The 57,671-nt window shown below is 43.9% G+C and carries 52 protein-coding genes and 1 pseudogene (1 of these 53 running past the window's edge); 12 read left to right on the plus strand and 41 right to left on the minus strand.

Translation table 11 applies throughout. The features are described from left to right. Together T546_RS24060 and T546_RS0119575 are read right to left on the minus strand one after the other, a co-directional pair. Positions 1-662, minus strand: a pseudogene (locus T546_RS24060) (hypothetical protein); the annotation flags it as partial. A gap of 681 nt (positions 663-1,343) precedes the next feature. Next, positions 1,344-1,577, minus strand: a complete 234-nt coding sequence (locus T546_RS0119575; protein ID WP_242842264.1) for an ArsR/SmtB family transcription factor — start codon at positions 1,575-1,577, stop codon at positions 1,344-1,346. Between the two features lie 250 nt (positions 1,578-1,827). On the opposite strand from T546_RS0119575, the gene T546_RS0119580 reads away from it, so the two are divergent. Both T546_RS0119580 and T546_RS0119585 read left to right on the plus strand, forming a co-directional pair. Then, positions 1,828-2,250 carry a nuclear transport factor 2 family protein gene (locus T546_RS0119580; protein ID WP_156951378.1) on the plus strand — a complete coding sequence of 141 codons (423 nt, stop codon included), beginning with the start codon at positions 1,828-1,830 and terminating at the stop codon, positions 2,248-2,250. Positions 2,251-2,483: 233 nt separating this feature from the next. Next, complete coding sequence (locus T546_RS0119585) at positions 2,484-2,726, plus strand: hypothetical protein (protein ID WP_026893088.1); 243 nt, start codon at positions 2,484-2,486, stop codon at positions 2,724-2,726. 6 nt (positions 2,727-2,732) lie between these two features. Here the strand turns inward: T546_RS0119585 and T546_RS0119590 are convergent, their stop codons facing one another. From T546_RS0119590 to T546_RS0119635, 10 genes are all read right to left on the minus strand, one after another. After that, positions 2,733-3,074 carry a P-II family nitrogen regulator gene (locus T546_RS0119590; RefSeq protein WP_026893089.1) on the minus strand — a complete coding sequence of 114 codons (342 nt, stop codon included), beginning with the start codon at positions 3,072-3,074 and terminating at the stop codon, positions 2,733-2,735. A gap of 18 nt (positions 3,075-3,092) precedes the next feature. Then, entirely contained in the window at positions 3,093-4,328 is a 1,236-nt protein-coding gene (locus T546_RS0119595; protein WP_026893090.1) for an ammonium transporter, read from the minus strand. A gap of 211 nt (positions 4,329-4,539) precedes the next feature. Continuing rightward, positions 4,540-6,060, minus strand: a complete 1,521-nt coding sequence (locus tag T546_RS0119600; protein WP_026893091.1) for a bifunctional metallophosphatase/5'-nucleotidase — start codon at positions 6,058-6,060, stop codon at positions 4,540-4,542. 4 nt (positions 6,061-6,064) lie between these two features. Further along, positions 6,065-6,874 (minus strand): phosphonate ABC transporter, permease protein PhnE, encoded by an 810-nt coding sequence (phnE, locus tag T546_RS0119605; RefSeq protein ID WP_026893092.1) that lies wholly within the window; start codon positions 6,872-6,874, stop codon positions 6,065-6,067. A gap of 12 nt (positions 6,875-6,886) precedes the next feature. Beyond that, positions 6,887-7,708: a phosphonate ABC transporter, permease protein PhnE gene (phnE, locus tag T546_RS0119610; RefSeq protein WP_026893093.1), complete on the minus strand. Its 822-nt coding sequence runs from the start codon at positions 7,706-7,708 to the stop codon at positions 6,887-6,889. Continuing rightward, on the minus strand, positions 7,705-8,460 hold the full coding sequence (gene phnC, locus T546_RS0119615) for a phosphonate ABC transporter ATP-binding protein (RefSeq protein ID WP_026893094.1): 756 nt from the start codon (positions 8,458-8,460) through the stop codon (positions 7,705-7,707). The genes phnE (T546_RS0119610) and phnC overlap by 4 nt, the downstream gene beginning before the upstream one ends. An 83-nt stretch (positions 8,461-8,543) precedes the next feature. Next, positions 8,544-9,647: a phosphate/phosphite/phosphonate ABC transporter substrate-binding protein gene (locus T546_RS0119620; protein ID WP_026893095.1), complete on the minus strand. Its 1,104-nt coding sequence runs from the start codon at positions 9,645-9,647 to the stop codon at positions 8,544-8,546. A 47-nt stretch (positions 9,648-9,694) separates the two neighbouring features. Next, positions 9,695-10,669 carry a LacI family DNA-binding transcriptional regulator gene (locus T546_RS0119625; protein WP_026893096.1) on the minus strand — a complete coding sequence of 325 codons (975 nt, stop codon included), beginning with the start codon at positions 10,667-10,669 and terminating at the stop codon, positions 9,695-9,697. A gap of 162 nt (positions 10,670-10,831) precedes the next feature. Then, on the minus strand, positions 10,832-13,033 hold the full coding sequence (locus tag T546_RS0119630; RefSeq protein WP_026893097.1) for a DNA topoisomerase III: 2,202 nt from the start codon (positions 13,031-13,033) through the stop codon (positions 10,832-10,834). A gap of 346 nt (positions 13,034-13,379) precedes the next feature. After that, positions 13,380-14,180 carry an alpha/beta hydrolase gene (locus T546_RS0119635; protein ID WP_026893098.1) on the minus strand — a complete coding sequence of 267 codons (801 nt, stop codon included), beginning with the start codon at positions 14,178-14,180 and terminating at the stop codon, positions 13,380-13,382. A gap of 261 nt (positions 14,181-14,441) precedes the next feature. Between T546_RS0119635 and T546_RS0119640 the strand changes: the two genes are divergently transcribed. Together T546_RS0119640 and T546_RS24065 are read left to right on the plus strand one after the other, a co-directional pair. Next, positions 14,442-16,943 (plus strand): glycoside hydrolase family 31 protein, encoded by a 2,502-nt coding sequence (locus T546_RS0119640; protein WP_026893099.1) that lies wholly within the window; start codon positions 14,442-14,444, stop codon positions 16,941-16,943. Positions 16,944-17,250: 307 nt separating this feature from the next. Further along, positions 17,251-18,132: a helix-turn-helix domain-containing protein gene (locus T546_RS24065; RefSeq protein WP_034600048.1), complete on the plus strand. Its 882-nt coding sequence runs from the start codon at positions 17,251-17,253 to the stop codon at positions 18,130-18,132. Here the strand turns inward: T546_RS24065 and T546_RS0119650 are convergent. From T546_RS0119650 to T546_RS0119670, 5 genes are all read right to left on the minus strand, one after another. Beyond that, a complete protein-coding gene (locus T546_RS0119650) occupies positions 18,059-19,444 on the minus strand; it encodes an MATE family efflux transporter (protein WP_026893100.1) in 1,386 nt (461 codons plus the stop codon). The two genes, T546_RS24065 and T546_RS0119650, sit on opposite strands and share 74 nt — an antisense overlap. Before the next feature lie 195 nt (positions 19,445-19,639). Next, positions 19,640-22,060 (minus strand): glycoside hydrolase family 31 protein, encoded by a 2,421-nt coding sequence (locus T546_RS0119655; protein ID WP_242842265.1) that lies wholly within the window; start codon positions 22,058-22,060, stop codon positions 19,640-19,642. Between the two features lie 10 nt (positions 22,061-22,070). Continuing rightward, the gene (locus T546_RS0119660) at positions 22,071-22,898 is read right to left on the minus strand and encodes a carbohydrate ABC transporter permease (protein WP_026893102.1); all 828 of its coding nucleotides are present in this window, start codon (positions 22,896-22,898) and stop codon (positions 22,071-22,073) included. Further along, entirely contained in the window at positions 22,898-23,776 is an 879-nt protein-coding gene (locus T546_RS0119665; protein WP_026893103.1) for a carbohydrate ABC transporter permease, read from the minus strand. The genes T546_RS0119660 and T546_RS0119665 overlap by 1 nt, the downstream gene beginning before the upstream one ends. A gap of 34 nt (positions 23,777-23,810) precedes the next feature. Then, on the minus strand, positions 23,811-25,169 hold the full coding sequence (locus T546_RS0119670; protein ID WP_026893104.1) for an ABC transporter substrate-binding protein: 1,359 nt from the start codon (positions 25,167-25,169) through the stop codon (positions 23,811-23,813). A gap of 148 nt (positions 25,170-25,317) precedes the next feature. On the opposite strand from T546_RS0119670, the gene T546_RS0119675 reads away from it, so the two are divergent. Together T546_RS0119675 and T546_RS0119680 are read left to right on the plus strand one after the other, a co-directional pair. Next, entirely contained in the window at positions 25,318-27,159 is a 1,842-nt protein-coding gene (locus tag T546_RS0119675; protein WP_034600050.1) for a cache domain-containing sensor histidine kinase, read from the plus strand. Further along, positions 27,156-27,902 carry a response regulator transcription factor gene (locus tag T546_RS0119680; protein ID WP_026893106.1) on the plus strand — a complete coding sequence of 249 codons (747 nt, stop codon included), beginning with the start codon at positions 27,156-27,158 and terminating at the stop codon, positions 27,900-27,902. The genes T546_RS0119675 and T546_RS0119680 overlap by 4 nt, the downstream gene beginning before the upstream one ends. Positions 27,903-27,971: 69 nt before the next feature. Here T546_RS0119680 and T546_RS0119685 read toward each other — a convergent pair whose 3' ends face one another. The 10 genes from T546_RS0119685 to licT form a co-directional block, all read right to left on the minus strand. Further along, positions 27,972-28,988, minus strand: coding sequence for an ABC transporter permease subunit (locus tag T546_RS0119685; protein WP_026893107.1), 1,017 nt, complete (start codon positions 28,986-28,988; stop codon positions 27,972-27,974). After that, positions 28,989-30,044: an ABC transporter permease gene (locus tag T546_RS0119690; protein WP_026893108.1), complete on the minus strand. Its 1,056-nt coding sequence runs from the start codon at positions 30,042-30,044 to the stop codon at positions 28,989-28,991. Next, positions 30,037-31,557, minus strand: a complete 1,521-nt coding sequence (locus tag T546_RS0119695; RefSeq protein ID WP_026893109.1) for a sugar ABC transporter ATP-binding protein — start codon at positions 31,555-31,557, stop codon at positions 30,037-30,039. The genes T546_RS0119690 and T546_RS0119695 overlap by 8 nt, the downstream gene beginning before the upstream one ends. 155 nt (positions 31,558-31,712) lie before the next feature. Further along, complete coding sequence (locus tag T546_RS0119700) at positions 31,713-32,798, minus strand: ABC transporter substrate-binding protein (protein WP_026893110.1); 1,086 nt, start codon at positions 32,796-32,798, stop codon at positions 31,713-31,715. A 174-nt stretch (positions 32,799-32,972) separates the two neighbouring features. Then, on the minus strand, positions 32,973-34,406 hold the full coding sequence (locus tag T546_RS0119705; RefSeq protein WP_026893111.1) for a sensor histidine kinase: 1,434 nt from the start codon (positions 34,404-34,406) through the stop codon (positions 32,973-32,975). Next, a complete protein-coding gene (locus T546_RS0119710) occupies positions 34,390-36,018 on the minus strand; it encodes a response regulator transcription factor (RefSeq protein WP_026893112.1) in 1,629 nt (542 codons plus the stop codon). Before T546_RS0119710 ends, T546_RS0119705 begins: the two co-directional genes overlap by 17 nt. A gap of 117 nt (positions 36,019-36,135) precedes the next feature. Continuing rightward, a complete protein-coding gene (locus tag T546_RS0119715) occupies positions 36,136-37,884 on the minus strand; it encodes a carboxylesterase family protein (RefSeq protein ID WP_026893113.1) in 1,749 nt (582 codons plus the stop codon). Between the two features lie 21 nt (positions 37,885-37,905). Continuing rightward, a complete protein-coding gene (locus T546_RS0119720) occupies positions 37,906-39,345 on the minus strand; it encodes a glycoside hydrolase family 1 protein (protein WP_026893114.1) in 1,440 nt (479 codons plus the stop codon). Between the two features lie 18 nt (positions 39,346-39,363). Beyond that, positions 39,364-41,232 carry a beta-glucoside-specific PTS transporter subunit IIABC gene (locus tag T546_RS0119725; protein WP_026893115.1) on the minus strand — a complete coding sequence of 623 codons (1,869 nt, stop codon included), beginning with the start codon at positions 41,230-41,232 and terminating at the stop codon, positions 39,364-39,366. A gap of 181 nt (positions 41,233-41,413) precedes the next feature. Further along, on the minus strand, positions 41,414-42,253 hold the full coding sequence (gene licT / locus T546_RS0119730) for a BglG family transcription antiterminator LicT (protein ID WP_026893116.1): 840 nt from the start codon (positions 42,251-42,253) through the stop codon (positions 41,414-41,416). A 336-nt stretch (positions 42,254-42,589) separates the two neighbouring features. On the opposite strand from licT, the gene T546_RS0119735 reads away from it, so the two are divergent. From T546_RS0119735 to T546_RS0119745, 3 genes are all read left to right on the plus strand, one after another. After that, the gene (locus tag T546_RS0119735; protein WP_026893117.1) at positions 42,590-43,351 is read left to right on the plus strand and encodes a class I SAM-dependent methyltransferase; all 762 of its coding nucleotides are present in this window, start codon (positions 42,590-42,592) and stop codon (positions 43,349-43,351) included. Positions 43,352-43,441: 90 nt separating this feature from the next. Beyond that, positions 43,442-43,768: an ArsR/SmtB family transcription factor gene (locus T546_RS24070; protein ID WP_034600055.1), complete on the plus strand. Its 327-nt coding sequence runs from the start codon at positions 43,442-43,444 to the stop codon at positions 43,766-43,768. Positions 43,769-43,791: 23 nt separating this feature from the next. Continuing rightward, on the plus strand, positions 43,792-45,126 hold the full coding sequence (locus tag T546_RS0119745; RefSeq protein WP_026893118.1) for an MATE family efflux transporter: 1,335 nt from the start codon (positions 43,792-43,794) through the stop codon (positions 45,124-45,126). A 12-nt stretch (positions 45,127-45,138) separates the two neighbouring features. Here the strand turns inward: T546_RS0119745 and T546_RS0119750 are convergent, their stop codons facing one another. The 3 genes from T546_RS0119750 to T546_RS0119760 all read right to left on the minus strand — a co-directional run bounded on the left by T546_RS0119750 (position 45,139) and on the right by T546_RS0119760 (position 47,020). Further along, the gene (locus T546_RS0119750) at positions 45,139-45,531 is read right to left on the minus strand and encodes a VOC family protein (protein ID WP_026893119.1); all 393 of its coding nucleotides are present in this window, start codon (positions 45,529-45,531) and stop codon (positions 45,139-45,141) included. 61 nt (positions 45,532-45,592) lie between these two features. Beyond that, the gene (locus tag T546_RS0119755; protein WP_026893120.1) at positions 45,593-45,802 is read right to left on the minus strand and encodes a hypothetical protein; all 210 of its coding nucleotides are present in this window, start codon (positions 45,800-45,802) and stop codon (positions 45,593-45,595) included. Between the two features lie 18 nt (positions 45,803-45,820). Continuing rightward, positions 45,821-47,020: a hypothetical protein gene (locus T546_RS0119760; RefSeq protein ID WP_026893121.1), complete on the minus strand. Its 1,200-nt coding sequence runs from the start codon at positions 47,018-47,020 to the stop codon at positions 45,821-45,823. A gap of 259 nt (positions 47,021-47,279) precedes the next feature. Between T546_RS0119760 and T546_RS0119765 the strand changes: the two genes are divergently transcribed. After that, entirely contained in the window at positions 47,280-47,795 is a 516-nt protein-coding gene (locus T546_RS0119765; protein WP_026893122.1) for a hypothetical protein, read from the plus strand. 33 nt (positions 47,796-47,828) lie between these two features. Then, positions 47,829-48,050 (plus strand): hypothetical protein, encoded by a 222-nt coding sequence (locus T546_RS0119770; RefSeq protein WP_026893123.1) that lies wholly within the window; start codon positions 47,829-47,831, stop codon positions 48,048-48,050. 183 nt (positions 48,051-48,233) lie between these two features. Here T546_RS0119770 and dagF read toward each other — a convergent pair whose 3' ends face one another. From dagF to T546_RS0119805, 6 genes are read right to left on the minus strand one after another with little or no spacing between them, the layout of a single operon-like run. Next, positions 48,234-48,971 carry a 2-dehydro-3-deoxy-phosphogluconate aldolase gene (gene dagF / locus T546_RS0119780; RefSeq protein ID WP_026893124.1) on the minus strand — a complete coding sequence of 246 codons (738 nt, stop codon included), beginning with the start codon at positions 48,969-48,971 and terminating at the stop codon, positions 48,234-48,236. Next, positions 48,968-50,104: a DgaE family pyridoxal phosphate-dependent ammonia lyase gene (locus T546_RS0119785; RefSeq protein ID WP_026893125.1), complete on the minus strand. Its 1,137-nt coding sequence runs from the start codon at positions 50,102-50,104 to the stop codon at positions 48,968-48,970. The genes dagF and T546_RS0119785 overlap by 4 nt, the downstream gene beginning before the upstream one ends. A gap of 15 nt (positions 50,105-50,119) precedes the next feature. Continuing rightward, positions 50,120-50,947, minus strand: coding sequence for a PTS system mannose/fructose/sorbose family transporter subunit IID (locus T546_RS0119790; RefSeq protein ID WP_026893126.1), 828 nt, complete (start codon positions 50,945-50,947; stop codon positions 50,120-50,122). A gap of 1 nt (position 50,948) precedes the next feature. Then, positions 50,949-51,698 (minus strand): PTS mannose/fructose/sorbose/N-acetylgalactosamine transporter subunit IIC, encoded by a 750-nt coding sequence (locus tag T546_RS0119795; protein ID WP_026893127.1) that lies wholly within the window; start codon positions 51,696-51,698, stop codon positions 50,949-50,951. Between the two features lie 11 nt (positions 51,699-51,709). Beyond that, a complete protein-coding gene (locus T546_RS0119800; protein ID WP_026893128.1) occupies positions 51,710-52,201 on the minus strand; it encodes a PTS system mannose/fructose/N-acetylgalactosamine-transporter subunit IIB in 492 nt (163 codons plus the stop codon). Positions 52,202-52,206: 5 nt separating this feature from the next. Then, entirely contained in the window at positions 52,207-52,623 is a 417-nt protein-coding gene (locus T546_RS0119805; RefSeq protein WP_026893129.1) for a PTS sugar transporter subunit IIA, read from the minus strand. Between the two features lie 271 nt (positions 52,624-52,894). Here T546_RS0119805 and T546_RS0119810 point away from each other — a divergent pair, with 271 nt between their 5' ends. Beyond that, positions 52,895-53,764: a MurR/RpiR family transcriptional regulator gene (locus tag T546_RS0119810; RefSeq protein WP_026893130.1), complete on the plus strand. Its 870-nt coding sequence runs from the start codon at positions 52,895-52,897 to the stop codon at positions 53,762-53,764. Positions 53,765-53,931: 167 nt separating this feature from the next. On the opposite strand, the gene T546_RS0119815 is transcribed toward T546_RS0119810, so the two are convergent. From T546_RS0119815 to T546_RS0119835, 5 genes are all read right to left on the minus strand, one after another. Next, positions 53,932-54,522 carry a nitroreductase family protein gene (locus T546_RS0119815; RefSeq protein WP_026893131.1) on the minus strand — a complete coding sequence of 197 codons (591 nt, stop codon included), beginning with the start codon at positions 54,520-54,522 and terminating at the stop codon, positions 53,932-53,934. Between the two features lie 58 nt (positions 54,523-54,580). Next, complete coding sequence (locus T546_RS0119820) at positions 54,581-55,222, minus strand: RpiB/LacA/LacB family sugar-phosphate isomerase (protein ID WP_026893132.1); 642 nt, start codon at positions 55,220-55,222, stop codon at positions 54,581-54,583. Positions 55,223-55,445: 223 nt separating this feature from the next. Next, the gene (locus T546_RS0119825) at positions 55,446-56,213 is read right to left on the minus strand and encodes an SDR family oxidoreductase (protein ID WP_026893133.1); all 768 of its coding nucleotides are present in this window, start codon (positions 56,211-56,213) and stop codon (positions 55,446-55,448) included. A 37-nt stretch (positions 56,214-56,250) separates the two neighbouring features. Continuing rightward, the gene (locus tag T546_RS0119830; protein ID WP_026893134.1) at positions 56,251-56,748 is read right to left on the minus strand and encodes a peptide deformylase; all 498 of its coding nucleotides are present in this window, start codon (positions 56,746-56,748) and stop codon (positions 56,251-56,253) included. Positions 56,749-56,788: 40 nt separating this feature from the next. Further along, on the minus strand, positions 56,789-57,671 hold the 3' portion of the coding sequence (locus T546_RS0119835; protein WP_026893135.1) for a hypothetical protein. It continues 59 nt past the right edge of the window; only the last 883 of its 942 coding nucleotides appear in the window; its start codon lies beyond the right edge, outside the window — the gene reads right to left on this strand; its stop codon occupies positions 56,789-56,791.

A 57,671-nucleotide genomic window follows, 5' to 3' on the forward strand; every position in this document is an offset into this window, starting at 1 on the left:
CCCGTTGCGCCGGTTTCTCCTGTTGGACCGGTAGTTCCTGTCGGACCGGTCACTCCCGTGGGGCCGGTAGCTCCTGTCGGGCCCGTGACTCCCGTTGGGCCGGTAGCTCCTGTCGGACCGGTCACTCCCGTGGGGCCGGTAGCTCCTGTCGGGCCAGTGGCTCCCGTTTGACCTGTTTCTCCAGTTGGACCAGTAACTCCAGTTGGACCAGTAACTCCTGTCGGACCTGTGGCTCCAGTTGGGCCAATTTCTCCAGTTGGGCCGGTGACTCCCATTGGACCTGTGGCTCCCGTTGAGCCCGCTTCTCCTGTAGGACCGGAACTTCCCGTCGGACCCGTTTCTCCGGTTGGACCTGTGGCTCCCACTGGACCCGTTTCCCCGGTTGGACCGTTGGCTCCAGACGGGCCTGTTTCTCCCGTCGGACCGGTAGCTCCCGTTGAGCCAGTTTCTCCTATCGAACCTGTTTCTCCCATCGGACCGGTGGTTCCTGTGGGGCCGGTGGCTCCCATTGGACCTGTGGCTCCTGTCGGACCTGTTTCTCCCGTCGGACCGGTAGCTCCCGTCGGACCTGTTTCTCCTACCTGGCCCGAATCTCCTGTTGGGCCCATAGCTCCTGTGGGACCGGTGGCTCCTATCGGACCGGTATTTCCTGTGGATCCCATTGCTCCGGTAGGGCCTGTCATTCCAGAAGGGCCAGTATCCCCTGTCGGACCGGTGGCTCCATTTAACTTATGATAATAATGATTGTATTATATAAATGATTTCCTATAAATTAATCTTATGAATACATATCAATTTCTGTATTTTATAATTTAGTATACATATTTTTAAATTTTTCTAGACCAGTGCCCTCTGATGCCCTATATGGGAAAGCGAAATACTACATTGTTTTATAACTTGAGATAAAGGTTCTCTAAAATTAACAGGTATACAATATCATTTAGAGCAACCTATTTTAAAAATAAAAATACTTTACTTTAACTGATATTACCCTTTCTGTTTATATCAGTGATGATATATGAAAAAAGAATTCATATAAATATGCAAACAAAAAACAGCCTTTATCTTTTAGGCTGCCTGATAACATTATTATGATGCTAAAATATTTTGTAATGTCACATTAATTATCTATTTTTTCTAGAACTTCTATGGCTAACATAAAATATGTTTGCTAAGTTCCAAACAAAAAACGGCATTTCTGCCGTTTTTCTGTGTTATAACACACTTTTATCATCCCTCTTATTTACCTGCCTCACAAACCATCTAAAAAGGACCTATATACTAGTTTCCGATAAATGCCTCAACAGAATGGGGTCAGCCGGTTTTAACTGTTTTATTTTATATTATCCTAAGCCTCCTGTTTGCAATATCATATCAATTAAACCAGGAAAACGGGAATCTAAATCATCCTTTCTGAGCGAATAAAAGTGGTGTTTGCCTTCGATGCGCGGCTGAATAATGCCAGCTTCACGCAGTATTTTAATGTGATGGGATAATGTTGATTTGGGGATGTGGTCCAATTTAAAAGCGGAACAGTCTCTCTCGTCAAAACTGGCAAGACAGTACGCAATCTTCATACGTAACGGGTCACCTAGTGCATTACAGACCATTGTCAGACTCATCTCCGAAGCTGTAGGTATTGTTAATGTTCTCATAATGTAAATCTTAACACATAAAATAATTTTTTTCAATGTTCGAAATTTTTCAAACTATTATTGCATTTCTTAAATAAGTGTGATATAGTTCTACTCATGTCATACAGTTCGAAATTTTTCGAACTATAAAACCATACTGTATCAGACAGTATAAACCATAGGAGGAAATACAATGAACATAGCAGCAACAGAAAACAACAACTCCATAAACACGGATAGAAACATAACGATTTTAAATAACTACTTCCGTTTATATGATGCTTCTCGCACTGACGATCGGGCTAAGGGGGACTTATTGTCCCTGTTCACGCAGGATGCTGAAATTGTTTCCAGCCGTGGCAGCCGTAAAGGATTTGAGGGGGTTATTAAGACCTTTTATGAGAACAACAAGGACATTAAGCATATGTGGGATGCATGGGTCCTTCAGTCTGACGGCAGCTACAGGACCAACTGGGCAGTATGCGGTCAAGCGGCAGATGGCACGGTGTATGCAAAAGCGGGTATAGACATTGTTCGTATGAATGATGAGGGGCAGATTGTATATTTAAAGAACGTACAGACTACTGAGGAAGCTTATAGTGAATATTTTTCATAAATAAGATATTCGAATTGTAGTCTTACAAATATTATTGATTTATTTCTATTTTGTGTTCCTAAATTCAAATACTGAAATAACATTTTTACTGTTCCTTCATACCGAAACAAGCATATCAATGTAAAAGGGTAAACTATAAAATATCAATATGCAAAACCTTTCGTAGTTTGGAAAATTTTATAAAGCGCAGCTTCCCACAATCTAGTATCAAAAAAAGCTGTCTGGAAAGCTTAATGAAAGATGACGTTCCAGGCAGCCTTTTTGCATCTACGATGTACGCAGGCTTCCTTATACTCTTTAACCAGATATCTTACCCAATTGCAAGTCTTGAACTGGCGGTTGTTGCGGCATCATTAAACCCGAAGAACGACAGTAATACCTACATGCATATAAAAATTGCAAATACCATATTTATTCTTCCCCCACTAAAAAAGCAGTGTCTGGTTGCAACTCCAGCTCACTGCTCCATTATATAGAAGAAACTACTTAATCGCGTCTTCCCCGCGCTCTCCGGTACGAATACGAACCGCATCCTGAATATCGGAAATAAAGACCTTTCCATCACCAAATTCTCCAGTATAAGCCTTTTTGGTAATCGCACTGATAACCGTTTCTGCCTGGTCATCAGCCACGACCATTTCTATCTTAATCTTAGTAAGGAAGTTATAATCGACCTCAGCGCCGCGGACAAATTCTGTCCAGCCCTTCTGATTTCCGCACCCCATGACCTGGCTGATGCTTAAGCCGTTTAACTTCTGCTCTTCCATGATTTCTTTAATATCCTCCAGCTTTTCCGGACGGATAAATGCTTCTATTTTCTTCATGAGACAATCCCCCTTCTCTTAGTCCATACCATTAAATGCCGGATAAGCAGTTTCTCCATGCTCCGAAACGTCAAGTCCGATGATCTCATCCTTATTGGATACCTTGATTCCTTTGGTAATCAGAGATGCGATCTTAGCGGCTATCAGGGTTCCTACAATGGCAATGATAATGGTAATAACAATGGCTGCAAGCTGGCGAAGGAACAAAGTCAGATCTCCGAATATAAGACCATTCCATGGCGCTGCGGAGTTAATCTTGGTATTTGCAAAGATACCAGTAGCAATACCGCCCCAGATTCCACCAATGCCGTGGCATCCAAATACATCAAGTGCGTCATCATAACCAAACTTAGGCTTAATCACGTTGATGAAGTAATAGCAGATAGGACTTACCAGTGCTCCGATGATGATAGCTGCCCAGATTGGTACAAATCCTGCACCAGGAGTAATGGCGACCAGACCAATAACAAGACCGGTAGAGGTTCCTACCAGGGTAGGCTTTCCATTTTTAATCACTTCTATAAGAATCCAGGAAAGAAGTGCGGAAGCTGCTGCTGTGTTGGTGGTCATGAATGCGTGAGCTGCCAGCTCATTGGCTGCCAGTGCACTGCCTCCGTTAAAGCCGAACCAGCCAAACCAGAGAAGCGCTGCTCCCAAAAATACAAAAGGTACATTGTGGGGGTGATACGGTGCCTTGCCTAGGTTTCTACGCTTTCCAAGAAGGAAGGAAAGAACCAATGCGCTGACTCCAGAACTAATATGAACTACGTTTCCGCCTGCAAAATCAACGGAGCCGATCTGGAACAGGAATCCACCGCCCCATACCATGTGAGCCAGGGGATAATACACGATGATAGACCACAATGCCACGAAAATAACCAGAGAACTGAATTTCATTCGCTCTGCCACAGCACCGGTAATAAGTGCGGGAGCAATGATGGCGAACATCATCTGGAAGATAGCGAATACAAGGGTATTGGGGTAAGGGTGTGTGGTGTCGGCAAAGGTATCGAAGTTAAGGCCGAACCAGTTAAGATTTCCGATGACACCGCCAATATCTCCACTAAAGGAGAGGGAAAAACCGATCAAAACCCAAAGAATTGATCCAACTCCCATCATGATGGCTGATGACATTATGGTGTTTACAACATTTTTTCGTTTTACCAGACCTCCGTAAAAAAATGCCAGCCCCGGGGTCATGATAAATACGAGAGCGGAACAAACAAGCATCCATGAAAAATCTCCGTGATCCATAAAAAAGCACCTCTTTCTTAATTTTGGGTAAAAAAATTAAGCCATAACCTTGTGCGACGCTGCACATTGTTATGGCTTCTTTGCCTTGAAAATTATTGTTAACTTCGTTTTATGAAGTATATAGCTAGACTAAAGCATGAATCATTTTTTGTCAAGTAAAATTTTTAAAGTCCAACTGGAATTTTTTTGTCATTTTGGTGCGGACAGCCTTTTACCTGCGGATGACGATGCTCCCATTTTTTTGAAGCTCTACCACCGGGTGCTTTTTTAAATAATCCAGGGCAAGCTCAGGGACATCTGTGCCAAGCCGCTTTAACACGGGACACGTTTTATACACCTCATAGCCCCCGGTGCCGCTCCCTCTGTAATCACTCATACAAAGGCTTAAGCTCCGGCCATTTAACGGTTCTCCCTGATATAAAATAGACCTTACCCGGCTTCCAACCGGCATTGTTACATCTACCTCATAGGTGATTCCTGCAAAATAGTCGTAATTATAATGCTCCACCTTTGGATTTAAGAATACCTGAGAAATTTCAATGGCACCATCCTTAATGGTAAAGTATTCGGCGCAGCGTTCCAGGGCTTTTTTAAGGGCCGTCTCATCAACAGATAGAACCACCAGGGTGTTGGAGAAGGGGTATACCCTCACCAGATCCCGCATGGTAATGTGCTCAGGCAGACTCATGGGAGTATTGCCAAGGCCCACACAGGAAATATCAGCCCCGGAATAGAAAAGCTGTATCTGGTTGAATAAATCTGCGATTCCAGAACCGTGCATTGCCATATCAAGCTTACTCATCTCTAAGACCGGTTCTTTTAATCTTCCGATGCTCACGTCAAGCCATTTCTGGACTTCTCCCTCCAATGGAAGAAGGGTCTTATAGGGCTCTTCCTCATGGTGATCACCCGCCGGGCAAATGGTAGATTCAACAGAAACCTTGCCCTCTGAGACTGTAATCTCAATCCTGGCATACTGAATGGCATTGGCCATTACCTGAAGGGTATGGGTCCCGCAGATCTCTCTTCCAGATACCGGCATATGCTGATGAGCGGTAAGGAGGATATCATAGTCCAGCTCTTTTAAAATCCGGTAGCCTACGTTTTCACCGCTGGTGCTTAAGACCTCACCAGTTTCCAGATCGCATTCATAGCCGCCATGATAAATACAGATGGTGACATCACAATGCTCCTTAAGAAGGGACAGTTCCTTCTTTGCGGCCATAAATGCATCTGTTATCTTTATATTCTGAAGATGCTCCGGTTGTTCCCAAACATTGACATAGTCGGTAACAACGCCTGTTACACCGAGCCGAAGGCCATTTTCCAGAGTGAAGATTTTGCTGTTGGAGAGCTTTAATTCACCTTTCAGATCTTCTACATTGGCACAGAGACAGGCACCATGTAACGCATTGTAATAATGGGAAAGGCGTTCATATCCAAAGTTAAAGTCATGGTTTCCCGGAACCACGCAATCATACCCTGCCTCATTATACACAAGGGCGATGGGCTCGGATTCAAGAGCCTCGCCTCCCTTTGCCATAATGTAAGAGGCCATGGGAGAACCCTGAAGCGTATCGCCACCGTCAAAAATAAGGGTATTTCCGTCCTTCTTAAAGTTGGATACACAGTTTAACAGACCCATGGCCTTTTCTTCCTTGTCTCCGTATGAGGTTGGAAACAGGAATCCATGAACATCTGAGGTGTAATAAATGGTTGCATTTCGTTTCATAAAATCACCCCCTGGCCAGCTTTACACGGATTTTTGTGGAGATGTATTCCACCAGGAGAACCAACACAATAAGCCCTACTAAAATCGCTCCTGCCTCATTCCAGCGGTAGGAATTCATAGCAAAGATGAGGGGAGCACCAATACCGCCGGCACCAACCAGGCCAAGCACCGTAGCATCTCTTAAGTTGATATCAAACCGGTAAATCACCGTTGAGGCGAAGTTTGGAATCAGCTGTGGAAGAATGCCGTAGCGTATCTTCTGAAAGGTGGTACAGCCACAGGCATCTAAGGACTCTAAAATCCTGGTGTCTAAATCCTCAATGGCTTCGATGTACATCTTTGAAACCATTCCGATGGAGCAGACAGACATGGTAAGAAGTCCGGTAAATGCCCCAGGTCCGCTGACACGGATAAACATAAGTCCGTATACAAAAGCCGGAATCGTACGAATTGCCATAATAATCAGACGGCTTATGTATGCAATGGGTGCAGGCATTAAATTAGACGCCGATAAAAATGACAGGGGAATGGCTAAAAATGCACCTACCAACGTTCCTAAAAATGCAATACAAACTGTTTCAAGCAGGAGATAAGGCACTCCCTGAATGGTTAAGTTAAACAATAGCTTAGGTTCTGGATGGAAAATACCTTTTAAAATATTTCCAGCAATGGAAAGGCCACCAAGACCTCCCTTTGATATCTCTACCGCGGAACCGGACCATAAGATACACGCCAGAACAATGACAGACACTGCAATCTGGTATACTGTATTCTTTGGCCGTTCGGCGTATGCTTTTTCAATTTGTTTATTCATATGTACGCCCTCCTATACCAGTTTCTTGCGGCAATAACGGCTCACCGATTCAATGAGAAATACGGTTACAAACAGCATGAGTAAAATCATACCTACACTTGGATACTCTCTCCAGCCTAACTTTTCATTGAGAATGAGTCCAAGGCCTCCTGCTCCCACGTAGCCTAGGATGGCTGCATAACGGACATTTCCCTCAAAGCAGAACAGACCGTTTGAGATATAGGACGGCAGGACTTGTGGAATAATGGCACTTGCAAAGGCTCTTACTTTGGTAGCTCCAATGGCCTCCATGGCTTCAAAGGCGCCCATATCCACAGTTTCAATCTCTTCGTAAAGAATTTTCCCCATATAGGCAAAGGTAAACACTGCAATTGCCGTGGTTCCTGCCAAGGTACCCAGTCCAAAAACATAGGTCGCAACAAGAGCGGTCACCAGGGTGGGAAGGGTTCTTACGATGCTTAAAAACAGTCTTACCACGCCGACTAAGGCAGAATTTTTAATGATATTGGTGGAAGCAGCCATGGCAAATGGTATGACAGTGACAGCACCTACAACAGTTCCTAAGAGGGACATTTTCACCGTGTCAAACAGGGGCTCCCACACCTGGGAGCTATAGGAAAATGCTGGTGGAATCATCATTCCAAGGATGACAAAAAACTGGTAACCCCGCTCCTTTAAAACGGCCAGGTCAAAGCCAGTGATCTTTACGGAAAGTATGGTAAAAAGCACAACGATTAAGGCGACGAGAGGAAGTCTGGACGCTGGCTTATAGACGGTTTTCCCATTTGACAATTCCATTTTCCTGGGAGGAAATATCTTGTCATATACACTCATCCTTCGGCCTCCTTTTGTTTTCCTTCATAGATCTCGTTTAAGATTTCCTCCGTTACTTCGGATGCTGGGCCGTCATAGACTATGGCGCCGGAACGGATGCCTACCACACGGCTGGCATACTGGAGTGCCAGATCCACGTGATGGATATTTAAAAGAATGGTGATGTTCATGTCCTTATTGATTCTCTGGAAATCTCCCATGACCTGTTTTGCCGTTACCGGGTCAAGAGAGGCAACCGGTTCATCGGCCAGGATGATCTGGGGATTCTGAGCAAGAGTTCTTGCAAGGGCAACTCTCTGCTGCTGTCCACCAGAGAGCTGGTCTGCACGGACGAATGCCTTATCGAGAATTCCCACCTTGTCAAGAGCTTCCAGAGCATTTAACTTATCTTCCTTTGGATAAATGCCAAACAGGGCACGAAAGAAGGACAGCTCCGGCACCTTTGACATGAGAACGTTATTAATGACTCTTGTTCTTGTTACCAGGTTAAAGGACTGGAAGATCATTCCGATCTTTCTGCGGAAGCCTCTAAGCTCCCCACCCCTAAGCTGCATTACATCGGTGCCGTCTACGGTTAAGCTTCCCTCTGTAATGTCGTGCATACGGTTAATGGTCCGAAGAAGGGTGGACTTTCCCGCACCGGATAAACCGATGATTGCCACGAATTCTCCCTGTTCAATGGTTAAGTTAATATCTTTTAAAGCCTCAAAGCCGTTGGGATATTTTTTGCTTACGTGATTAAATTCAATCATACTTTTCCTCATTTCCATGCACAAAGAGCGGAGGCGCCGCAATTGTTACCCCTTACGACGCCCCCGCAGCCTGTATGTATTATTTATTTTGCATTTAATTCCTTAATCATCTGCTGTGCTTTGCGCTCATTGTCATAATCAGCGCTCTTTGCTTCCTGATATCCCTTGTGGCTGTAGATTGCAATGACCTTCTGGCCTTCTTCTGTCTTGCCTATGTTGATGAATGCATTGGAAAGAGCTTTCTTGAATGCATCATCCATGATTTTGGAAGTCTTGCTTACGCTTACTGTATCGTTAAAGATAGGAGGAGTTACACCAATGACACTGGTCTCTTCCCAGATGGAGCCGGTTCTGTTGTACTCAGCTTTCCATTTTTCCTCATAATCTCTACGGGCATCTGCGTAGGTACAAAGAACGTCTACCTGTCCGGCAGCAAGTCTTGCAAATGCACTACCGTAGGAATCAGACTGAACTGCATGGGAAAGATTTAAAATGTTCTTCTGGAAATTGTCCTGAAGCCATAAGGAAGGGTAAATGTATCCTGCTGGTGAGGAGGAAGACATAACACTCCAGTTTGCTCCGTCTAAATCTTCAAAGGTAAGAGCTTCGCCGCTGTTGATCTTCTTTGCAAGCTCCTGTCCTTTTTCGGAAGGACCTGCAATGATCAGGGAACGGTAAGAGGTTGCCTGCTCTGTGGTAGCCTCTGTTGCTTTTCCGTCGTTCCAGTCTTTTGCAGCATCAGAATTCTTGCTTAAACCATCTCTGGTCGCTGTAAGAAGTACATCTGCGCCGTCATCGTAAAGGACATAGGTTCCTCCAGGAATAAGACCGATATCAGCAGTACCTGCGGAAAGCGCTTCTCCAACTGCTTCATAGCTGGTTCCAACGGTAATCACTACCTCACCGATATCATAACCTTCTTTTGAAAGCTCTGTCTTAAGCATGTCCTTTAACGGCTCTGTTGCGGTTACGATTTCCTGTGGCTCTCTGGAAGGTACGAAATATACGTTGAGCTTGTCTACCTTTTTATTCTCTGCCTTTGTATCGCCTGTCTTTGCGGAACTTTCTGCTCCTGCCTGGGTAGTCGCTGCGGTGGTTGCACCTGCCTGCTTGCTGCCGCCTGAACATCCTCCGATCATTGCTGCGCAGAGTGCTGCTGCCATTAATACAGAAACTGTTTTTCTCATACTGCTCTCCTTTTTCGTGTGATTCATCGGTTCTCTTGTTTTACGACTTACGCACTGTCTCCGACCTCCAGCTTGGTCGGAAGATAAATTGTCATGTTGTCCTTTCGCCCTTCCCTGATCTGCTCAAGCAAAAGCTTAATGGCTGTCTGCCAGACGATTTCCGGGAACATGCGGACCTTAGTGAAGGTAGGCCATTTGGATTCCAGAGTCTCAATGTCCTTATAGATGACCACTGCAACGTCCTTAGGAATCCGAAGTCCTGCATCGTAAAAAGCTTCTAACGCTCCTTCTGCCACTTCTTCACTTCCTAATAGAACCGCCTCCGGAAGACATCCGGATTCCACCGCTCTTTTAGCCAGCTCATAGCCGCTTTCCTTACTGATATCTCCCAGATAGAAATATTTGTCTTCGTATAATTCCTTCTGGTTGAAAGCTGCTTTGATGCCCTCTAATCTGCGGTAGCCGATCTTTACCTGACCCTCTTCGTAAAGACCTCCTATGTAACCAACACTTCGGTACTTTTTCTGATCCACAAGGTAAGATAGCATCTCATGGATTCCCTTATTAAAGTCCATGACAATGCTGTCATATTCATAATCCTTAGGATCGGAATTGATGAATACGATGGCATAGCCTTGCATCCGGAGAAATTCCATCTCTTCTTCGGAAAAAACACCAAATGCAATGATTCCGTCGTACTGTCCGGGCGTTCCCTTATCCATGCGTTCGAATCGTACCTCACTGTTTCCTGACATGGACTTAACGATTATGTCCAGGGAGGAAAGCCTGATGTTTGTCCGGTCCTTGCGGATAATGTGCCAGTCAGCCACACCAATGACAATTTCTCTTTTTTTCTGCGTATGACGCATCCTGGGTGGGACATATTTTAATTCGTGGGCAATCTTAAATATCCTCTTTTTCACTTCCGGGCTCACCACAATGGTTTCATCCTGATTGAGCACCCGGGATACGGTTGTAATGGAAACCTCCGCAAGCTGTGAAATTTCTTTAATTGTAGCCATAACCTATATCCTCACCTTTCAGATTTCATTATAATTGGACTCTCTGGTACCGTCAATAAGCAAAGTAAAATTTTACTAAAGTTTTACCTTCCCTTTGAAAAAGAAAGAAACAATGGCAAAACCGGAAAGATTTCATTTGATCTTCCCGGTTTATTTAACTTCCTAATCCTTTTTCCCCAGATCCAGCTTTGCAAATGCCGCAGCAAATGGACTGTTTATCGGTTCCTTTGCTTCCTTGTTTTGCTGATTAATATATTTCGCCACATCCTTTTTAGATACCCCGGCCCCTTCCTTGGTCCGGCGTTCCTTAAAGGCAGATAGTTTTTCTTTATAGCCGCACCGGCAGACAAAGATCTGTCCATCTCCTTTTCCATTCAGAGAAAGCTTCTTATGGCAGACCGGACATCTTGCGTTGCTGGTTCTTGATATCACTTCCCGGTGACCGCATTCCCTGTCCTGGCAGACAAGCATCTCACTGTTTTTACCCTTTACTGACAGCATCAGTTTTCCGCAGTCAGGACATTTTTTATTGGTCAGGTTATCATGGGAGAAACGGCCTTCTCCCGCCTTGATCTCATGAATCAGCTCCTCAGAGTACTGTCTGATATCCTTCATAAATGCAGCACGTTTTCTCGTTCCTTTGGCAATCTCAGAAAGCTTCATCTCCCAGTCAGCCGTAAGCTCCGGCTTCTTTAAATCCTCTGGCACCAGAGTTAGAAGCTGTCTTGCCTTGGAGGTGACGAAGATGTCCTTCCCCTTTTTCTCCAGAAGAAAGCTGGAAAATAACTTTTCTATGATATCAGCCCTTGTTGCTACGGTTCCAAGTCCTCCGGTCTCTCCAAGGGTCTTTGCCATATCCCTGTCCTTCGTCTCCATATAGGAAACTGGATTTTCCATGGCAGACAAAAGAGTGGCCTCATTAAATGGAGCCGGCGGTTTTGTCTTTCCTTCCGTCATTAATAGGGTAAGGGAGGTAAGGCGGTCTCCTTTTTTAATAAGAGGCAGATTCTGTTCCTTTAATTCCTGCTCCTCTTCTTCCTCATCCTGGTTCTCATAGACTTCCTTCCAGCCAGAGGTCTTTACCGTTTTTCCACGAGCCACCAGCTTTTCACCTCCTAAATCCACAAAGAGCTCCGTCTGTTCATACTCAAAGGGTGGATAAAGAACGGCGATGAATCTGCGGACTACAAGGTCATAGATCTTTCTCTCGTCAATGGTCATGTGATCCATCTGGACAAACTGCTCTGTCGGGATGATGGCGTGATGGTCGGATACCTTTTTATCATCTACAAAGGATGACTTTGCCTCAATCTTCTGATTGATCAGTCTGCCAGCCAGCTTCCGGTAAGGCCCAACGCTGCAGGCTTCCAGCCTTTCCTTAATAGAGGGCACAATATCTGAACTCAAATACCTGGAATCCGTTCTCGGATAGGTAAGGACCTTATGGTTCTCATACAGCCTCTGCATGATATTTAAGGTCTCCTTGGCGGAATAGTTAAAGCGTCGGTTGGCTTCTCTTTGAAGCTCAGTCAGGTCATAAAGCTGAGGAGAATACGTCTTCTTTGGCACGCTCTTTACCTCGGTGACCACGCCTTCCTTCTCTTCCTTCATCTTTAAAAGCAATGCTTCTACCCGGTTTTTATCAAAGGAGCGGTAGCTTTTAGAGCCTTCATCTCTCCAGGTAAAGGTAAGGGAAGGAGTCTGACATTTAGCCGTGATTCCGTAGTAGGGCTTAGGAATGAATTTTTTAATCTCTTCTTCTCTTTTTGCAATAATCGCAAGAGTAGGAGTCTGGACCCTGCCGCAGCTAAGCTGTGCATTGTATTTGCAGGTAAGGGCACGGGTGGCATTGATGCCAACCAGCCAGTCTGCTTCGGCGCGGCACATGGCAGCATCGTATAAATCATCGTACTGGTGCCCGTCCTTTAGCTTGGCAAAGCCTTCTTTAATGGCCTTATCCGTAACCGAGGAAATCCAAAGCCGTTTGATAGGCTTTTTATTCCCTGCCTTTTCAAGAATCAGCCTTGCCACCAGCTCCCCTTCTCTTCCGGCGTCTGTGGCAACGATGATTTCATTAACATCGTTTCTGTGAATCTGGGTTTTTACCACACGGTACTGTTTTCCCGTCTGCTTGATGACCTCCAGCTTAAACCGGTCCGGCATCATCGGAAGATCTTCCATCTTCCATTCCTTATATTTGGGATCGTAATCCTCCGGGTCTGCCAGGGTGACCAGATGGCCAAGCCCCCAGGTCACAATATATTTATCTCCCTCAATGACTCCGTTCTGGTTCCTGGTACAATGAAGCACCCGGGCAATGTCCCTTGCTACCGAGGGTTTTTCCGCTATAATCAAAGATTTCATGGTATTCCTCCAACTTTCATTTCTCCCACAATTATAGCCCATTGCGCCTTTTATTACAAGAAAATCACTTCCTGTATACAATAAGGGCTTCTCACAATTACACCATTTTGCTCTCCTTTTGCCTGGGCCATTCAGTAAAAATAGGCGCAAAAAAAGCCGTCCAGTCATGCGGTAACCAGTACGGCTCTCTTGCAGGAGTCATGATCCTTCACGGGTCAAATGAAGGATGCAATCAGAGGGTTAGTCTGATTTAGAATATTCACACGCAGTTAGCCAAAACTAACTGTATTTATATTACCATAATATGATTAAAAATGCAAGAAGTGCACACGAAAAGAATTATCATTTATAGGGGTAACATCCACTGTAACACCTTCTGGATATACGCCTCCCAGAAGTCCCAGTCATGATTGCCGGGGCCTTCCACGTAAACAGCTTTAGATCCTCTCGCATCAAGCTGTGCCTTCATGACAGCATTCATATCATACACAAAGTCCTCGGTGCCGCAGGCAAAGTAAAGCTCCGGAAGATTCCCGGCCTTCTCACAGCGGTCATAAAGGGTAATCAGGTCAGCGTCGCTTCCCTTCACATCCGCTGGATTCTTAAAAATTAAGTCCCAGCGGAATGGGGAACCGCCTTCCTCGTTTTTTGTTCTTTCATAAGTCATCTCGATATCAAGGGCACCGGATAAGCTGGCTGCCTTTGCATACTGCTCTGGCTTTGAAAGCCCAAGAAACCAGGCGCCATAGCCGCCCATGGAAAGACCTGCCACAAAGGTATCCTCTCTTCTCTTTGAGATTGGAAAAATACTTTTCACAAAAGCAGGAAGCTCTTCCGTAAAAAAGGTAAAATAATTATTTCCCAGATACATGTCCTGATAAAAGCTGTTATCCGCAGAAGCCATCACCACTGCAACGCAATGCTTTTGTGCATACCGTTCAATATTGGAAAACCTCATCCAGGAGCTGTAATCTCCATAGGCACCATGAAGAAGGTAAAGAACAGGAAGTCCTGTATCATAAGGGTACGCCTTTTTCGTTTCTTCACTGGTGATCTGCTCGTTTCCTTCCGGGGTTGGGATAATTACATTTACATCGACTGTGCGCTTTAGGGAAAAGCTATAGTAATGACAATTCATGCTGGCCATGAGCTGGTCCTCCTTACTGTTTTTTCTTATTATATGCTTAAAGATCAGTGAAAGCTAGACGGAAATTGCACTGTTATTCTCAGTATAAAACGTATTTTGCCCATTTTACACTGGGAATGCCTTATATTTCGTCAGAAAAAAGCGCAAGATATGTATAGTTTTACCCGTCAAACTGCAATTTCCGTCTAGCATTTGCATGACGTTTTCTTTATGATGATAGCAGAAACTTATGATACATTTACTAAAAGGAGCAGATACCATATGAAGCTTTGTACCGCTGTAAAAGAAGTGATTTCCTCTGATTCTTATTTCCGGATTCTCACCAATTCCATTGAGATCCGCCTCATGTTTTTTACCGATTCCATCATCCGCATCCGGGCAGGGTTTGACGGGGATTTTGCAGAAGAATCCTACAGCCTCGTCACCACTGCATGGGAAGACCGTATGGACGAATTCCTTGGCAGTATGAGAAAGCGGATTACACCTGCTTCTGCCAGCCTGTCTGACCAGGGAGACTCCGTAATCCTACAGGGAGCGCTTTTAAAGGTGGTCATTGAAAAAGACCCGTTCCGTATCTGCATCTATGACAAGGAAGGAACCTGCATCCACTCCGATATCGTGGACCTTGGCTATATGGAGGACAGCAACCACAGACGAATCCATACCAGCGAAATTTCACCGAAAGATTGCTTTTACGGCTTTGGTGAAAAGAGCGGGGAATGGAACAAGGCACAGAAGTTCCTTTCCATGAGCCCAAAGGATGCCATGGGATATAACCCGAAGGAAACAGACTCTTTATATAAGCATATCCCATTTTACATTAAGCTGAATAAGGATACCAAAAAGGCAGTAGGCTATTTTTATCACAACACCTACGAATGTGATTTTGATATGGGCCGGGAAAAGAGCAACTACTGGAAGCCCCACAGCCGCTACCGTGCCGACGGCGGCGACATCGACTTATTCCTTATTGCAGGACCACAGGTACGGAGCGTAGTGGAACGGTATACGGATTTGACGGGAAAATCAGCCCTTCTTCCCCGCTATGCCCTGGGCTATCTTGGTTCCTCCATGTATTACCCGGAGCTTCCCAAGGACTGTGATGACGCGATCTTAGAATTTATTGATACCACAAGGGAAGAAGACATTCCGGCAGACGGCTTTCAGCTCTCCTCCGGCTACACCTCCATTGAGACAAAGGATGGCATCAAGCGCTGCGTCTTCACCTGGAACAAGGACCGTTTTAAAGATCCAAAGAACTTTTTTAGGGAAATGAAAAAACGTGGCATTACCGTATCACCAAACGTAAAGCCAGGCATCCTGTTATCCCATCCAGACCTGGAAACGATGAAGGCAGAGGATATCTTTGTAAAAGACAGTGAAAAGGACGAGCCTGGAGTGGGAACCTGGTGGGGCGGCAAGGGCGTATTTGCCGATTTCACGAAAGAAAAAACAAGAACCGTCTGGAAGAAGCTGTTAAAAGAAAATGTCCTGGAGATGGGCACGAATTCCATCTGGAATGACAACTGTGAATACGACAGCATGGTGGACAAGGACAGCCGCTGCGACTTTGAAGGAAAGGGCGGCACCATCGGGCAGTTAAAATCCGTAATGTCCAACTTAATGTGCCATATCACCGACGAGGCCATTCACGAGACCTTTGACAATACAAGACCATTTATCGTCTGCCGTTCCGGTCACAGTGGAATCCAGCGCTATGCTCAGACCTGGGCAGGAGACAATTTGACCTGCTGGGATTCTTTAAAATATAACATTGCAACCATCTTAGGAATGAGCTTAAGCGGAGTTGCCAATCAGGGCTGTGATATCGGCGGCTTTTACGGCACATCACCAGAGGCGGAATTAATGGTCCGCTGGGTGCAAAACGGCATCTTCCAGCCTCGTTTTTCCGTTCACTCCGTGAATACAGACAACACGGTAACAGAGCCCTGGATGTACGGAAACTATACCAAATATATCCGTAACGCCATGAAATTCCGCTACCGCATGATTCCATATTTCTATTCACTTATGGAGCGTGCCCATGAAACTGGTCATCCTATTATGGAACCCATGTGCAGTGCGTTTCAGAACGACCCGAAATGCTACGAGGAAGGCATTGATTTTATGACCGGCGATTCTCTTCTGGTTGCCAATGTGGTGGAAAAGGGCGCCCAGTTCCGGGAAGTATATCTGCCTGAGGGAGAAGTTTTTTATGACTTCTACACAAGAGAACGGTATGAAGGCGGACAGACCATTAAGATTCCTGTTACCATCGAGAGTATTCCTCTCTTTGTCCGGGGCGGAGCCATTATTCCCATGGCCTTAAACCAGATTAATAATGTAACAACAGAAATCATTACCGGTCTTCATCTCCTGATTGCAGCGGATAAGGACAATCGCTTCACCCTGTATGAGGATGATGGTCATTCTATGGATTATGAAAAGGGAGCTTATTTAAAAACTCATATTGATATGAAGGCTGGAGAGCAGACGGTTCTTAAATTTAAGCAGGAGGGAAATTTTAAAACCACAGTGGAAACCCTGCATCTGGATGTGATTCAGAGAGAAAAGGCACCTTTCTTTGTGACCCTTGACGGAGAACTACTGCCCCACTTCCTGCACAGGAAGAAATTTGAACAGGCAGATTCCGGTTGGTATTACAGCCAGACATTAAAATCGGTACAGATAAAATATCCAAATCCGAAAAAAGATTCCACACTGTTAATCTCCTTTGAACAGTTTGATATGATCGGAATGTAACAATAAAAAATTTAATAATATCAAAAAGGCCGTCCTTGTCATGCGGTAACAAGGAGGGCCTTTTCGTAGGAGTCATGATCCTTCATGGGTCAATGAAGGAGAATCTCAGAGGGTTAGTCTGATGTATAGAATATTCACACGTAGTTAGTGTCGGCTAACTAACCTTATGTTAGCATAGGGACAAGAAAAAATCAAGAGGGTTTATTGATATCATTTATCATTAACTCTTTTTTTTGTCTCATTGCCAACAGGTCAAGAAACAGATATAATGTCCCTATCATAAGAATTCGAAAGGAGGAGCGAAACGTTGATCGATTCTGCAGGCTTTTTAATGGCTGGGGGTAAATCCATTGCCAGCGAACGCATCCAGGGTGTGGATGACAACATGGAACGGTCCCATTATCACGAATATTTCGAGCTTTACTATCTGGAATACGGAAACCGTTACCATATGGTAAATGAACATATCTACTCCATTCAATCCGGGGAATTGATCCTGTTTCCTCCCTATGTGATGCATCACTCCTACGGAGACAGCGGCGTGGCCTTTAAACGGCTTTTGGTCTATTTCACCCCGGATATGATTCTGGTTCCTGAGATTAAAAAGGCTTTAGGCACCTCTTCTGGCGTTTACCGTCTTGATAAAAAGGACAGCCTTCTCATTCATCAGCTGTTAAAGGAGATTCTTAAGGAACAGGATGAAGGAGATGGCTATGGAACAGAAGCCATGCAAATGCTTTTAAATCAGCTTTTAATCAAGCTGGCAAGGCGGTCCGGAGAGTCCATTAAACCGGAACAGTCCGGGCGCATCAGCGAAATTCTTCATTACCTTCATCTTAATTACAGTGAGAACATCACTCTTAATGACCTGGCTGCCAGGTTTTATATCAGTCCCTATTATCTGTGCCGGGAATTTAAGCGTTATACCAACAGCACCATCATTCATTACTTAAATAACCTTCGCATTATCCAGGCACAGAGGATGTTTCTGGAGACGGATAAGACCATCACGGACATCAGCCGGGAGGTTGGTTTTTCAAACGTCACTCATTTTAACCGGGTCTTTAAAAGCCTCCTTGGCATGTCACCGTCTCAAAACCGGAAGCAGTTAAGACCTAGCCTTCCTCCAGAACAATATTCTGAATCCAAACGCCCTTCTTCACCAGAACAAAGCCAATGGCGCATTTGATCAGATCCACCATCTGGCACATGAAGTACAGCTGGACGATTGGAATATCTGTAAACCGGCTTAAGGTATAAGCAACCGGAATACTGGCTACCCAGATGAACACGCTGTCAAAGAAGAAGGTAACAATGGTCTTTCCACCGGAACGAAGGGTAAAATAAGAAACATTCATAAATGCATTAATGGGCATACAAAATGCCAGGATACGGATAAACTGTACGGCTAATTTCTTTACCTCATCCGAGGTGTTATAGACCATGGGGAATAACGGTGCCAGAACCATTAAAATCATTCCGATGATAAGTCCCGAGCAAACGGAAAATGCAATCAGCTTCGTATCCGTATCTCTTGCCTCTTCATGCTTTCCAGCTCCCAGAAGCTGGCCTACGATAATAGAAACCGCGCTTCCCATGGCCAGATAAACCACGTTGAACACATTACCAATGGTACCGGATATATTAAGACCCGCCACTGCCACTAAGCCTCTGATGGAATAGCACTGCATCAGTCCTGCCATACCGGCAGCCCAAAGCGCTTCATTGACCATGAGAGGAGTACCCTTAATGAGAATCTTTTTGACCAGGCTTCCTGGAATGTAAAGGCTTTTATACGCTCCCACAATAAATGGATTTCTTTTTTTATGGCTGTGAGTCCATGAAATAATGATTCCAGCCTCTATAAATCTTGCTACCGCAGTGGCTGTACCAGCACCCATAACTCCAAGCTCCGGGGCACCGAATCTGCCAAAGATCAAAATAAAATTCAAGGTCACATTTACAAGCACGGCAACAATTCCGGCCTTCATGGGAACAACGGTCTGACCGCACTCTCTAAGGGTACTGGTATACGCCTGTTCAATTCCAAATGGTACCATGCCGATTAACATAATCAGCATATACTGTCTTCCATAGCCAAGAACCATCTCCCGTTCTGCCTCATTTCCCTCGCCCTGAAGGTACAAGGCAATGAGATCTTTTCCGCAAAAAAAGAAGAGAGCCATAGCAAATGCTGTAAGAATGAGACAACAGATAATCTTAAACCGGAACGCGTGCCTCACTCCGTCATGCTTTTGGCTGCCATAAAACTGGGCACCAAAAATCCCGGCACCTGATATGATTCCAAATATAGTGATGTTAAATACGAACATCAGCTGGTTAACAATGGCAACTCCGGTCATCTGCTCCGTTCCCACCATACCAACCATAATATTATTTAAAAGGCTGACAAAATTCGTAATACCGTTCTGTATCATAATGGGGATGGCAATGGACAGCACCATCTGATAAAATCTTTTATTTCCAATAAATTTGCTCATAGTATGTTCCAGTAAAAGGAGCCCCTTTTTCTGTTATTCCTCCCTGCTTTCACCTGCAATTACATTGTTTCTTTTAATCAGTCTTAAGTATTATAATCAATAAGAAGGCGATGCGCAAGCAGAACCATAAGTCATAGAAAAAGGCCGCCATTCCAGAAATCATGAATGATGGCCTTTTTGTTTTCCTGTTTATTTCTATGATAATGATACGGTTGTTTCCGTTCCATCGTAGGAAAAGAACATTTCCCTTCCTCCTGAGGTGCGTATCACGCAGCTTCGTCCCTTAATTGATTGGGGAAAGGAATGACGGCTCTTACCAAGGGACAGTTCTCTTTTTTTATCGTCCCAGGAGACCGGAATAAGATTATAGATTCCTTTTTCATAATCGTACCCATCTCCCGAATCCTCATACAGCTGAAAAGATCCGTCTTTTCCTTCGTATATGTGAAATTCAAATGGAGTATCAACCACCTCATCCGCAAAATGGAGTCCCTGTTCCATGGGAATGATGGCTCCTTCCCTGACGAACACAGGAATCTTGTTAATAGGAGCTTCTGCTAAGATCCATTGGCCGCCCTCATAATAATTTCCGGTCCAGAAATCATACCAGCCGCAGGAAAGAGGCAGATAACACCGCCAGGTTCGTTCCCGCTCCAGAGGGATATTTTCCGCTTCGTAATACATAGGCTCTGTCACCGGGCACACCAGGATGGAATCTCCGTACATAAACTGTGAGGAAATTCCCTTTGCCGTCTCATCCTCCGGAAAATCAAACAGAAGGCTTCGAAGCATGGTATAGTCCTGAAGCATGACCCGTCCAGCCAGGGAGTAAGTATAGGGCATTAATTTATATCTAAGACGGATACATCGTTCAATCTCATCGTAAAACATGGTGCCCCGCTCTCCGAAGTTCCAGATTTCCCGTGGGGTATCCGTTCCGTGAGAACGGAACATGGGAAGAAAGAGGGAAAATTGCAGCCATCTCACATAAAGCTCCCGGTATGCCCTGTCATCCACTCCCTGCTCATAGCCGCCCTGCCAGAACCATTTGGGTTCCGGGTCATTGCTTGAGTTGCAGCCCCTTTTTCTCCAGTTGTCCTTTACCACAAAGAAGCCCCCCACATCCAGTGTCCAGTAGGGGTGTCCGCTCATGCAGAAGTTAAGCCCTTCCTTCATCTGCAATTTAAGAGTTTCCCAGGTAGCAGTAATATCCCCGGACCAAAGAACCGTTCCGTAGGCCTGAGAGCCGGCATAGCCGGATCTGGTCAGATTCAGCACTCGCTTATTATGGTTCTCTTTCCTCTGATTTTCATAGATTCCTTTTGCATGGTATTTCCCATATAGGTTGGCCTTAGCAGGATCAAGGTATTTCTTATGCTCTTCCCCCACCAGCAGGAACCGCTCCCAGGCCTCCCTACGAAAGCTTCCCTTCCAGTCAGGCCCGCAAAATGGCTCCGTGGAATCACACCACCAGGCATCCACGCCTGCCGCAATCAGCTCCTCTTTCAGCTGCTTATAATATACGGCTCTCGCCTTTGGATTAAAAGCATCGTAGGTGGATAAATCATGTAATAGCAATCCTTTATCCAAAAATTCCTTGTGGTTTTCCGTACTGGGGTCCATATTGGGCCATACAGAGACCATGACATGAACGTTTTTCTCATGCAAGTCTTTCACTGCCCCGGGAAAATCAGGATACCGGGATTTGTCCAGAAGCTTATTGCCCCATTTCCCCTCTTCCCAGGTGTTCCAGTCCTGAACAATTCCGTCAATGGGAATGTTTCTATTGCGATATTCCTTGACTACATCTAATAGCTCCTTTTGGGTATGGTATGCCTCCTTGGACTGGATATACCCAAAGGACCATTTGGGAAGCATGGGCGCTCTCCCGGACAGCTTTCTGATTCCCTTTATGATCTGGTCAAAATCAGGTCCATAGACAATGTAATAGCTAAGCTGATCCACCGTGTCAAAATATACATAAGAGCCTCTTTTATCATCATTAAAGGTCATCAGGCTCCCGCAGTCAAACAACAGGCCATAGCCCCGGTCGGAAATGAGGACAGGAAAAGGAACTCTCATGTTATGCTGGTAGAGATACTGAACAGAACCCTTGTAATCATAGATTCCTTCCTCTCCCTGCCCCAGCCCATGAAGCTTTTCATCCCTTTGCCACTCAAACCACAACTTCCCCCTGTAAGCGGTCCTTACCTCTTCCTGCACCAGGTTATTGATAAAGATACGCTCTCCATCAACGGTCTTTACCCGTTTGATTTCAGGGGCTTCCCCTTTTGTGGTATGCTGATAGACAGGGATCTCATAAAGCTCCCTGTCTGTCTCTTCAAAAAGCAGCTTCCCGGACCCGCTGTGGCTCCAGTATGTCTTTCCTGTTTTTCTGTTGATCTCCGCCTTAAGGGTGCCATTTCCAAATATATGGAAATGATTGGTCCTGTCATACTGAAAGACCCCGCTTGCAGGCGGCTCAATTCCTAAGGGGGAGGGCTTTATGATACTTCCCGTCACCCCACAGGTACAGTGAATGATGTTGTCAGAAATATTTCTGTATATCAAAGTTTTCTTTCCCGATTCTATGACCACCGTATCTACCTGATTCAATAATATTTACCTATCCTTTCACCGCTCCGGCCGTCATACCGGATACAATATACTTTTGTCCTAGAAGATATACAAGTATTACCGGAAGACTGGTCAGGAAAATATCGGCACAGACCAGATTCCAGTCTTTAAAATACATTCCAAAAAAGTTGTAGACCGAAAGTGTCATCGGCCACTTGGCAGAGCTGCTTAAAAAATACAAAGGGGAAACAAATTCATTCCAGGTATTTAAAAATGTAAGTACCACCACCGTTGCAATTGCAGGCTTTAAAAGAGGCAGGATAACCGAGACAAACAACCGGACCGGACTGCAGCCATCGATGACGGCGGCTTCATCAAGCTCTGTTGGCAGCTTTGCCACAAAGCCATGAATCAGAAATACTGAAAACGGAAGCTGCATGGCCGTATACAAAAGAATGATTCCCATCCTGGTATTATTCAGATGAAGAAACATCATAACCTTTGTCAGCGCCACATAATTGACTGGCATGGTAATTCCTAACACCATGTAAAGATAGAGAATCCGGTTTATTTTAGACCGGTTCCTTGAAAATACATAGGAGGCCAGGGACGCAAACAGCGTACAGAGAAAAACACTTGCCGCCGAATAGATGCAGCTATTTAAAAATGAGGTCAAAAGCTTTCCCTTTTCCACAACCACCAGGAAGTTATCCCACTGAAGGGGAACCGCTGGCAGCTTAAGATTCATTTCAGAGGCTCCCAGGCTGTCCTTTAAGGAGTTTAATATAATAAGCAGAAAAGGAATCAGTGAAATGGCTGAGATCAGCCAAGCCCCGGCGTTGGCGACAATGGCAGCAGCCTGTTTTTTTGCTTTCATTATTCCACCACCTCATCTTTCGTCATCGTGCGGATCATAAAGAATCCGATTGCTACCATGAATACGAACATAACAGAGGATAGGGCAGTACCAATGGCATACTGACCGGTTCCGAATTTCTTGAACACAGCCGTATAAAGAACCTCTGTCGTTGCTTTTCCGGGACCTCCGTTTGTCAGTGCATAGATCATGTCAAAGACCTTAAGTCCATAAATTACATTTAAAACCGTTGTGGTGGCAAGGGTTGGAAGCAGCAGAGGCAGTGTGATAAACCGGAATTTCTGCCAGGAGGAGGCCCCATCAATGCTGCATGCCTCATAGTAATCCTGAGAGATGGAAAGGATACCGGCAATTAATATGGTCATGATATAACCGGTTCCTCTCCAGATATCCACTGCCATTACAGATGGAAAGGCATATACCGGGCTGGTGAGCCAGGGCTTAGAAAGCCCCGCAAGCCCGATTCCCCGTAAAAATGTATTAAGTAAGCCCGTGGATGGATTCAGTATGGAGGTAAAAACCATTCCAAGGATCAGGGTGGACAGCACAGATGGCAGGAACATGACGCCCCGGTGGAAATTTAAAAGCCGGATGGATTTTGTAAGCAGCACTGCCAGTGCAAGTCCTAATATATTTTTAATTACAGTTGTGCCGAGAGTGAATACCAGAGTATTCTTTATAATCTTCAAGTAATTTTCATCTGCGGAAAATACGGTCTTAAAATTCTCAAGTCCAACAAAATGGAGCTGGTTTGAATAGGAGGACCAGTCAGTAAAGGAATATCCGATACCAATCAGGCCGGGAAGAACAAATAAGACCGTGTAGATGAAAAGTGCCAGTGCAGCAAACCACATAGGGTAAATTTTATTTTTATTCATCGTATTCACTCACCTTAAAGAGAATTCCAGGTTGTCATTTCCAGGCGGGGTCCCCGGCGGCCTTTGCCTGCTGGGCTCTCACTTCATCAATTGATTTAAGGACCTCTTCCGGTTTCATCTCACCCACGATCATTGCTGATAAATTGGCTCCGATTTCGCTCCACTGAGGATTCACATACTTGACCGCAGTCTGGATTACCGTTCCCTTGTTGGTGTAGCGGCTGTAGAAATCCTGAACGGATTCTGTATACATGCTGGGTGCATTCTGGAAGGGAAGCTTATTGAATTTGCTGACATTTTCTGTTAAGTAAGCCAGGTTCTCTTCCTTTGCCAGGAATTCCAGATACTGGATTGCCTCTTCCTGATGCTTGGAGCCGCTGAATACAAATCTTGCTGGTCCTGCTGGATTTACATTCAAGGTCTGGTTATCAGCAAGTGGTATTACAAAATAGCCGATGTCATCTACTGCAATATCAGGATTCACCTTGTTGACCTCTGCCCCAAAGCCCTGATTGGCAATTGTCATGGCGTATTTACCAGAGGCAATATTCTTTGCAGAATCTGCATACGTATTGGACATGTAGTCCTCACCCCAGTACCCCTTAGAAACCATTTCATTGACCTGGCTTAAGATGGTTGTCAGAGTGGCATTTCCCTCAAAGGCTGCCTTATTTTCATTCCACTTGTCTATGATTCCAGGCTCTTTTGTCTCTGCCTGTATCCCTGTTTCCGGAAGCCATAAGGTATGATGCCAGCCATCGGATACACACTCATAGATAGGCGTAATTCCTGCTGCCGATATGGCGTCACATACTTTGGTAAAGCTTTCATAATCCGTTGGTATCTCTAAGTTTAATTTCTCAAAAATCTTCTTGTTATAGCCAATGGCCCAAACAGAAGACACATCCTGTATTGGCTGCCCATACAGCTTTTTGTCTATGGACAGTTCATCGGCTACCAGAGGTTCCACCTGACTGCTAAAGGCGGTCCCGGATAGATCAACGGCATTCTTCTCCACATTGATCTGGGCCTTAATATCAAATCTTCCGCTTTGGGCTCCAAAAATGTCCGTACATTCCCCAGTATTTAATTTCGTCATTAGAAGATTAACGTACTGATCAGAAGGAATGATCTGATAATCCACCTTAATCCCTGTTTCTTCCGTAAATTTCTTAGACAGCTCAATTTCTGCATCCTGAATCCAGTCCTGGCTTGCCATAAAGGAAAGAGTTACGCCATCCTTTCCCTTACCAGAGGAAGCCTTTGCCTCCTGGGAAGCGCTTTCCCCGGATGCAGCACTTCCGGTTCCTCCACTCTCCGTTTTTGCGCAGCCGGTAAAAATAAGTGCAGCCGCCATCGTCAGGCTTAATACCACGGTTTTTTTAAGCTTCATAAAAATACCTCCCCGAAAAATTATATTGACTTTTACTTTGTTATCTGTATTATATAGTGTAATATAGACATTTTTGAATGAACATTTCGATCATTTTTCATGTATATTTTTAACCATCAGGGATGAAGCCAGGGAGGAAAAGAGAGTTATGGTGTCAATAACAACAAAGAAGCCGAGAAATCAGAGCATTATGCAGACACTTTTTCGTCCATATACCGCCTTGTTTATTTTTGTAATCCTTTTACTCACCTTCTATACCATTTCAACCGAAACAACCAAGCTAAAAACCAGTGCATTCTCTACTTTACAGAACAATGCTGCTATCATCATGGACAACTTTGAGTCCGTGGTACACGACTTAGATACCGCATCTCAAAATATCATTTATTCCAATCTCATAAAAGAAAAATTCGGAACCTATATCAATTATCAGGACAGTACCCTAAGCTCCAATGAAATCTACGAAAGCATCAATAACACCAAGATGCTTTACGATTTAATCATCGCAATGATCGGACCAAACTCTCCCGCTGACCAGACCTATCTCTATTCTCTGGACTATGGGAAATTCGGCGTAGGCTTAGACAACACGTCCTCAAAGGACAGCGTTTCCAGCCAGGACTGGTATGAGGAGGTGGTTCGCTTAAAAGGCAAGAAGTATATCTATTGTGAAAAGGATGAGACCTTGGGCCGCTATTATTCCTATCCTGGAGACAACAATTTTATCTCCCTCAGCCGGGTATTTTACAGTCCGCTCAATATTCCCCAGGGAATTGTAGAAGTAAAAAAATCCTTCAAAAGCGTAGCCAACGCTGTCACTGACTTTCAAAGCCCCTACGATGAGGAGGTCTACCTTTACGCCCCTGACGGGAAAACGGTCTATTCCACGGGAAGCGGGAAACAGAAAGAGCTCTACTTCGACTTAATAACAAAGCAGTTAAACGGAGCTTTAGAGGATGCCAATCAACCCCCTATTTATCTGAAATCAGAAAACAAGTATATCCTGTTCACCACCTCCGATTATACCGGCTTTATTACTGCATTGGTCATTGATAACCGGATGCTGATGCAGCCCATCTACCAGTATATTTCTACCAACTTGATTCTATTGTTTTTCGTCATGGTAATAACCGTTTTAATCTCCTTCCTGATTTCCAAAAGGATTGCTACACCGCTGTCTAAAATATCGAATCAGGTGAGAGCCTTCCAGCTGACAGGCGCTGATACAGAGCCGGCATTTGAAGAGATGGAGCTTAAAATCACCGAGGTAAATACCTTATATCAGACGCTGTTAAAGATGCAGAAGAAGGCCAGAGCCTCTATGGAGCGGGAACTACAGCTGCAAAGCAGTGATATGCAGTCTAAGATGCTTGCGCTCCAGGCTCAGATGAACCCTCATTTTTTATATAATTCCCTTGCCACCATACAGGCCATGGCCGACGAAAATATGAATCAGGAAATTATTATGATGTGCCAGACGATTTCACGGATTCTTCGATATATCTCTTCTGACAGCGAACAGCTTGTATCCTTAAAAGATGAGCTGTCCCATACACAGGATTATCTGGAATGCATGAAGGTGAGATACCACGACAGCCTTCAGTTTGAATTCGATATTCCGGAAGGAATGCATGAGGTACGTCTTCCAAAGCTGTGCCTACAGTTAATCGTAGAAAATGCCATTAAGTATTCCACCAAATCAAGCCCTCCGTGGAATGTTAAGATACTTGGAATTTTAACCAACACATACTGGGAGATTCAAATCAGGGACAACGGGCCTGGCTTTACAAAGGATGATTTGGAAAATCTTCAGGAAAAAATATCTCACATTGAAAAAAACGGAGTTCTTCCGAACTTGGAAATAGACGGGATGGGGCTCATGAACATCTACATCCGATTTAAAATTTTATACCAGGGGAAACACATTTTCAGACTGAGCAACAACGTGCCTCACGGAGCAATTGTAGTCATAGGAGGAATGATGCCATGAAGTTTTCAGTACTGGTGATTGAGGATGAATCCTTAATTGCAAAAAACATCGCAAAGAAAATTGAAGAGTTGAACCCGTCCTTTGAAGTAGCTGCAATTGCTTCTAATGGTTTGGAAGGACTTAAGCTGGCAGAAGAATGTCTCCCGAATGTCATTTTCACCGACATTCGGATGCCGGTGATGGATGGGCTGGAGCTGGTGAAACAGATCCACGAGAAGTACCCCTTTATCCTTTCCGTCATCATCAGCGGTTACTCCGACTTTGAATATGCCAAGAAGGCCCTTGGGTACGAGGTGAGCAATTATCTCTTAAAGCCTGTCAATTACGATGAGCTTTTAAAAACCCTGTCTGTTCTGGAGACTAAGCTGCTTTCAGCCAAGGACCGTTTCCAACAAGACACCCTGCTCCATTCTCCAAACCGGGCAAAGGAACTTGTAGAGCTTGTGAAAGAATACATCCACAAAAATTACCAAAATCAGATTGATTTTACTTCTCTTGCCACGGAATTTGGGTTTTCCGTCCCCTATTTAAGTAAGATATTCCTAAAGCACTCAGGTATCACTCCATCCAAGTATTTAAGAAATCACCGGTTAAGTATTTCAAAACAGCTTCTTCGAAATCCGGAGCTGTCTATTGCAGATATCAGCCAGCTTACAGGCTATCTGGACCCCTTTCATTTCAGCAAGACCTTTAAACACGTCTACGGCATAAGCCCCAGTGAATACCGGAGCGAGCTCCCATAGAGAGAATTTCTATAGAAGCCACGAGCAGGCAGGAGATATCAAGTCTCCTGCCTGCTTTCAAAAGGCCTGTTATCGTTTTTCCTTTGCCTTAGCAAAAAGGCTCTGAAGTATAATAAAGAATGCCAAAAGGGCTGCTATGGTAATCTTGGTCCACCAGGAAGAAAGAGTTCCCTGGAAGGTGATAAAGGTCTCAATGGTTCCTTTAATGAGTACCCCGAACAAGCTTCCAAAGACATTGCCAACACCTCCGGTGAGCAAAGTGCCTCCGATAACGGCTGATGCAATGGCCTCCATCTCAAAGCCCTTTGCCTGCTCCACGAATCCGGCACATGTATTTAAGCAGAACAGAAAGCCCCCAAGGGAACACAAAAATCCATTGATTACATAAACGTAAAGCTTGGTGCGTCTTACATTAAGACCCATCATCAGGGCCGACTGCTCACTGCCGCCTACCGCATAGACCGTCCGTCCAAACTTCGTATACTTTAAGAGCACGAATACAAGAACCAGGACAATCAGGGCAATGATAACACTGGGATAGATGAAAGGATAATTTACCACACCCTTTTTATTTATCGTTCCCCCCAGGAAGGTTAAGTTAATTTTGCTTTTCGCCCATTGGAGGAACAATTCATTTTTTACGCTTATCATCTCCTGGCTGATAATGGCTGTCATACCTCTGGCAAAGAACATTCCTGCCAGGGTGACGATAAAGGGCTGTAGCTTTAAATAAGCAATTAAAAATCCCTGTACCAGACCAAATACCAGGCCCATGATCAGGACGATGATGAGAGCCGGAACCGCTCCCACACCCTTGACCTCCATCATCCAGGCAAGCATCATACAGGTAAGAGCCACCACAGAACCAACGGAGATATCAATACCTCCGGTAATCATGACCATGGTCATTCCTGCCGCTATGACAATGAGGCCTGCATTGGATATGAACAGATTTAAAAATACCTGAGGCTTTGCAAAGCCCTTACTGTTAAAGATAATGACACCGGCCAGATACATGGCAAGGAAAAGAACGATTGTAATAATCAGAAGGAACACTTTGCCGTCTATTTTACCCATTTTTTTCATCTATGCCACCTTCTTTCCCGCTGCACGTTCTGTTTGTAGCCGCTTCACGATTCTCTTAAGTTCTGTTGACTGGAGAGCAACAATCACCACCACTACAGCTGCCTTATAAACCGGAATCTGGTCGGGAGACACTCCCATGGCATATAAGGTGGTGCTTAAGGCCTGAATGGTATAGGCACCGATGACACTTCCAAGGAGAGAGAATTTACCACCGCCCAAGCTGTTTCCTCCCAGAGCAACTGCTAAAATGGCATCCAGCTCCAGATTCAGTCCGATGTTATTGGCATCGGCAGAATAGATTCTTGATGAAGCCACAAGACCGGAAATACCAGCACAAAGACCGCAAAATACATAGGATAAGAAAATGATCATAGGAGAATTAATTCCCATGAGCCTGGAAGCTTTCGGATTAATTCCTACCGTCTGAATATAAAGTCCAAGGGTTGTTTTCTTTAACAGCACATAGGTTAAAATTACAACAATCAGAGCCACAAACACAGGAGTAGGAATGGGAATTCCCGGTATGCTGGAACCTAACATCTTATAGGATTCCACGCGTATGTAGGTAATCTGGCCTTTGGTAATCAGCTGAGCGATTCCCCGGCCCGCCGTAAACAGTATCAACGTGGCGACCATGGGCTGAATCTTCATCTTTGCCACTAAAAATCCGTTAAAGCATCCGCATAAGATACCGGCGATCACAGCTGCCAGAACGCCTAAGAGATAGGGATTCTGGAACGCATTGACCGACTGCTGGCCCCCTGCCAGAATGAAGCAGCAAACCGCACCAGCCACTGACATGACCGCTCCTACAGAAATATCCGTACCGCCAGAAGCTGCGACGACCAGAGTCATACCAACAGCCAGAATGACCAGATCGCTGGCCCGGTTGATAACGTCAATAATATAGCCGTAGAGAACCCCGTTTTTAATAGTCACTTCAAAAAATCCAGGTGTCTTTATGAGATTGGATAATAACACTAAAACCAGGCAAAACAGAGGAAGAAACAGCCGGGCTCCCGTCAGCTTTTTATAATATCCCATGAACTTATTCATCTGCCCCACCTCCTGCAATCGCTTTCATGATCTGGTTCTGGTCAAGCTCATGTTCCTCCAGCTCGCCTACCTTTTCCCCGTCCCGAAGCACTGCCATTCGGGTACAGGTACGAAGCATTTCCTCTACTTCTGATGAAATGAACATGACGGATTTCCCCTCCTCCGCAAGCTTCACCACAAGTTTTTGTATCTCTGTTTTCGTACCTACGTCAATTCCTCTTGTAGGCTCATCTAATATAAGAAACTCAGGATTGGTAAGGAGCCATCGTCCCAGAATGACCTTCTGCTGGTTTCCGCCGCTTAAGCTTTTAATGGGAGTGTCCAGACTGGCTGTTTTTATCTGGAGTATCTTTACATACTCCTCTGCCAGCTCCTCCTGCTCCTTTTTGCCGATGAGATGGAACATGCCCCGTTTTGCCTGAAGGGCCAGAATTAAGTTATCCCTTACGGATAAGTCAGCAACAATTCCTTCTTCCTTTCGATTCTCCGGCAGATATGCCATTCCTGCCATCATGGCATCTAAGGGCTTATTCACCGTCACATGGGTTCCATTTACCTTAAGCTCTCCGCTGTCTGGCTTATCCGCCCCGTAAAGGCTTCTGGCAAGCTCAGAACGTCCGGAGCCTAACAGGCCGGTAAGCCCTACGACTTCCCCTTTATGTATCTTAAGATCATAAGGTTTAATAGAACCCTGATGCCCAATGCCATGTGCATCAATAACAATATCCTCACGAACCTTTCCTTCCTCTTTTTCCTTCTTTATGGAGGCTAAATCGTCAAAATCCTTACCCATCATCTTTGCAACCAGCTGAACCCTTGGAAGCTTTTCCGTTTCATACTCTCCCACCAGACAGCCGTTTCTGAGCACCGTAATCCGGTCACAGACTTCATAGACCTGTTCCAGGAAATGAGTCACAAAAATGATTCCGACCCCTTCTGATTTCAGGCGTTTCATCAGCTTAAACAGCTTCTCCACTTCACTGTCATCAAGGGAAGAGGTAGGCTCATCAAGGATTAAGACCTTAGCTGACATATCCACGGCTCTTGCAATGGCTATCATCTGCTGGAGTGCAATGGAGTAATTCTCTATGGCCTTTGTCACATCGATTTCAATCTTAAGCCCTTTTAGGAGCTCTTTTGCCTTCCGGTTCATGGTCTTCCAGTCGATCATGCCAGCACGCCTTGGCTCTCTTCCGATAAAAAGGTTTTCCGCCACGGAAAGATTGGGGCAGAGATTCACCTCCTGATATACGGTGCTGATTCCCCGCGCCTGTGCCTCCTGGGGAGAATGATTGATGATCTCACCCTTCTCTCCAAGGAGCGTGATCTCCCCGGATTCAAACTCCTCGACTCCTGTAAGAACCTTTATGAGAGTGGATTTCCCCGCTCCATTCTCTCCCATGAGTGCGTGGATTTCCCCGCTTCGAAGGGTAAAATCCACATGGGACAGAGCCTGAACCCCTGGAAACGTTTTCGTTATATTTCGCATGGCCAATACGTGTTCACCTGGCATAATCGAACCTTCCTTTCCTTTGCTGTACTGCCTTTGGAGGCAAATTTGAGGATAAAAAAAGGTGTGGAGTGGAGGACGTTATCCCTTCGTCCTCCATGACCCTACACCTGTTTATCCGGCTTTTGCCCTCGTCCGGCATCACCGGTCTTTATGGATTAATATTGTCTCTTTGGTTTTTCTGCTGCTGCGGTATCTGCTGGGAATACACCCTCTTTTACATAAGCGATCTTATCTACCGTCTCGCCCTTTTCAAGCTTCTGGATAATCTCAGCAACTCTTGGTCCGTGAAGAGGATTACACTCTACAGAAACGTTCATATCGCCTGCGATCATAGAATCAAAGGCTGCTGCAACAGCATCAAAGGAAATGATGGTGATATCACCCTTCGGTCCACAGGTCTTTCCTGCTGCCTTGATGGCATCAATGGCTCCAAAAGCCATGTTATCATTTTCAGCGATTACAACATCAATATTATTATAGGTCTTTAAGAAGGACTCCATAACCTCCTGACCCTTTGCCTGTGTGAATTCACCCGTCTGACGCTCTAACATCTTCCACTTCGGATGGTCTTTCATCTTCTCTTCCACACCATTGGTACGTCCGATCTGTGCAGAAGAACCGATGGTTCCCTGAATGGTTACGATATTGATATCTTTGTCAGCCTTGTTGTTGGCCTTTAAATAATCATCAAGCCATGTCACTGCATCATAGCCTTCCTGAAGGAAGTTAGAGCCAACCCAAGCCGTATATAAGGAATCATCAGATACATTGATCATACGGTCAACGATGATAACCGGGATTCCGGCATCCTTTGCTTCCTGTAATACAGTATCCCAGCCGGTCTCAGTAACCGGTGCGATTACGATATAATCTACATCCTGCTGAATAAAGTTACGAACTGCCTTTAACTGATTCTCCTGTTTCTGCTGAGCATCGTCAAAAATCAGCTTATATCCATTGGCTTCTGTAAATGTGGATTTCATGGATTCGGTATTGGCAGTTCTCCAGTCAGACTCTGCTCCTACCTGAGAGAAACCGACTACGATTTCTTTCTTTTCGCCTTCCTTTGCCTCTGCTTTGGTCTCAGCCTTTGAAGCCTCAGTGGTGGCTGCTTCCGATTTGCTTTCAGTTGCTGCCGGAGCTGCGGTGGTCGCTGCGGTCTGTGTGCCGCTACAGCCTGTGAGAATCGTAGCCGCGGTCATCACTGCTACTGTTAACACGCTTAAAAATCTTTTCTTCATATCTTACCCTCCAATTAAAATATCGTTTCTGCTACCGTTTGTATCTATCCGTATCATAGCTTTCCTACGAGAGTTTCACAATGCAAAATCTTTCGAAAAAGTTTAAGTTTCTTACGCATCTGCAAGTATTTCTGCCAGGGGTTGATTTTTTTACGAAAAAAGTTGATTTTTTTACTAACATTTTAAGACAGCCGGAATACGCAGGGTCACTGACGTCCCTACTCCATACTGGCTATCAATGGAAAGCTCATAAGCTTCCCCGAAATTAAGCCGGATACGCTCCGCTACGTTGGCAATCCCAAAGCCTTCCCGCTGGTCTACATCTTCTCCTCTTCTGCGGACCAGCTTCCGCATCTTATCAAGCTCCTCCTGTTTCATTCCGATTCCGTTATCCTCCACCCTTAAAAAGATATCTTTTCCCTTCATCCATCCACTGATCTTAAGAGACCCCTTTTTTCTGCAATTCTTAATGCCATGGTAAAGGGCATTCTCTACAATGGGCTGTAAGGTAAGCTTTAGGATGGAATACTCCTTAATCTCTTCCTCAAAATCGATCTCATAATCCATAATGTCCTCATAACGGAAATGCTGAATCTGAAGATAGCTTTTAATATGCTCTTCCTCTCCCCGTATGGTAATAAAATCCCGCCCGTTATTAAGCCCCGTCCGAAGAAAGAGGGATAGCGCTGTAATCATCTCCACCACATCCTCATGACGCTTCCCCTCTGCCAGCCACACGATGGTATCCAGGGTATTATAAAGAAAATGAGGGTTGATCTGGGCCTGCAAGAGCTTAAGCTCTGTCTTCCTTTTAAGCTCCTGTTCCTCCCTGACATGCTGTATGAGTTCCCCGATCCGCACCACCATCTGGTCGTATTGGTCACTTAACATCTGTATCTCCCTGATGTTACTTTTAGGCGCACTGACATTTAAGTTTCCATTGGCCAGCTTCATGGTGTAATTGCAAAGCTCTTCCATGGGCGTTGTAATCTTTTTCCCAAAGGCAGAAAAAGAGGCCATAAGGCATATGACAATATAAGCGGAAATCACGATACAGAGGGCAATGGCCTGTTTGATCTGGTCATCTAAGGTCTGCCGCATGGACTCCAGGGTTTTCGTCTCATTATAAATATAGTTGGACATGGACTCTTTTATGAGATCGGTTATCACATAAATGTCCTTTTCCAGCCGTTCCATGTTCTGGTCATAATCGCCGAAAATACTGCTGGCCTTAATATCATCAATTCTCTTTTCCAGGATTCCTATGAGCTGAAGCAGACCGTCCAACCCCTTTTTACTGGTTTCCTGAGGTGTGGACGCCTTAAGCTGCTCAAATATCTTTCTGGAATTATCAAGGTCCTCATAAGGGTCCAGGGACTGAAAGGTATCTGCACCGATTACGATCCGGTACATCTTATAATCAATGTTTGATTTAAAGTCGAAATTAAACTCCGTTGCCATGGTCAAATTCCGTATGCTCTGCCGATACTGGCTATTTTGCCAGGCCATCATAGAAAGAAGTGCACCAATCATGAGAATGACCGGAAGAAACACCACTACCTGCATGAGATTGATCTGAGATTTAATGGAATCATGCCTGCGCTTCATACTCTCCTCCTGACCGGAAAGCCTTAGGCGTGATCCCATGTATCTTTTTAAACAGATAGCTGAAATAATGAGGGTCCTTATATCCCACCTGATAACCGATTTCAGAGGTCCGAAGGTCCGTCTTTAACAAAAGCTCCCTGGCCGCCTCCATACGGACCTTTGTTAAATATTCCACAAATGTAATCCCGATTTCCTGACTGAATATAGTGCTGAAATGATTAGGGCTGATATTCACACAAGAAGCGACTACATTTAAGGATATATTCTCATCCCGGTAATGGCCTAAGATATACTCTTTGGCCTTATCAAGCACCTGGCGGTACTTCTTCTGGGAACAATCCGCCCGAAATGCGATTGCCTTTTTTAAGATATCTCTGGCATACCGGGCCGCTGACTCCTCCGAACCGGTACAAGGCTGCATGGTCTTTGCATCTCCAAGCTCCCTCGCCACCTGCTCCTGATCCATGCCAAGCTGTAAAAGGAACTCATTGACCGCCAGGTAAATGTCCATTAATATGTACTGTCTGAATATGAGGGATTCAAAATTGCTGCCACACGCCTGTAGGTATTCCTCAACAAAATACCTCACCTCAGAAACAGAACCATTGCGCAGGAAATTTGGAACAATATCCCTGCTTAATTTCGTCAGATCCATGCCTTCCAGGCTGATGCTTCCAGAGTCTTCGTGTACCTTAAGTGCCTCTTCAGCCCTTAGAATCTGGTTGTATTCCAGCATGTAACGGCCTGCATAAGCCTTACTCGCAGCCTTAAAGGAAGCCCTGATCTCACTGAGCCTGCAGACTGGAATCCCAACGCCTCCAAAGTATTCCATACCCTGACAGGATCTCACAAGAGACACCAAACCCTTTGTATAGGACTGAATCTTATGTTCCAATTCATCCGGGTCATTGCCCATAACTAAAAAAGCATATCCTTCGCTGAGCCGGTTAAACGAGACAATATCCTTCGCCCCGTCAAACTCTCTCTTAAGCTTTTCATCAAAGATGACTCCCATATCCGAATACTGCTCCAGATTATCCGACACCCTGATCTGAAACAGTATGAGATTGTACATGGGAGCACTTAAATGCAGATTATGCTCCTGTCCCTTTAAAAGCATTTCAGAAAGGCTAAGCTTTCCTGATACAATGGCATCAAAAAGCCTGTCCCTTTCCATCCGCTTTCTTTCCTCCTGCTGTTCACAAAAGGCAAGCTTATACCCCATCTCACTTTTTTTCTGCATAATGGCTTCGCTCATCCGTTCCAAAGCCTCTAAGAGCTGGCTGCTGCTTACCGGCTTTAACAGATAATCCGCTGCCCCTATTTTTATGGCCCGTTTTGCATACTCAAAATCATCATACCCGCTGAAAAACATAATGTGCAGATCCGGAAGCTCCTTTTTTACAAGCTCAGCAAGCTCCAGTCCATCCATGAAGGGCATTCGGATGTCTGTAAGAAGGATATCCGGCTTTGTTTTCAGTATCAATGGATAGGCCAGTTCTCCATCCGGCGCTTCCCCTGAAAATTCAAATCCGTATTTCTCCCACGCAATCCCGTTTTTAATCCCTTCCCGGACAATCTTTTCATCCTCTGCCAGAAAAATTTTAACCATACCGTACCCCCTCCGTTTACGTACCTTTATGATTTCATTTATCTACCACTCCTTTATACTACCACAAAAAAAGAGCGTCTGAAACTCCCAGATAAAAAGAGTTTCAGACGCAAGGTCTTACCTGTTATTTACATCAGCCCAAAGGCTTTCGTTCTTATATTTCTCATCAAGAGCAGAACTGAACCAACGGCCGTTTAACACATGTTTTACCATCTTATCCTTGATTCCCTGGGATACGCTGGTGTCAGCCTCCATTGCCTTTAAGATGTCCTCATAGGTGGTGCTCACATCCTTTTGTGCAATGACCGCTTTTGTCTCATCTCCATCAAACACCATGGATACCTTGTTATCCGGTGACCATTTGCCCCAGGAAGCCATCCCCTGCCCATTTGGATCACCAGAAGCCAGAAAATTAGCCAGATACTGATTGTATTCTTTTGCCATGGAGGCATAACCCGGTTTCTCAAAGGCTCCCTTAAAAATCTCTGTATAATTATTCTTAGAGGAAAGCATAGGAACAAAGATTCCATGGAATGCCCCGTAATCACCCAGGTCCTTCACAGCAGATGCCCTACTGCCATAGTCCACCTGGCAAACATAAATATCAGACTTATAATGATCATACATGGTCTCGGCACTTTCCTGTGCATTAAAAATACGGTACATATCACTTCCGTACTTGCTGGCAAATGCTTTGGCATTCTTTAACTCATCTTCTGAATAGCCCTTCATATCATCACTGCTAAAGTAAGGGTCATTGAGACAGAATAAAGAAAACTCTGAGCTTCCCGTAAGCATCATCAAAGGTACACTGTTATAGGTCTGAGTCTGGAACCCTTCTTTTGGAATTACCGTTCCATCCTCGTAAAGATGAGGGAACACGCTCATACGGATCATAGCATTGCCCATTAGAGGCGCCAGACGCTCCGGAGAAATGGAATACATATATTCCTTTACGTCATCCCCATCGGTCATCAGCCACTTAGCGGCCTCATTTTCATCCGACGCTTTTTTATCCTCTACAGCCAGAGGAGCCAATGCCTTTGCAATCTTTTTGGCACTTAACTCTTCCTCTGCAGTGGTCATACCGCCGCTGAATGCAATTGCCTTCTGGAATTTCCCTTCAAATACCGGACTGATAAGCATTGCCATCACATCACGGCCTCCGGCCGAAAATCCAGATATGGTGATATTATCAGGGTCGCCGCCGAATTCCTTTATGTTCTCCTTCACCCAGTCAAGGGCTGAGGCAATGTCAAGCATTCCAAAGTTTCCTGTCCCACCATCCTTTGTAAGTGCTGGAAGACAGTTAAAGCCTAGAAGTCCCAATCGGTAATCCACAGAAACATAAACACAATCTGCATTTTTAACAAGCTCTGCACCTGGAATCTCACCTGCGTTACCTGTCTGGTTATTGCCACCATGAATGAATACCATGACCGGAAGCTTTTCACTTCCTTCTTTCGCATAAACGTTAAGGCGCAGGCTGTCTTCACTGCCTGTTACCTCTTTCCCCGTCAGCTGGAGAGCTGGCTTAGAAGGCTCTGTACACTCCAGAGGCTCCTTCCAGGCATCAGGTTTTACAGGAGCCTTAAAGCGAAGCTCCCCTGACGGTTCCTTTCCATAGGGAATTCCGTACCAGGTTAAGATCTCCCCTTCTTTCACCCCTTTTACCGGACCATATGCAGTAGAAATTATGGTCTCGTCAGAATTTGTATCCTGTTTGGCAGGCTCTGCCTGTGCGCTTACAGTTTCTGAAGCCTTAGTGGGCGCAGGAGCCGTTTCCTTTTTCCCGGCTCCCCCGCATCCTGTTGCCATCACTGCTGCCAAAAAAACAATCCCTGCGATCAGACTTTGTTTTTTCATATTAAAAACTCCCCGTAATACTTAATCCAATACCGCTCCGTTGGTTTCAATTACTTTCTGATACCAGTCGAAAGATTTTTTCTTTCTTCTGGATAAATCGCCGCTGCCGTCATCGTATTTTTCCACGTAGATGAAGCCGTAACGCTTTGCCATCTCTCCGGTGGAGGCACTGACTAAATCAATACAGCCCCAGGGAGTATATCCCATCAGCTCAACACCGTCTTCGATCGCCTCGCCCATCTGAACGATATGCTTTCTTAAATAGTCGATGCGGTAATCATCATGAATGGTACCGTCCTCCTCAATGGTGTCATAAGCTCCCAGTCCATTTTCCACCACCATAAGGGGAATTCGGTAACGTCCGTAAAGCTCATTTAAGGTATAGCGCAGACCCTTAGGATCAATCTGCCAGCCCCAATCACTGGCTTCAAGATAAGGATTCTTTGCTCCTCCCATAATATTTCCGGAAGAAATTGATGCATCCGTCGAGGCAGTCGCACAGTTTGACATATAGTAGCTGAAGGTATAGAAATCTACACAGCCCTCTTTTAAAATCGCCTCATCTCCCGGCTCCATCTTAATCTCAAGATTATTCTCCTTAAAGTAACGCTTCATAAAATGAGGATATTCTCCCCGCACATGAACATCTCCACAGAGCAGATTTGAAATCTGATTCTGAGTCTGTGCCTTAAGGACATCATCTGGATTACAGGTCAGAGGATAGGTGGTCATATGAGCGATCATACAGCCAATCTTACACTGGGGATCAATCTCATGGCCCGCCTTCACAGCCAGAGCACTTGCTACGAACTGATGATGAAGCCCCTGAAAACGAAGAATCGGAACATCCACCTGATTGTTAAAGTCCGTAGTGCCTTCATTTAAAATACCAAGAGAAAGGAAGCCGCCAAGAGGCATGGTTCCTGCATTAATTTCATTAAAGGTCAGCCAGTATTTTACCTTTCCTTTATAACGGTTAAATAAAGTCTTTGCATACTTCACATATAAATTAATACACTCTCTGGAAGACCAGCCGTTATACTTTTCCGTAAGGGCAAAAGGCATCTCGTAATGAGAAATAGTAACCAGGGGCTCAATGTTATACTTTAAGCACTCATCAATCACCTTATCATAGAATTCAAGCCCAGCCTCATTCGCCTCCGCTTCCATTCCCGTTGGAAAAATCCTGGTCCATGCGATGGAAAAACGGAACACCTTAAAGCCCATTTCAGCAAACAAGGCAATATCCTCTTTGTAGCGGTGATAAAAATCAATGGCTTCCCGGCTTGGATAAAAGGTATCAGGTTCAAAGGTTCTTGTAATTCGTTTGGATTTCGTATGGGAACCTCCGGTACAGACATCAGAGGTTGAGACTCCCTTTCCATCTACATTCCAGGCACCTTCACACTGATTGGCAGCGACCGCACCTCCCCATAAAAAGTTTTCAGTAAATACAGACATATAGCACCTCTTTCAAAATCAGACAATGGTTAACAGAGTATCTCCAGCCTTTACCTTCTTATCTTCTGTGGCTTTCAGGCTTACAAATTGATTCATGTTAGATACAAGGACGGGAGTTGTTAAAGGAAATCCAGCTTCCTTGATTTTCTCCATATCAAACTCAAGTAAAAGAGCTCCTTGTTTCACTTTATCCCCTACCTTGCAGTGGAGAACAAAACCTTCTCCCCCTAACTGTACGGTATCAAGTCCTACGTGGATTAAGATCTCGGCTCCGTTTTCGCTAGTCATTCCAACGGCATGTTTTGTATCTGTGATAGCACTAATAGTTCCATCTGCAGGGGCAAATACCTTTCCTTCTTCCGGAATCAAGCCCACTCCTTCTCCGAGAATTCCGCCGGAGAACACTGCATCCTCAACCTGAGACAGAGGAATTACAGTACCTGTTACTGGGCTTGTTAACTGAATGGTTTCTACCAGTGGTTTTTTCTCTTCTGTTGGCTCTTCCACTGTTTCTGTCTCTTCTTCCTTTATCTCCGGTTTGTAGAGAATCATTGTCATGACAAAGGTAACCACAAGAGATATGGCTAAGGTAATAACACCATTGATCAAATTTCCAAAGCTGTTTCCGCCAATCATCTGGATTAAAGATAAGGAAGATGGAGAGCCACCCATGGAATAAGCCACCAGATGAGTAATACCTGCATAAAGTCCAGCTGCTCCTGCACCAATAACTGCGGCCATCATGGGAGTTTTATATTTCAGGGTTACACCATACATCGCTGGCTCTGTAACACCTGCTACAATGGCAGAAATACCTGCGGCTGATGCGGTTGATTTAATATCCTTATCTTTATTTTTCACTGCAACTGCTAAGGAAGCGGCTCCCTGTGCTAAGTTAGAACAGAACATGGTAATAATTAAAACTGCATCAAATCCCAGAGTTGCCAGACCGATGGTCATAATTGGAAGCAGTGCATAGTGCATACCTGTCATAACGATAAAAGGCATTGCAGCGGAAAGAAGCATGATAGCCAGCCAGCCTGCGTTGTTATATAAAAGGTTGATTCCAGATGACAGATAATTACCTGCAATACTTCCAATCGGTCCTACTACTACAAGTGCGATCGGAATTGTAATAAATATAACGATCAGTGGTTTTAAAAATACTTTTACAAGACTTGGGCAGATCTTTTCTGCAAATCGCTCCACATATCCCATGATCGGTACCATAAGAAGTACTGGAAGTACGGATGAAGAGTAATTAGCAGCGGTTACAGGAAGCCCAAAATAACTGGTGTTGCCTTCTGCCAGAAGTGCTCCTAAATTCGGATGAAGCAGGAACGCAGCCATAACCATGGCAAGGTAGATATTGGAGCCAAGTCGTTTTGCTGTTGTCATAGCAAGGAGAATTGGCATAAAGTAGAAGAACGCATCGCCTGCTGCATTTAAGACGATATAAGTACTTCCCGTGGAATCTATCAGGTTGAATGTGGTAAGAAGAGTTAATACCACCTTAATCATACCGCAGCCAAGCATGGCAGGAAGAAGAGGTGTCATACAGCCCGCAATAAAACCGGAAAGGCGGAAGAATAAATTCTCCTTTGGTCCATCGTTTTTAGAACCAGTGGTCTCTTCAAATTTACCAAGCTTTAAGAGCTCGTTATAGACATTGGAAACCTCATTTCCAATGACTACCTGATACTGTCCGCCCTGGCGGATTACCCTGATAACTCCAGGTATTTTTTCAATTTCTGCATCCTTAGGCACGTTAGAGTCCTTTAAAACAAATCTCAAACGTGTCATACAGTGTGTAAGTCCTGTTACATTTTTATCTCCGCCTACTTTATCCAGAACGGACTGAGCGGTATTTGCATAATTAAATGCCATAATTTTTTCCCCCTTCATTAAGGTAGATTTATTGTTATTTATCTGAAAAGGCAGATGCCTTACCATTCGAATGAAAAAAGGACCCTGCAACAAGCAGCCTGCAAATGTTCTTGCAGCCCACTATATGTGCAGGGTCCTGCCCAGACAAAATTCCGTCCGGTAACAATCCCAACTCTCAGTTTTACTTTAAATCTCTGGTAACTTTTTCTATGTGAATCATCAGATACATCATCTCTTCCCGGTCCATCTCATAATAATACCGGTCATGAACGTAATCAGCTATTTTTACAATGCAGTTATAGGAATTGCGGTACTTTTCCTTTAAAACATGAAACCAATCCTCATCAGTAATCTCATACTGCTTATTCTGCAGCATGCGCTGAGCGAAAAATCGAATGTGTGTTACAAATCGTCTGTAATCCCAGGATTCCGCATTAAGCGTCACCTGATAAGATGCCTCCACGATATCAATGATATCACGAATGATCTGGGTAATCAGTTCAAAATTCTCAGGCTCTTTTTTATTTAACTGGCCGTAGACGAAATGAAATGCCAGGAACATGGCTTCATCTTCTTCCATCTTCACATTCAGTCTTTTTTGAATGAGATCCAGAGCATACTGTCCAACCTTAAACTCATTGGGATAAAACCGCTTTCCCTCCCAAACCATGGCATTGCGGAGTATAATCCCATCCCGGTAACGGTCAATCGCTCCCGCAATGTGGTCACAAACCGTAAGGATGGTCCGCTCGTTAAGCTGTATGCCAAATTCGCTTTTCGCATAATCAACGGTCTGCTCGCTAATCTCCCAATATTCCTGGGGAAGCTTTGCAAAGTATTCCTCAAAGTGTCTGGCATCCTTTTTGTCATTCTGGACGAATACCCGTTCCACCAGTTTGCGATCAACTTCATCGCCTTTTTTACTTCCGAAACCGATGGACTTTCCTTTTAGAATAACTTCTTTTCCCTCCGTATTATAAGCTAATACCATGTTATTATTCAGTACCTTCTCAACCTTCATATTCCCCTTCAAATAGAACAAAAAAAAGACAAGCACAGAGGACCACAGTATAACACTGATACGTGATTACAACCCCTGTAGACCTTGCCTGCATGACCAGTCACAAACTACACATCTATTTTCTAAACGTAGTATAGCACGGATAGAAAAGGAAATCTATCTGCAAAACGTTCAATTTACCCTGTATTTTTTGTAAAATATGCACAAAAACATGATGGAATATTTTATTCCGCACTATCATCAAAATCATATCATAATGGAAAATATAAGTCTACCATTTTTCATCAAATTCTGTATACTGATTATGCCGGCAATGAAACCATGAAAGGAATAAATATGAATCCAAAACAATCAGACTGGTACAAACAAATTTGGAGCCTTGATATTAAAAATCACTCCTGGGTCGAAGATACAGAAAAACAGGTAAACTTTATCATTGAAACACTGAACTTAAAAGGAAATGAGCGGATTTTAGATTTGGCCTGCGGATACGGCCGCCACTCCCTGTCATTTGCCAGGAAAGGCTTTGAGGTAGTGGGCATTGACATAACAAAGGAATACATAGAAGATGCCATAAAAACTGCAAAACAAAGCTCCCTGTCCACCACGTTTCTATTAACCGATATCCGGGATGTAACCTTTACACAGGAATTTGATGTAGTACTTAACCTGGCTGATGGGGCCATTGGGTATTTGGAAAATGACATGGAGAATCTAAAAATATTTGATATTATCTCAAATGCATTAAAACCTAGCGGAAAGCACTTTATGGATATCTGCCGGGCAGAGCACGCAGAGCTCTATTTTCCTAAATATAGCTGGGAAGCCGGAAGCAGCGCCTTATCTCTTTCCCAATTCGAGTGGAATCCAGAAAAAAGAATCATGCTATATGGTGGATATACCCTCCCCTACGGAGAATCAACCGTAAAGCCTGAGATCATCAATGGAGATCCTATCCGCCTTTATTCAATGGAAGAAATCAAATCCATTTTTAAAACAAGAAATATGAGGATTCAAGACACCTACTCAGACTATTTAGGTACATCTGATACCGAAAAATCCTTGCAGCTCATGGTTTATTCAAAAAAACAAGCTTGACAAACCAGGGTACCAGCATTAATCTAATTAAGTAAAAGCTTAATCAAACACTATAAATCAATTGTCATAGAAAAAAAGAAAGGAACACCCATGGACCCAATCACCATTGTTCACATCATTACAGACCCAACAAGGTATAAGATCCTAACGCTTTTGATGGAACGCCACTTCTGCGTCAGAGCGGTATCTAAAAAGCTTGGTATCAGTGAACCGGCTGTGTCCCAGCAAATGAACATTTTAAAAAAAGCCGGTGTGATAACCGGGTCCAAAATGGGTTACCATATGCATTATACGGTCAATACTGATCTGGTAAATGATATGATCCGCCAGTTTGCCGAGGGTTTTACATCCGGATATAAAAAAGAGGCAGAAACAGAAGAATGTATCTGTGAATACGAATGCGGAAAAAAGCATTGAAATCTATGACTTAGGAGCAAGAGATGGACAAAGAATACTTAATTAACGAGAAACCTGCCAAAGCCCTGGCCGTCTTTACTGTGCCGATGATCATCGGCAACCTGTTTCAGCAGTTTTATACCATGGCTGATTCCGTGATTGTGGGCCGCTTCGTCAGCGAGGATGCCCTGGCCGCCATAGGAGCTTCCTATTCCTTTACCAATGTATTTATCTGCATTGCCATTGGAGGAGGCGTGGGTGCCTCGGTCATCACCGGCCACTATCTGGGTGCCAGAAATTATAAGAAAATGATACAGTCAGCCACAACGGCTCTCATCTCATTTTTAATTCTCAGCATCCTGTTGGCTGCCATTGGACTTATGTTTGGCAGAGACTTCATGACCTATTTAAACACCCCGGAGAATATTTTAGATATGGCTACGGATTACCTTCATATTTATTTTTGGGGCCTTCCGTTTTTGTTCATGTATAATGTGATCTCTGCCATATTTAATGCAGTAGGGAAATCAAGAATTCCTTTGTATCTCCTGATTTTTTCCTCCCTGCTCAACATCCTTTTAGCTGTCTTTATGGTTTATAATCTGGGACTTGGGGTCAGGGGTGCAGCCTGGGCTACCTTTATTGCTCAGGGTGTCTCTGTTTTACTTTCCGTCCTGCTCCTGATTCGGGAATTTAAAAAATATGCCTCTTACCTTCAGACTCCCTTTGATTCTTCTTCTCTGTCGGAAATGTCAAAGGTGGCCCTGCCCTCGATCTTACAGCAGTCCACCGTGGCAATTGGTATGCTACTTGTCCAGTCTGTTGTAAACAGCTTTGGTAGTGAGGTATTGGCTGGCTTTTCTTCTGCCATGCGTGTAGAAAGTATTTGTGTGGTGCCTATGGCGGCCATTGGAAATGCCATGTCTTCCTATACTGCACAAAACCTGGGAGCAGGAAAGGCAGAAAGGGTTCGAAAGGGCTATCATGCCGCCAATCAATTTATAATCCTGTTCGCGGTATTTACCTGTGTGATATTAGAGCTGTTTCATACTCCAATCGTCAGACTGTTTCTGGGAGGAGGCGGAACCCAGCTTGCATATGAGACCGGAACCGGATATTTAAGATTTATGGGCTTCTTCTTTGTTCTCATTGGTCTTAAGATGAGTACCGACGGCCTCCTTCGGGGGGCTGCTGATATGAAGATGTTCACCATTGCAAACTTTGCAAATCTCACCATCCGGGTGGTCATGGCAGTCACTCTTGCCCCACGGTTCGGCATTGCCATGGTATGGTATGCGGTTCCCATAGGATGGCTTACAAACTATATTATCTCTTATCTCCAGTACCGCACGGGGAAATGGAAAGCAGCCTTTGATTAAAGGCTGCTTTTTTCATACGCTTAAATACCAGTATACTCCGTATTCATCCACTACCTCTGCGCAGCAGGTGCTCCACGGAAGCGATCCCAGGGGCAGAAGTATGGTCCCATTCTCGCTTAATTTGTGAAAGGCTCTTTTTACTTCCTCATCACGTTCAAAGCTTAAACCAAAACACATGGTAGGACGAGCTTCCTTTAGGTTGGAGGAGAGCATCATATTTACCATCGTATCATTTGTGGATTCACTGACAGCAAATACTTCTTTCCCGTCTTTCTTAAGCTCTGCATGCATATAAGTTCCATCTGGATACACTTCATGATATCCCAGCGTAAGACCAAATGCTTCTATGTAGCATTCCACAGCTTTCACTGTATTCTTAATGTATAACGTAGCTCCTAATTTCATATGGTCCCCACCTCTTAAGATTACCTTTTTACATCATGAACAGTGACCTCTTAAAGCTCATTTACTTATCGATATCCCTATTATTCTTTTTAATACGTGAAGCCACCACACATACGGTAAGACCAACCACGATTGCTGTATAATTGAAAATACTCATGTAATCACCTAAAAAACTCATAAATTTAAACTGTAGATCAACCAAGTTAAGAGCCCAGTTCAAAACTCCTAATAGTAATAAGCAAGCGCTTCCTGTCATAATTTTATCAAGCATAAGTATACTCCTTTTCATTTACATATAGCAATATTGTTCAAAGAAAGCCTTCATAACTTCGCTGGCAGATTCAACCCGGACTTCTGTTGTACTTCCATCCTTCATTGCCAGTTCCACAATACTCTCTGTAAATCCTTTCACCCCATTATACCCGTAGATATCATTTAAATCGATGGAGCACTCATACTCATCAAGATAGGAGATATACAGCTTATCAGTAGTTAACACAACAGCCGATTTCATATTGTTTAACAGGTCCATAGGTACGGCTGCAATCACATCCTCACGTTCAATCCCGTGCTTGTCCAAAATACATGCTTTGAGATTAGCCATTTTTTTGTCGTCAAGATCCCCATTTAGAGAGAGCTTTTTTAAATGATTGAATTTTTTAAGATTGTTGATTACATGCTTCACCTTATTGGTATGTATCCACTCCACGTCCGGAACCCAAACGCCATCCCTTGGTCCACTCATATATTGCTCTCTGAAAAATAGACTTAAAAAGGAATTGGATATCAGGGAGTTGTTCCTTCCATCACCAGCCATGCGCCCCTCATAGTTAGATACAAAATCACTAAATTTCATAAACTGTTTTAATCCTGATTTTTCAGAAGTAAGACCATATTTTCCCGTCTGCATACAGACTAGCGTATAATCTTTGTTGACCGCACATGCCTGGAACGTCCAGTCTAAATTTATCAAGGTGGTTCCCGTCTGCCAGACGTGGGATATTTCTTTCCATAACGGTAGTTTGATACTCTTTAAATGCGCTGCTTCACTGTCAGCCTCACAGAGCCATTCACAGACCCGAATTTTCTTCAACTTTACAACGGGAATAGAGTCCATGAGTATTTCATACATACCATCTGAAAAACTCTTTTTTCTTTTTATTCCATACTGAATCGGATGTCTTAAAGAACCCGGAATCACCTTAAAATGCTGTCCGGGTAGGGCAGTAATTCCACTAAACGGCTGAATGAAATACTGAAGCTCACCTTTAAAACGCATCGTATAAATCTGCAGCAGGTCATACGCTGCCTTTCCTCCTATAAATGCGGTAACCGTCGAGCCGAGGGTCGACTTTAACGCACTCACTTCACGAAGAGGAATACTTTCCACATTTAGTAATTCGATATTCAGGCCCTTGCATTCCGCGGTGATCTGATCCGCTCTGCGGTCATGGGCTGTATCGATGCCTTGATTAAAATAATTAGCCATGCAACACTTCCTTTCCATTCATTTCCAACAAATTGTCATTAATGTATATTATTGATAATTAATCTCAAAAAATCATATCATATATATACAAAAATAAATATATAAAATATTAGTAATTTACATATTTTTACAATTTTTTCACTTAATAGGCATGCTGATAATAATCCGGTGATACGATAATAAAAAATGAAAATAATTATAGAAATCATTACCATTTTATTGTATAATAATTTCATCAAATAAAAGGAGTTGATAAAATATGATGTGGATTATTGTAATTTTTGCCGCAGTAATAGCCTATTGCGTGTTTTATAACATTCGCTTAAAACAATACAATCAAAGCGGGCTCCGGGCAGAAGAAGATAATGATTTAAAAAATCAGCTAAAGGATCTTCTGCATTGGGCAGGAGTTGATCTAACGAACAAAGTATTTGTTAATGGCCACTTTATAGAACAGTCTTCCCTGGTACTGACTAAGACCACTTATTATTCCTACATATTACTGTTTGGCAAAGAGAGTGGTCCCATCGAAGTATATAGCTACTTGCCAGATGACAAAAAAATCGAACTGGTGGGAAGCTATTTTGTGGATCAGATCACCCCTAAGCCATATTCGTCCGTAGGTACCAACTACCTCTTTCACGACAAAGAGGGGAAGCATCTGTTTACCGTCCAGACTCTGGCCGAGGATTTGCCGGGAAGCAGTGAATATCAGATCAGCTATGGACAAAAAGAAGAATATCAGGCTTTGCGTTCCCGTTTTCACTTAACATAGTGTGAAATTCTTCAACGAGAAAGGAGAATCGTTATGACACCTCAATTGATTACATCCCTTATCCTTTTTATATCCCTGGGATACATCAGTTTTAATTTGTTTTCTTATTATAAGAATAAAAACGATGGATATGGCTTTCACTTTAAGCCCATCTATCTGATTGCCGCAGGTATTTTATTGCTGATATCCATTTATGCAATTGCCACCGGACAGACATATGATAACCTGGTTGATAAAATAAATGGAAGCTTTTAAAGCATTTCATCAGCCTTATATGATGTAATATAAAAGCTACCCCTTGATTGGTTTCTAAAACCGGTCAAGGGGTAGCTTTATTATGTTAACTATTTATAATTGTACTTCAGCCCGCCAATGGGAAATGCTTTCCATCCAAAGGCCTCTATTCCATTCATAAAAGTACTTTCTGTTCCAATCGGATCATTCATCCATAACAGACTTTATGATTTCAAAAAGCTTCACCACATCTGATATTCTTGTGGCACCTGTTTCCTTTTCTATTATGGAAGTATAAACATGAGGGATGATCCGCTCAACGCCTGCCTGTATCCCAATTTTTAGAATCTCGCCGAAGTTATCAAGATCAATGCCCCCGGTGGGCTCCAGACCAAAGCTACTTTCGGCACATGCCTTTGCCACTGCCTCATATTCTTCCCGAACCTTCAATCCACCCATGGGAAAATATTTCAGAGAATCCGCTCCTTGCTCCTTTGCCATGGCAATTGCAGTCTTAATCGGTACCATAGCTGGCTCTAAATCTTTGCTAAGAGGGCCTGTGGAAATTTTCACGTAACCAGGCTTCCCGGAAGGAGCCACCATGGAATTAAGAAATGGCCCCTCCCCGGTTTTCGCTCTTGTATAGCCGCCAGCCGTAAAGGTCTGATTAATATGCTTTGGCTTAATCTGGCCGGATATTTCTGCGACTGCCAGCCATTGTGCCGGATTTCCACCACCAAGGCCTACGGAGATGTTGTTATCCACAGCCGCCTGGTACCGTTTCATATCCTCCACAGCCTGCTCTACATTGGGATAATTGGCAGATAGAATCCCTACCGCCACGTGGCCCTCTGCCGCCTGATAGATGGCTTTGGCATTTTGGGTGGAATTAGTAAGACAGTTTAAGCATATCCTGCCCTTATAAAAATTCAGTTCATTCATTGATTCATTTCCTCCATTGCCAGAGTGTGGATTTCCAAAAGCCTGCGGCTAATGGTGTTAAGCTCCTCCACACTGTTTAATGGCCTTGGGTCAATGGCAATTGACCCTATATTAGCCTGATAGTCTCTGGTAAAGATCGCAACTTCTCCCTCTTTTAGCTTTCTTACGGCATCTTTTGCAGTCATACCATAAACCTCCGGTGTAAATGCAATGCTTACCCGGTATATATCACGTCCCGCCTCATCCTTAATCATTGATGGCTTTAAGCCTGGTATTTCCCCGATACCGGCTGCAAACCGTTCTAAATCTTCTCTGGTAACCGGACTCATCTTCCTTCCGGATACGTATTCTTCCACAGCCTTTACAAGGCCCATGGTATTTTCCTTTCCCACCTTCATTGCTCTGCCGATTCCCTGGTACTGAAGCCTCATAGAGTCAGCCAGCTCCTTTGTCTTACAGGCTACAAAACCACTGGTTGGTCCCTCGATGGCCTTGGCTCCACTGTAGCAGACAAAGTCTGCTCCCATAGCTCCGTAGACGCTTAAGTCCTCTTCTGCTGCTGCATCCACGATACAGGGAATTCCCAAGCGGTTCGCCAGGCTGATGACTGTTTTAGCATCCACCATATCCTTTTGCACACAGTGGTGAGATTTCACATAACAAATAGCCAGGGTGTTTTCACTGACTGCCCCTTCAATATCTTCCGGCTTTGAACCATTGGCATAACCGGCTTCTACAATAATTCCTCCTCCCAGCTGAATCATTGCAGAAACAGGCGCACCAAAATCCACGTTATGGCCTTTTAAGAGAATTACCTCCCGTTTAGTAGCTCCCGGAAGAAGATCGTATAAGTGCTTAACCTTATTAAGGTCATTTTGACAGATGAGGGAGGCTATGGAAAGTGCAATTCCCGCGGAAGCACTAGATGTGACGCAAGCATCCCCAGCTCCAATCATCTCTGCAATTCGTTTGCCAGCATATGCATAGAGATCATCAATTACCACGTAGCTTCCTGCTGCTTCTAAAAGCGATTCGCCAACGCCCTTAGAAATCGTAGATACTCCCAGCTTTGTCATTCGACCTGATGCATTTATAACCGTTTGCAGGCCATTCCTTTTATATATATTTTCCATGTTTTTTCTGACCTCCTACAAGATCCCAAGGATAGAGCAAATCACTGATACTAAAACTACGGTCAGTAAAATCCGATTATAATAAGGTCCCTTTTTTCGAAGATAAAAGTAAATGATAAATACGGCTGACAAAGGAAGAAGTCCCGGCGCCACTGTATTTAAGATGTCCTGTACCACAATTTGCGTTCCGCTGGAAAACCCTAACTTAAGCGGTGTGGATATAGTCACATAGCTTGCGGAAAGGGCTCCCATCATGGTAAGACCTATGACATTGGCCGTAAAAATAATGGATTTCATCTTTCCCCCGTGAAGCAGAGAAACCACGGATTTCTTTCCCAGAGTATATCCGTTATGAATCAGCCAATAAGCAATGCCAATGGTAATTGCAGGATACAAAATAAGAGGCATAATTCCCCCAAGGGCCGACCCATTGCTGGCAAACGGCAGAAATATGGAGATGATGATCGGCATAATGGCAGCCCAGACAATGGCATCTCCCATGCCGGCAATGGGGCCCATCAGTCCCGTCTTAATTCCGGTAATGGCCTCCCCTGTCACATTTTCCCCATTGGCCTTCTGCTCTTCCATGGAAATAGCAATTCCCTGAATAATAGCTCCAAAAATCCCCTCTGTATTAAAGAAAACAAGATGGCGCTTCAGGGCTGCACTCAGTTCTTCATCCGTATCGTATAGCTTCTTTAAGACCGGGGTCATAGACGCACAGAAAACGAGACTCTGAAGACGCTCATAGGAATTGGAAAGCTCAGCACCTGCATAATAGATCCACATGGATTTTGTAATATCTTTTTTCGTAAGCTTTTTGATCTGATTTTGCTCTTCCATCTTAAACTGCCTCCTCCTTTAACTGGAATAAACCTAATAGTAATGCAATACAGGTTGCAAAAATAGCTACTGCCATGGTATCAAGCTTTAAATACATCACTGCGAAAAAGCCTGTGATGAAAAATGGTACCAGAGACTTTTTACCAATGACGGACAGAGTAATGGCAAAGCCAAGGGCAGGAAGGATACCTCCCATAATCTCAAAGGAGTGCATCAGCCACTGAGGAAGAACAGAAATCAGCGTTTCAACCGCCGTTACTCCAAAATAATCAATTGCAAACACAATGGGGAACCGAATTACCAGTCCTGCAATGGCCGGATAGAGAAAAGCCGCTCTTAAGATACCACTGGTATCAGCCTTTTCTGCATACCGGTCCGCCATATGTACCCAAACTGCATTGGTGGTTCTTCTTAACTGATCCACAAAGACCCCAATGACTCCAAATGGAATGGCCAGAGCAATTGCAACCTCAGGTGCCATATTAGACATTACCCCAAGGGGAATGGCAATACAGCCAGCAAGCGCCGGATCACTGGGAACATTGCCGCCCGGAGTTGAAGTGACCCCAAGGTAGACCAGCTGAAGACCCGCCCCGATCTTCATGGCAAGCACCATATTTCCAGTGAGTAAACCTACAAATACACCAATGACTACCGGTTGAAGCAGCATGGATGAAAAAGTATATCCAAATCTCAAACGGCTGAACCAGTAATAAACCCCCATACATACAGCTAATATCAACACACTCATGCCATACCTCCTTAGTTGTTATACTTTTTTAGAATGGTGGAAACATCCTGAGGTACATCTTCCGGAATTGTCTGAAAGATGATCTCCACTCCCTTTTCCTGCAAATAAACAAGCCTCTCTACATCTGCATCATCCAAAGTAATATTTTGAAATACCACTTTACGGTTAGGAGCTCCTCCCAGACCTCCAACCTGAATTTTTGAAAGCTGTATTCCCCCGTCATACACTTCCTTCATACTCTCCAGGTCCGGAAGCAGCAAAAGCACCCGTCCGTTTAAAAACTCATTATCATTCCAGTTCTTAACCGCGTCAGCCCGGCTTAAACACTCCACCTTAACCCCTGCCGGCGCTGACATTAAGTAAATCTCCAGCATGAACTCATCTGCCGCCAGGCTGTCGCTTACCACAACGATCCGGTTTGCCTGGCACTGGTTGACCCACTTTGTCATGACCTGTCCATGAATCAGCCTGCTGTCAATTCTGCATAGTACAATTTCTGCCATTTTACTCAACTCTCCTTCTTTCCCATTGACTGATTGACTTCATGAATCACATCCATTACCGAAGCCTGTCCCTGCTGCAATACCACATCAAAGTTTAAATCCCCTGTATACTGGATTTGAGTACAGGCCTCGATCATAATAGGTGCATTAAGGCCTGAGATTACCTTTAAATCACGTTCTCTTCCGATTTTAGCCCCTGCATTGGTCGTCGTTCCTCCAAACACATCGGTTATAATCAGAGACTTCTTTGGCATACCGGCTGCATACTCATCCACAAGAGCGTAATACTCCGAAAATGTCAATTCCGGCGTCAGCGGAATCTCATGAACAAAATCAACGCTTCCCATAATCATTTTAAGGCTCTCTGTAAGCGCCTTTCCCCAGCCTCCGTGAGTTAAAAGTAAGATCTGCGGTTTCTCCATTTCATACCTCCTTTTTCTAACTGTATATTCCTTGATGATTGAAATTGTAGCATACTACATTTTTACTGTCAATAATGTATTTATGCTATTTTCATATTTATTATAATGAATTTTACTACTTTTTCTGTAATTATGACTTTTTTAATGAAGTAATATTGAAACAATATAAAGTACTATGATATACTAAAAATGAAATTCACTACAAAATCACTACAAAGAATACAATTTATCTCCCCTTTCCGGGAAGAACGAAAGGATGACTTTATTATAAATGACGGAAAACTATGAACTGTTTACACTGATGGCCCGTATTGACGGCATGTCCAATCAATTTACCAAGACTGATTGGAAAATTGTTCAGTATATTAAGAAATCAACGGAGAGATTTATCGAGCTCAGCGCTCAGGAGCTTGCAAAGGAAATCGGCACCTCCGACGCCAGCATAATTCGTTTTGCTCAGAAGGTGGGCTACTCTGGTCTCAATGAACTGAAATACACCATGCAAAAGGAAATTGACAAAAGCTCATCTTCCATCAATCATTCCGATTACTCGGTCCTCTTAAACGATATAAAGATGCTTTTAGACAGCGTCTTCAATTTAACAAATCCTGCAGATATTGACCATGCCAGAGAGCTGATGCTGAAATCCAAACGTATTTTTATTGTAGGATTAAATTTCAATCAGAATGTAGCAGAAATCATTGCCCATAAATTTATGACCATAGGACTGACAGTTCAGGCCCTGACCAATTACGACACCTTAAAGCTGTATCAGACCTTGTCACAGGAGGGCGACTTATTCATCACCATCTCTCTATCCGGGAACCACAGGCAATTGTCCTCCATACTGGCTGATTTCAAGAAAAACGGCAGTAGTATCCTTTTAGTCAGCAACTACGAGAAATCCCTCTGCTCCCCATTTGCCAACATCCTTTTACTTATTCCAAAGACCGACCTGCTGCGCAGCAGCAATACCATCTCAAGAGAAATGCTGATCCTGGTTCTTTTTGATATGCTTTTCCATAACTTTTTGACTGAAGATATAAAATCATTTCAATGTTTTCAAAAAGCAGCATCCTATTCCAAGTTAAACAACGACGATACCAGAGACGGGCTGCAAAAATTTATGGACCTTCTTTAACCGAAAGATACAACGATAAAAGTGCCAGGTTGACTTTTATCATTGACACATAAAAAAAGTGTTTTGATCAGCAGTAAACGTTTCTGATCAAAACACTTTTTAAGTTAGAATTTATAAAATAATAATCAGCAATCTCTTTTCAAGGGATACACACCACATCAAATAATTCAATCTCGCCACTCAACAACCTCATCCATACTTTTTCTAGGCCTTGCATTCGGTGCTTCATCTGCATATCCGATCGTTAAAGCTGCGATCAGCTCACCCTCTGTATTTAAGTAAGTTTGCAACTCATCATAAGCAAAATAAGTATCACATATCCATAAGCTTCCCAGCCCAAGCTCAGTGGCTGTCAGTATCATATTTTCAATCGCCGCACCAATGGACTGTGCATTACAGAGTTCTTCGATGTGCTCTTCCTCCGTCAGGGAAGAATGAATATCAACGCCAACTGGATTTACAATAAAAATAGTTACGGGAGCCTTTTCCATAATCTTAAGAGTATAGGATGCCCCAGAGATATATTGAGAGACATTAGGCAGAAGGGGACGTTCTCTTTCCCTCTCTAACCCATTTCCCATGGCTGACACCATGTCTGCCTTAGCATTTCCGGAAACGACTACAAACTTCCAGGGCTGACGATTTTTAGCAGAGGGCGCAAGTACACCAGACTGTATGATTTCTTCTATCATGTACCTTGGCACCTCTTCCTCTTTGAATTTCCGTATGCTGCGTCTGTTTTTAATGGCTTCTAGCATGATTTTTCTTTCCTTTCTTATTCTTATATTCTAAACACAATTGGCAATGTTTCTTGCTTTATTGTACTTCTCTCATACTTTCCATCATTCTCTTTAATGTAATGTCTTTCCCATGTTCCATAATATAGAAATACACAGAATCATAGCTTAAAGCAGCTCTCACAAATTCTCTATCCAGTTCTGGCAAGATATCAACAAGACTTTTTTTACTCAGGGAATTGATATGTTTGATTAATTTAGTATCTTCCATCTTCCGGTCTGCATCTTCTACCGGATATCCAATACCAAATGGTTCTTCAAATAATGCATTCATAGTACTTTGCAGATTAATTTCACCCGCCCAGCCAAAATTCAGCCCTAAGGGATATGAAACCACGTTTCCATCATTGATTCTTCCAAACAGGTAAGCATCGGAAGGGCTCTCAATATACCCACATAAAATTCCAGGAAGGCTGTTGCAGGCAAGCATCATTCCTTGTCCGGAAGAACACCCAGTCACAACAAAATCGATTGCTTTGCTCTCAATCAGCAAACTGATACATAATGCGATCTGAACATAGGAATAGGTTCTCTTTTCCTCTCCAAAGACTCCAAAATTGATTACCTCATGCTCTTTGCCCCTGACTGCCATCTTAACACTGTTTTCTAATATATTATTTTTATCACGCTGAGAACTGGCCTGTATAATTCCTATCTTCATTGTGTAACTCCTATAGGTATCTATTTGGTGTTTTCTTTATGGTATCATTTATTTATGTAAAATTCCAGATTTCTTTTGCACGATTTTGTCAGGTCAGCTGCCTCGTTAGTATTAACTTTCCTTGAGCACGCCATTTGCTTTTCCTCGGTTGGTTTATTGATTATACGATGTAAACTTGTAAGCGCAAAAAAGCCTGGGACTTTTTACTGTCCCAGGCGAATAATTAAATGGTTGTCCAGCCACCGTCAATCTGAAGCAGCTGTCCTGTTGTATAGGAAGAGGCGTCAGACGCAAAATAGATCAAAGCTCCGTCTAATTCGCCGTCACGTCCTGGCCTTCCCATAGGGCATAAGTTACAGATTGCATCATACATCTCTTTGTTTTCTAATACATCAGACGTCATTTCACTTGGGAAATAGGCAGGACCAATTGCATTTACAGTAACACCATGCTTGGCCCATTCATTGGCCAGTGATTTTGTCATCATCAGTACGGCCCCTTTTGTGGTAGCGTATGCAGAGATGGGGAATCCCGGCATGGCAACGGTGGAATGAATGGAACCCAGATTAATAATCCTACCATATTTCTGAGCCACCATAATGCGCCCAACCTCACGGGCGAAGAAAAATACACCGTTAATGTTGGTATCCATCATTCGATGCCACATCTCATCCGTGGTATTCTCCGCCGCATCAGCCAGACCAAGGCCTGCGTTGTTTACCAGGATATCAATTCTGCCAAAATGCTCTTTAATGTCTGCCACTGTCTGAGTGATTTCTTCCGTCTTCGTAACATCGCATCCATGGGTATAACACCTTACTCCCAGATCTTCAATTTCCTTTTTTACCGCTTCCAAACGGTCCAGACGCCTGGCAACGATTGCAACATTCACACCTTCTCTTGCCAGAGCAAGGGCAAACTGTCTCCCAAGTCCAGAAGAAGCCCCCGTAACAATAGCAAATTTTCCTTTTAAGTCAAATAAACTGCTCATCGTAAACCCTCCTTTGATTATATATTATTAATCTCTGTTATGTCAGCTCGCGCTTCATCTGCTGCATATACAGAGACTTATTATCAATCCCACGCATGGTAGCTAATATTCCATCTAAATGATCGTATTCGTGCTGTAACAGTTCCGATAGATCACCCTCCAGAAACATCTTCTGTGGTTTAAAATCCTGATCAAGGAATACCATCTCTGCACGTCGATAACGTTCCACCTTTACCATAAGACCGGGAAATGACATGCAATCATCAAGCAGCACATACGTCTCATCATCCGGGAAGGTTAAGACTGGATTAATAAATACGTATGGCTGATCGGTAAACATATAAATCAGCCGTTTCTTAATCCCAATCTGAGGTGCCGCTACAGCACGGCCTGCACCATATGATTTCCTATAATCCATAAGAGTGTCATGCAGATCTTGTACCCACTCCTCCAAAAAATGACGGTCCGAATCCACAATTTCTTCACTTAACTCGTACAATTGTGGATTTCCAAGCTTTAATATTTCTCTTATCATTGATATTTCCCCTCTTCATGAAAGCTTACATCAAACGTCCTTACATCTTCACGCCCTTAATCAGGACATTCAGATTCATTCTTTCACGCTCCAGCTCTGCCTTGCTGGAAGTATCTATGGTTCTTAAATGGCTTAAGACACTTTCAATCTGTTTCTTTGTATTTTGCACCTGAGACAGAGACTCATTAATCCGATTTAACACCGCCCAATCTGCAAATAAACCGTCAAAGAAATAATCTGCAAAGCCTAAAAACCCATCAATACTGACCTGTACATCTGCATTAATTTTTACATCAGTCAGCTCAGTCTTAAACCGGCGCAGCTGTATCTGCAAATCTTCCACCTGATTCTGTGCTTCATCAAGATGACTGTGCTTTGCCATACCTGATATCAGTCCACCTCCCATTAAATCCCATGTCCCCCAGCTCTTTGCACTATCGATGTTAGAAAGAATCCGGTTCGTAATGACGAGGGCTTTCTCTCCGGCAGAAAGAGCCTCTTCTATTTCCTTCCTTTGGCTTTCTATAAACGAAATGCGTTTCTCCGTCTCAAAGATTTCCACCGCCTCCTGAGATCCGGTGGATTTAATTGCTTCTGCCTTACTCTTTAACATTTTCTCATACTGTTTTTCACTGGCCCCTAACAATCTTAACTCCGTTTCGATTCGGGCAATATCTTCCTCCACAGCAGAAAGCTCGCGAGAAGCCACATCGTATTTCACCTTGGCAGCATATGCTTCCTCCCGTTCCTTATCAAGCTTCTCTTCCTTTTTTCCTATGATCGCATAGAAAAAAGAGGATAGGCTGCCGCCCTCCAGCTGATCAACATCCTTTTGCTGTTCTAATTTGCTTTTCTTAAGCTCATATACTTTCGCACTCAGCTCCTCACGTTGTATATATAATTGCTTCAGCTTGGTCTCCTCA

Source organism: [Clostridium] aerotolerans DSM 5434, assembly GCF_000687555.1.
GTDB classification, from domain to species: domain Bacteria; phylum Bacillota; class Clostridia; order Lachnospirales; family Lachnospiraceae; genus Lacrimispora; species Lacrimispora aerotolerans.

Excerpts from the sequence above, each read along its gene's own strand:
- T546_RS0119575 (WP_242842264.1), bottom strand. The coding sequence starts at position 1,577 with ATGAAGATTGCGTACTGTCTTGCCAGTTTTGACGAGAGAGACTGTTCC.
- T546_RS0119580 (WP_156951378.1), top strand. The coding sequence starts at position 1,828 with ATGAACATAGCAGCAACAGAAAACAACAACTCCATAAACACGGATAGA.
- T546_RS0119585 (WP_026893088.1), top strand. The coding sequence starts at position 2,484 with ATGAAAGATGACGTTCCAGGCAGCCTTTTTGCATCTACGATGTACGCA.
- T546_RS0119590 (WP_026893089.1), bottom strand. The coding sequence starts at position 3,074 with ATGAAGAAAATAGAAGCATTTATCCGTCCGGAAAAGCTGGAGGATATT.
- T546_RS0119595 (WP_026893090.1), bottom strand. The coding sequence starts at position 4,328 with ATGGATCACGGAGATTTTTCATGGATGCTTGTTTGTTCCGCTCTCGTA.
- T546_RS0119600 (WP_026893091.1), bottom strand. The coding sequence starts at position 6,060 with ATGAAACGAAATGCAACCATTTATTACACCTCAGATGTTCATGGATTC.
- phnE (WP_026893092.1), bottom strand. The coding sequence starts at position 6,874 with ATGAATAAACAAATTGAAAAAGCATACGCCGAACGGCCAAAGAATACA.
- phnE (WP_026893093.1), bottom strand. The coding sequence starts at position 7,708 with ATGAGTGTATATGACAAGATATTTCCTCCCAGGAAAATGGAATTGTCA.
- phnC (WP_026893094.1), bottom strand. The coding sequence starts at position 8,460 with ATGATTGAATTTAATCACGTAAGCAAAAAATATCCCAACGGCTTTGAG.
- T546_RS0119620 (WP_026893095.1), bottom strand. The coding sequence starts at position 9,647 with ATGAGAAAAACAGTTTCTGTATTAATGGCAGCAGCACTCTGCGCAGCA.
- T546_RS0119625 (WP_026893096.1), bottom strand. The coding sequence starts at position 10,669 with ATGGCTACAATTAAAGAAATTTCACAGCTTGCGGAGGTTTCCATTACA.
- T546_RS0119630 (WP_026893097.1), bottom strand. The coding sequence starts at position 13,033 with ATGAAATCTTTGATTATAGCGGAAAAACCCTCGGTAGCAAGGGACATT.
- T546_RS0119635 (WP_026893098.1), bottom strand. The coding sequence starts at position 14,180 with ATGGCCAGCATGAATTGTCATTACTATAGCTTTTCCCTAAAGCGCACA.
- T546_RS0119640 (WP_026893099.1), top strand. The coding sequence starts at position 14,442 with ATGAAGCTTTGTACCGCTGTAAAAGAAGTGATTTCCTCTGATTCTTAT.
- T546_RS0119650 (WP_026893100.1), bottom strand. The coding sequence starts at position 19,444 with ATGAGCAAATTTATTGGAAATAAAAGATTTTATCAGATGGTGCTGTCC.
- T546_RS0119660 (WP_026893102.1), bottom strand. The coding sequence starts at position 22,898 with ATGAAAGCAAAAAAACAGGCTGCTGCCATTGTCGCCAACGCCGGGGCT.
- T546_RS0119665 (WP_026893103.1), bottom strand. The coding sequence starts at position 23,776 with ATGAATAAAAATAAAATTTACCCTATGTGGTTTGCTGCACTGGCACTT.
- T546_RS0119670 (WP_026893104.1), bottom strand. The coding sequence starts at position 25,169 with ATGAAGCTTAAAAAAACCGTGGTATTAAGCCTGACGATGGCGGCTGCA.
- T546_RS0119675 (WP_034600050.1), top strand. The coding sequence starts at position 25,318 with ATGGTGTCAATAACAACAAAGAAGCCGAGAAATCAGAGCATTATGCAG.
- T546_RS0119680 (WP_026893106.1), top strand. The coding sequence starts at position 27,156 with ATGAAGTTTTCAGTACTGGTGATTGAGGATGAATCCTTAATTGCAAAA.
- T546_RS0119685 (WP_026893107.1), bottom strand. The coding sequence starts at position 28,988 with ATGAAAAAAATGGGTAAAATAGACGGCAAAGTGTTCCTTCTGATTATT.
- T546_RS0119690 (WP_026893108.1), bottom strand. The coding sequence starts at position 30,044 with ATGAATAAGTTCATGGGATATTATAAAAAGCTGACGGGAGCCCGGCTG.
- T546_RS0119695 (WP_026893109.1), bottom strand. The coding sequence starts at position 31,557 with ATGCCAGGTGAACACGTATTGGCCATGCGAAATATAACGAAAACGTTT.
- T546_RS0119700 (WP_026893110.1), bottom strand. The coding sequence starts at position 32,798 with ATGAAGAAAAGATTTTTAAGCGTGTTAACAGTAGCAGTGATGACCGCG.
- T546_RS0119705 (WP_026893111.1), bottom strand. The coding sequence starts at position 34,406 with ATGAAGCGCAGGCATGATTCCATTAAATCTCAGATCAATCTCATGCAG.
- T546_RS0119710 (WP_026893112.1), bottom strand. The coding sequence starts at position 36,018 with ATGGTTAAAATTTTTCTGGCAGAGGATGAAAAGATTGTCCGGGAAGGG.
- T546_RS0119715 (WP_026893113.1), bottom strand. The coding sequence starts at position 37,884 with ATGAAAAAACAAAGTCTGATCGCAGGGATTGTTTTTTTGGCAGCAGTG.
- T546_RS0119720 (WP_026893114.1), bottom strand. The coding sequence starts at position 39,345 with ATGTCTGTATTTACTGAAAACTTTTTATGGGGAGGTGCGGTCGCTGCC.
- T546_RS0119725 (WP_026893115.1), bottom strand. The coding sequence starts at position 41,232 with ATGGCATTTAATTATGCAAATACCGCTCAGTCCGTTCTGGATAAAGTA.
- licT (WP_026893116.1), bottom strand. The coding sequence starts at position 42,253 with ATGAAGGTTGAGAAGGTACTGAATAATAACATGGTATTAGCTTATAAT.
- T546_RS0119735 (WP_026893117.1), top strand. The coding sequence starts at position 42,590 with ATGAATCCAAAACAATCAGACTGGTACAAACAAATTTGGAGCCTTGAT.
- T546_RS24070 (WP_034600055.1), top strand. The coding sequence starts at position 43,442 with ATGGACCCAATCACCATTGTTCACATCATTACAGACCCAACAAGGTAT.
- T546_RS0119745 (WP_026893118.1), top strand. The coding sequence starts at position 43,792 with ATGGACAAAGAATACTTAATTAACGAGAAACCTGCCAAAGCCCTGGCC.
- T546_RS0119750 (WP_026893119.1), bottom strand. The coding sequence starts at position 45,531 with ATGAAATTAGGAGCTACGTTATACATTAAGAATACAGTGAAAGCTGTG.
- T546_RS0119755 (WP_026893120.1), bottom strand. The coding sequence starts at position 45,802 with ATGCTTGATAAAATTATGACAGGAAGCGCTTGCTTATTACTATTAGGA.
- T546_RS0119760 (WP_026893121.1), bottom strand. The coding sequence starts at position 47,020 with ATGGCTAATTATTTTAATCAAGGCATCGATACAGCCCATGACCGCAGA.
- T546_RS0119765 (WP_026893122.1), top strand. The coding sequence starts at position 47,280 with ATGATGTGGATTATTGTAATTTTTGCCGCAGTAATAGCCTATTGCGTG.
- T546_RS0119770 (WP_026893123.1), top strand. The coding sequence starts at position 47,829 with ATGACACCTCAATTGATTACATCCCTTATCCTTTTTATATCCCTGGGA.
- dagF (WP_026893124.1), bottom strand. The coding sequence starts at position 48,971 with ATGAATGAACTGAATTTTTATAAGGGCAGGATATGCTTAAACTGTCTT.
- T546_RS0119785 (WP_026893125.1), bottom strand. The coding sequence starts at position 50,104 with ATGGAAAATATATATAAAAGGAATGGCCTGCAAACGGTTATAAATGCA.
- T546_RS0119790 (WP_026893126.1), bottom strand. The coding sequence starts at position 50,947 with ATGGAAGAGCAAAATCAGATCAAAAAGCTTACGAAAAAAGATATTACA.
- T546_RS0119795 (WP_026893127.1), bottom strand. The coding sequence starts at position 51,698 with ATGAGTGTGTTGATATTAGCTGTATGTATGGGGGTTTATTACTGGTTC.
- T546_RS0119800 (WP_026893128.1), bottom strand. The coding sequence starts at position 52,201 with ATGGCAGAAATTGTACTATGCAGAATTGACAGCAGGCTGATTCATGGA.
- T546_RS0119805 (WP_026893129.1), bottom strand. The coding sequence starts at position 52,623 with ATGGAGAAACCGCAGATCTTACTTTTAACTCACGGAGGCTGGGGAAAG.
- T546_RS0119810 (WP_026893130.1), top strand. The coding sequence starts at position 52,895 with ATGACGGAAAACTATGAACTGTTTACACTGATGGCCCGTATTGACGGC.
- T546_RS0119815 (WP_026893131.1), bottom strand. The coding sequence starts at position 54,522 with ATGCTAGAAGCCATTAAAAACAGACGCAGCATACGGAAATTCAAAGAG.
- T546_RS0119820 (WP_026893132.1), bottom strand. The coding sequence starts at position 55,222 with ATGAAGATAGGAATTATACAGGCCAGTTCTCAGCGTGATAAAAATAAT.
- T546_RS0119825 (WP_026893133.1), bottom strand. The coding sequence starts at position 56,213 with ATGAGCAGTTTATTTGACTTAAAAGGAAAATTTGCTATTGTTACGGGG.
- T546_RS0119830 (WP_026893134.1), bottom strand. The coding sequence starts at position 56,748 with ATGATAAGAGAAATATTAAAGCTTGGAAATCCACAATTGTACGAGTTA.